The organism is Paraburkholderia sp. BR10872, from assembly GCF_040965835.1.
Lineage (GTDB): Bacteria > Pseudomonadota > Gammaproteobacteria > Burkholderiales > Burkholderiaceae > Paraburkholderia > Paraburkholderia nodosa_A.
Genome location: NZ_JBFRCN010000060.1, coordinates 1 through 54,468 on the forward strand (window position 1 = coordinate 1; position 54,468 = coordinate 54,468).

The following is a 54,468-nucleotide window of genomic DNA, read 5'->3' on the forward strand; positions in this document are numbered from 1 at the left end:
AATTCGTTTTCTTGGTGGGTCAGCATGGAATGTCTCCCGGCGACAGGTCGCCTTCATCAACAGGTGTTGCTCAACTATATTAGAGATCTAGTTAAATTGGCAAGAACCTTTCGGGACGTCCGGGAAAATACGCATGAGATGGCGCGCGAGAAAGCTGGGGATATAGGGCCAGACAACAGGTATTTGCGCGCGTGTGCCTACCGCTCGCCGCACATTTCGCGCTGCCCGGCGTCGGCAACATTTGGCTCAACGCGACCAAGGATGCATCGTTCATCAGCGTCCTGGGGGCTCGTTCTCCGATTTGCTGAAGACGAGCGCGATGGCCGCCGGTGCGAATTGCCTGCTTTCCCGAATATTTTCATTTAGAAATCAGCCAGTTGCTGTCTACCTGCGCTGGGTACACACACAGCACGTGCGGCGATGTATGCGCTCACAATGACCGTCGCTCGCTATGCGACCCATCAGAGCCATCGGGCGGCACTCCACAAACGCAAGCGATCTTTGAACGACGCCTATCAAAGATACGATCGTCTCGCGACGGCTTTCGCCTTGGCCACGCGAGACTACGTGTCGATCTGCTGGCGACAGACCGCGCCTTGCCGGGTCCTGTCGGACGGCGAACGCTGGCACCGGGCCGTCGCCGAATGCACCAAAACCGACCCCGTTGCTGCCGGCCGAGTCGTCGCGGTTCCAAGGACAGATATCAGAGCGTATGCGACGTTCAAACGTCCAACATAAGGCCACGTCACGGGAGATGGCCGACTACCACCCAATGAGGTCGACCGAGGTCGACGTTTTCGCCCAGGTCCGGGCGAAAAACCACGCACTGATTCAGGGCCTGTGCGGCGCGCCGCCACACTACAATTAACCCGTAGCGTCAAATTGCCGCTATGTGATGGGGAATCTCACCCCAGGCGAAAGATTTGGTACGCTCGGCCACCTAATCGTTGCACTGCCTGTTGCAAACTGGTCGCGCTCGACCAGCCGCCGGTGAAGAGCGGCGATGGCTCGACCGTTCCTCTGTAAATTTTTTTACGTATCGCCGATACACGTGCTCAACCGCCACCGTCAGAAGATCGGTGCCTGGCTCGGGATGCTTGCCATCCTGCTGAGTGTGGTCGCGCCTGTGGTGTCCCAGGTGCTGCGCGGCGCGCATGGCGATGTCGCGCGTCACGAGCATCATTCCCATCACCATCATGCGGCGGTCGAGGTCGCGTTGGATGCCCATGCCGGGCACCACCATGGCTCCGATTCGTCGTCGCTGTGCGACGCGTGCCCCTATTGCGGACTGTTCGCGCATTCGCCAGCCTTGCCTGGCGTGGCCGTCGCATCGAGCATCGCGCCGCAGCGCCCGTCCTTTCCCGCCCCCCTCGTCACCGCTGCGTTCCGCCCGTACACGGTGCTGACGCCGGCTCAGCCGCGCGCTCCCCCCGCCTGGTCCTGATCTTCGTAGACGTCTTCCAGTCAACGTGGCGATGCCGGTGAACGGCATCGCTGCGCTGGCGCGCGCCTACTGCGCGCCCCCTCCCAGGACTTCCTCGTCCTCGGCAGGGGGCCGCGTGCGAGGGCGCCTCACCACAATTCGATCAGGACCTGGACATGCGAACCACTCTCAAACGGGGCGCCGCAGCGCTGTGCGCGCTTGCGCCGTGCCTGGTTTCATTCGATGCGTCGGCCCACGCAGTGGTCGGCGATCGTGTATTCCCTGCCACGCTGGCAGTCGACGATCCCGGCGTCGGCGATGAATTCAACCTGGAGTACGGCCACACCAAGACGCCCAACAGCAATGGCAACGATACGAACATCAACACGGTGTCGTACGAGTGGGACAAGCTGATCACGAAGAATCTCGCGTTCAGCGTCGCGAGCAACTACGCGAGCCTGAACTCGCCGGACGGCAACGCGAAGGGCTGGGACAATTTCACGCTCGGCGTCAAATATCTTGCCTACGCGAACCCGCAGCACGAGTTCATGGCGTCGGTCGGGCTGCTTGCCACGCTCGGCGGCACCGGCGCCAGATCGGTCGCGAACCCGTTTTCGACTTTCACCCCGACCGTCTACTTCGGCAAGGGCTTCGGCGACCTGCCCGCGTCGCTCGGCTACCTGCGGCCGTTCGCCATCACCGGCACGATCGGCCCGAATCTGACGACCGCGTCATCGGACCAGGGGCCGAACTCGCTCGGCTGGGGCCTGACGCTGCAGTACAGCATTCCGTACCTGCAGCAGCAGGTGAAGGATCTCGGGCTGCCCCAGCCGTTCAGCAACCTGATTCCCGTCGTCGAATTCCCGATGAGCACCTGCACGGCTGGCGCGTGCTCAGGACAGACAACGGGCACGATCAACCCCGGCGTGATCTGGATCAATCGATACGGGCAGTTCGGCGTCGAAGCGCAGATTCCCGTCAATCGCGCGACCGGCACGCACACGGGTATCCTGGTGCAAGCCCATATCTACTTCGACGACATTTTCCCGAACTCGATCGGCAAGCCGCTGTTCTGACCTATGAGGAATCCTTTCATGAAACTGCATACGACCGCACGCGTCGCCATTGCCGCGCTCCTGATCGCTGTCTGTCAGCTCGCGCAGGCGCACGCCTACCCCACCCACGAGGCGCCGGGGGCCGGCGCGACGGTGACGACCTCGCAGAAGGACGTGGTGATCGACTTCGATGACGGGCTCGAACCCGCATTCAGCTCGATCACCGTCACGGACGCGCAGGGCAAGGACGTGACGAGCGGCAAGGCTGTTGTCGACCCGTCGAACAGCAAGCACATGTCCGTTGGGCTCAACGCGCTGACGCCGGGCGTGTACACGGTATCGTGGGTTGCCTTAGCCGATGACGGGCACCGTACGCAGGGCCACTATGCCTTCACGGTGAAGTGATCATGGAGCCCCTCGTCGCCGGGCAGATCGCCCTTGCCGCAGTGCAGGACGTGCTGTTCGCGACGGCAGACCGCGTTTCCGTTCCAGGCCAACGGCAGCGTGGTCAAGGGACCGGACGGGAAGGCGGTGGGTTCGCTGCTGATCGCTCGGCCGTTCACGAAGGACGAATACTTCCAGCCGCGGCCATCGGCGGTTTCATATGACGCGTCGTCGTCCGGATCGTCGGGGCTCGGTGCTGCGAACTACGCGCTGCGTGACCGCGTGGCGCGCGCCATCGGGCCGATCGCAACGTATGCGGCGGGGCCGAAGGCGGGCCAGCTCGTCGCGCCCGATGTTGAGGCGTGGTTCCAGGCGGATCGCTTCGGCGGCCAGCCGCATATCGTCGCGCAATGGGCCAACGCGCATAACAGCCTCGCGCAGGCGTGGGTCAATGCCGATCCCACGCACGGCGCCTATGTGGACGCCTGGGCGAAGCAGCATCCCGCGGACGTGAAGCGATGGATAGCCACAAACCCCGGCATGCCGCAGCCGAAGGCCGCCGATCTCGCGGTGCCGTTCTTCACGGCGTTTTCGGCGGCGAATCCGGGTGCGTTCCCCTCCGCCGTCATGCACAAGGACGCCAACGGGAAGGACGTGAGTGCGATCGAGCCGGTGAACGCAGGGAGCGATGTGCAATCGACCTTCTTCGACATGTGGCGGCAGGACCATCCGGACGCCGCGCTGCAGAACGTGCCGGGGGACCTTGTGACCGCGTCGGCTTCGGGTCTCGACCCGGACATTACGCTCGCGAATGCGATGTTCCAGCTCGACCGCGTGGCGGCGGCGTGGGCGAAGGATACGAAGCGTGATCCTGCAATGGTTCGCGCCGAGATCAGTGCCATGCTTCACGATACGGCCCAGGCGCCGCTCGCCGGTCTCGTGGGTGAGCCGATGGTGAACGTGTTGCAGATGAATCTGGATCTGCGTCGCAAGTTTGGCTCGCCGGCGTAATTGTTCGCTTCGATGAAGAGTCTTGCGCAGGGAGCAAACGCCACTCTTTACGACATTTTTTCTTGTGGGGCACAAACGTCAACTCTAGACTTTTGATGAAAGGTGGATCCTGGAAAGTTCTCATGTCGAGGCGACATTCAACAACTGCGAGACACGCATCCCGCGCACGCAGTAAGCGGGGCATCGGCAGCGTGGTACTGAGGCGGTTTGATCCCTCGCGCGATTCGTACGAGCAGCTCACGACGCTGCTGCATCGTGCGTTTGCGCGACTCGGTATGTCGGGGTTGAACTGCACCTGCGTGGACCAGGACGTGAGTGTCACGATGCGGCGAGCACAAGCTGGCGACTGCTTTGTGGTAGTTAGCGAAGGGGAGATCATCGGCACGATGACGCTCTACGCACGCGACAGCGAATCAGCCTGCGAGCACTACCATCGCGGTGACGTGGCCACGGTCCGTCAGCTGGCGATCGAGCCTTCATGGCAGAATCGCGGCATCGGAAAATCCCTGCTGGCGTTCGCCGAACACTGGGCCGCGACGCGCGGCTATGCAGAGCTTGCACTCGACACGCCGTATCCAGCAGTGCATCTGGTCTCGTTCTATCGCGGGCAGGGGTTCCGCATTGTCGATGCAATACGATTCGCCGGGAAGGTCTATGAAAGCGCGATACTGAGCAAGGCGCCTGTCGTTGCACGGACACTGGCCGCATGGACCCATCCGATCGCGCTGCCCAGTGCGCGTCTCGTCCGCTTTGCTGCGTGAATCAAGACGACAACCGCGAGCCGCCGTGGGCCCGCTTGCCGTTCACCCTGTTTTCGTAAGTTGCACAGCCGTTCGACCCACGGGCTCGCCGTGCTGCCGAATCATCCAATTGCCGGCAGCTGACCCCGAAGGCACTGGCTCCTCATCTCCCGCATCGAACTGATTCCGGATCTCGCGTGGACGCTCTGGCGTAGCGCGCAGCACAACTCGCCCTCCTGAAGCCGTATTGACAAGATCTTTATACGGTTCGCCGCAGTCTTTCCGTCGAATTGACATTTCGCGAGCTGAAATAGAGATGGAACGCCCGCTTGGCGGACTACGGCGGCTGCGGGAGGCTAGATGATTGCGAGTGCCGGCTTTCAGATGAGTCTATTTCTGGTCGTACTGATCGCACTCGTGAAGCCGCTCGGGCTTTACATGGCGCGAGCAGCCGAAGGCAGGGCTCCATGGCTCTCAGTGATCGGACGGCCTGTCGAGCGGCTGATCTATCGCGTCGCCGGTGTCGATCCAGACTCGGAGATGGCCTGGAAGACCTACGCAGTTGCGCTGCTTCTGGTGAACGCCGTCGGCCTGCTCTTCCTGTATGCGCTGCAAAGGGTGCAGCAATGGCTGCCGCTCAATCCCCAGGCGCTCCCTGCCGTGAGTCCGGATTCGGCCTTCAATACGGCCGTGAGTTTCGTCACGAACACGAGCTGGCAGGGTTACGCCGGCGAAACGACCCTGAGCTATTTGAGCCAGATGCTCGGCATTACCGTGCAAAGCTTTCTCTCAGCAGCAAGCGGCATGGCGGTGATGTTCGCCCTCATGCGGGGACTCGCGAGGCACGGCGCGCAGACGGTCGGCAACCTGTGGGTGGATCTGACGCGCTCGACTCTCTACGTCCTGATTCCACTCTCCGTGCTGTTCGCAATCGCGTTCATGGCGCAAGGCGTGATCCAGAACTTCGACACATACCGCGAGGTGCACACCTTGCAGGCGATCACATGGCAGCAGCCAAAACTGGATGCGCAGGGTCAACCGGTGCACGACGCCACAGGAAACGTGGTGCAGCAAAGCATGACTTCGCAGCAGCAGTTGCTACCCATGGGCCCGGTCGCCTCACAGGAGTCGATCAAGCTGTTGAGCGGCGATGGTGGTGGTTTCTTCAACGCAAATTCTGCGCACCCCTATGAAAACCCAACGCCGTTGGCCAACTTCTTGCAGATGCTGGCCATTCTGCTGATTCCGGCCGCGCTTTGCTATACGTTCGGCGTGGTCATCGGCGACCGTCGGCAAGGCTGGGCGCTGCTCGCGGCCATGGCTGTGATGTTTGTCGTGGCAGCCGCGATCACGGCGCAAGCCGAGCAGCATGCCGTCACTCACATCGCAGCGCCACAAACCGGCATGGCGAACATGTCGGTCAATCTGTCGGGCGGCAATATGGAGGGCAAGGAAACGCGCTTCGGCGTAGTGACGTCTGCCCTCTATGCGACGGTGACGACGAGCGGCGGCGATGGCGCCGTCAACGCGATGCACGATTCGTTCACGCCAGTCGGCGGACTCGTACCGATGGTGCTGATGCAGACGGGTGAAGTCGTGTTCGGTGGCCCAGGCTCTGGACTTTTCAGCATGGTTATCTATGCAATGCTGGCTGTGTTCGTTGCCGGGCTGATGATTGGCCGGGCGCCTGAATACCTGGGCAAGAAGATCGACGCGTTCGAGATGAAGATGGTCGCAGTAGTGATTCTCTCGACGCCCATTCTGGTGCTGGTCGGTACCGCGGTTTCCGTGCTGGTGCCGGCTGGGATCGCAGGGATTGCGAACCCCGGCCCGCATGGGTTCAGCGAAATTCTCTACGCGTTCTCGTCTGCGGCGAACAATAACGGCAGCGCGTTCGCAGGCCTGTCGGCCAATACGCCGTACTACAACTGGATGCTCGCGATTGCGATGTGGTTTGGCCGCTTTGCTGTGATCGTTCCCGTGCTGGCAATTGCCGGATCGCTCGCGGGCAAACTTCGGCGAGAAGCGGGTCCGGGCACGCTGGCGACGCACAGCGCGCTTTTTGTCGGGCTGCTTATTGGGTCCGTGGTCATGATTGCCTCACTCACGTATCTACCGGCACTTGCGCTGGGACCCATCGTCGAGCAGTTAAGCGCAGCAGTTGGCCACTAGACGGCAAGGGCCGGTGTTCGCGCCCATGATCGCAACGACGGTCGGACCTAATGAATTAAGCAGCTTACGCAATAGGAGTGGGCGACGCTGCGGCCACAGATGTGTCGATGGTCGCAGTCTTCCATGTATTCGATATTTACACCTTTTTTATTCGCGGCTGCCTAGTCTTGTCATGACCATTACGAGGCTCTGACTTTACGTCGTCATTTCCGATCCGCCAAGGGGGCAGAAATGGACCTCATCTATATTGCCGGCATTGTGGTCTTCCTGGGACTCAGTGTCGCGCTTGTCGTTGGTTGCGAGAAGCTATACGGACGTGCACCGGGAGGTCGGCCATGACCACATGGATGATCTGGCTCGCCGCCGCCGCGACGCTACTCCTGCTCGTGTACCTCGTGTACGCGCTCCTGCGCGCGGAGGAGCTCGAATGAATACCTACAACGTACTTCACGTCGTGCTTTTCATCGTAGTGCTGACTGCTGTCGCCATTCCGCTTGGCCACTACATGACCTCGGTGCTCGACGGCACGTCGGTCGTCGTGCGCAAGATCGGGCGGCCAGTCGAGCATTCTCTGTATCAGCTTGCTGGGGTGGATCCCGATGCCGAGATGTCGTGGAAACAGTACGCGTTCGCGGTGCTGCTGTTCAATGCGCTCGGCGCGTTGGCGGTATATGGCTTTCTGCGCCTGCAGCAATGGCTGCCGGCGAACCCGCAGGGCTTCGGCCCCATGACACCCGACGCCGCGTTCAATACGGCAGTGAGCTTCATCACCAACACGAACTGGCAGAACTATACGCCGGAAACAACGGTGAGCTATCTCACGCAGATGACGGCGCTCGCTGTCCAGAACTTCCTTTCCGCAGCGACCGGCATTGCTGTGGCCGTCGCGCTCATACGGGGGTTTGCGCGCCACACGACAAAGACGATCGGCAATTTTTGGGTCGACCTGACACGCTCCACGCTGTACATCCTCATGCCGATAGCGTTCGTCATCGCGTTAGTGCTCGTGAGTCAGGGCGCGATCCAGAACTTCAGGGCGTACGTGGACGTGCCCACGCTGCAGGTCACGACCTACCAGGTGCCGAAGACCGACGCACAGGGCAACCCGATCAAGGATGCCAAGGGTAACCCCGTGATGCAGGACATGAAGGCGGACAAGCAGACCATTGCGATGGGCCCGCTCGCGTCCCAGGAAGCGATCAAGATGCTTGGCACCAACGGAGGCGGCTTCTTCAATGCCAATTCCGCGCATCCCTACGAGAACCCGACGCCCCTGGCCAATTTCGTCCAGATGATCGCCATGCTGTGTATTGGCGCGGCGCTGTGCATCGTTTTCGGCCGGATGATCGGCGATAACCGGCAAGGCTATGCCGTGCTTGCGGCCATGACCATCGCGTTTGCGATTGGATGCTGGGGTGAGATCGCGTCTGAGCAGGCGGGCAATCCTCTGTTCACCTCGCTGCGCGTCGACCAGACGAGGTCGGCGCTGCAGACGGGCGGCAACATGGAAGGCAAGGAAGTGCGGTTCGGCATTGCCGATTCCGGCATTTTCACGGTCGCCACCACGTCGGCATCGTGCGGGGCGGTCAACAATGCACACGATTCGCTCACGCCGATGGGTGGCTTCGTGCCGATCCTGATGATGCAGCTGGGCGAGGTCGTCTACGGCGGCGTAGGCTCGGGGCTCTACGGGATGCTGGTATTTGCGCTTCTTGCGGTGTTCATCGCCGGGTTGATGATTGGGCGCACGCCGGAATACGTCGGCAAGAAGATCGAATCGTACGAAATGAAGATGGTGTCGCTCGCAGTCCTCATCATGCCGATGATCGTGCTCGTTGGCACGTCGATCGGGGTGCTGTCACCGCTGGGCACCGCGGGTATTTCCAATCCCGGCCCGCACGGATTCTCCCAGATTCTCTACGCGTTCACCTCGGCCACGAACAACAACGGCAGCGCGTTTGCTGGGCTTTCCGTCAACACGCCGTTCTATAACGTGCTGCTGGCAATCGCCATGTGGTTTGGCCGGTTCGTTCCGGCGGTCGCGGTGCTCGCCGTCGCGGGCTCGCTCGCCCAAAAGAAGCGCATCGGGGTGACCGAAGGGACGTTGCCCACGCACGGTCCACTGTTCGTCGTGCTGCTGCTCGGGGCCGTGCTCCTGATCGGCGCGCTGACGTTCGTGCCAGCGCTTGCGCTTGGGCCCGTTGCCGAGCATCTGTCGATGGTTGCCGCTCACTGAGTACGAGGAAAGCATGACTACGCCCGCTCAACCGCCTGCCCATCGTCCCGAGAATCTTGGCCAGGCACGCACGGCTGCACGCTCGATGTTCGACCCGGTGCTCGTCAAGCCCGCCATCGCGGAGTCCTTCATCAAGCTCCAGCCTCGTACGCAGCTGCGCAATCCCGTGATGTTTTGCGTGTACGTGGGCAGCATCCTGACAACGATACTCTGGTTTGCCGCGCTCGCGGGTCAGGCCGAGGCGCCGGCGGGCTTCATCCTTGCCATTGCGCTATGGCTGTGGTTTACCGTGCTCTTCGCCAACTTTGCGGAAGCGCTTGCCGAAGGCCGCTCCAAGGCGCAGGCAGCATCGCTGCGCAGCGCGAAGCACAACGTGATGGCGAAAAAGCTCAACGACGGGCATCCGAAATCGCCCGTCACGCTCATGGCCTCCACCGATCTGAGGAAAGGCGACGTCGTGCTGGTCGAGACGGGGGACACGATTCCTGCTGACGGCGAGGTCATCGAGGGCGTCGCGTCTGTAGATGAGTCGGCCATTACGGGCGAGTCCGCGCCGGTGATCCGCGAATCGGGCGGTGATTTCTCATCAGTGACGGGCGGCACGCGCGTGCTATCGGACTGGATCGTCGTGCGGGTCTCGGTTAATCCGGGGGAGGCATTCCTCGACCGGATGATCGCGATGGTCGAAGGGGCAAAACGTCAGAAAACGCCGAACGAAATCGCGCTGACGATCCTGCTGGTGGCGCTGACACTCATCCTGCTGTTTGCCACTGCAACGTTGCTGCCGTTCTCGATTTTCTCCGTCCAGGCCGCAAAGGCGGGCCACGTCGTGACCATCACGGCCCTCGTGGCCCTGCTGGTGTGCCTGATTCCCACCACCATCGGCGGGCTGCTATCCGCGATTGGCGTGGCAGGCATGAGCCGCATGATGCAGGCGAACGTGATTGCAACTTCGGGGCGCGCGGTCGAGGCGGCGGGCGACGTCGACGTGCTGCTGCTGGACAAGACGGGCACCATCACGCTGGGCAACCGGCAGGCGTCGACCTTTGTACCGGCTCCTGGCGTTTCGGAGCTGGACCTGGCGGACGCAGCGCAACTGGCGTCGCTCGCCGACGAAACTCCGGAAGGCCGCAGCATCACTGTGCTTGCCAAGCAGCGCTTCAATATCCGGGAGCGCGACATGAGCGCGCTGCACGCAACGTTCCTCGGCTTCACGGCGCAAACGCGGATGAGCGGCGTCGACCTACCGGAACGTGAAATCCGCAAGGGCGCGTCCGAAGCGGTGAAGCAGTATGTCGAGGCCAACGGCGGCCGCTATCCTGGCGAAGTCAACACCGCTGTGACCGATGTTGCGAGACGCGGCAGCACGCCGCTGGTTGTGGCCGAGAAGCCGGGCGTCCACGGCAGTACCGGCAGCGGACCGGCGCGGGTGCTCGGTGTGATCGAGCTCAAGGACATTGTGAAGGGCGGCATCAAGGAGCGCTTTGCCGAACTGCGCAAGATGGGCATCCGTACGGTCATGATCACCGGTGACAACCGGCTCACGGCCGCAGCCATTGCAGCCGAGGCCGGCGTCGACGACTTCCTCGCCGAAGCGACGCCGGAAGCCAAGCTCAAGATGATCCGCGAACATCAGGGGGCTGGGCGTCTCGTCGCAATGACGGGCGACGGCACCAACGATGCGCCGGCGCTCGCACAGGCCGACGTCGCCGTGGCGATGAACAGCGGCACGCAGGCGGCGAAGGAAGCGGGCAACATGGTCGACCTCGACTCGAACCCGACGAAGCTGATCGAGATCGTCGAGATCGGCAAGCAGATGCTCATGACGCGCGGCTCACTCACGACGTTCTCGATCGCCAACGACGTCGCGAAGTACTTCGCGATCATTCCGGCGGCGTTCGCATCGACTTATCCGAACCTGCGCGTGCTGGACGTGATGCACCTGACGTCCCCGTCGTCGGCCATCCTCTCGGCGGTCATTTTCAACGCGCTCATCATCGTCGCGCTCATCCCGCTCGCGCTCAAGGGTGTCCGGTATCGCGCGCTCGGCGCCGCAGCCGTCTTGCGCCGGAACCTGCTGATCTACGGTCTCGGGGGAATCCTGTTGCCATTTCCGTTCATCAAGCTGATTGACGTAATCCTTACCGCTTTTGGATGGGTTTGAACCATGAACAATTCCTTGCGACCCGTGCTGGTGTTGTTTGTGTTGCTGACGGTAATTACGGGCGGCATCTATCCGCTCGTGGTGACGGCGGTTTCTCAGGCCGTGTTTTCGCGGCAGTCCAACGGCAGCCTGATCGAGCAGAACGGCAAGCCGGTCGGCTCCGCGCTGATCGGCCAGCAGTTTGACGCACCGTCCTACTTCTGGGGCCGCGTGTCGGCCACGACACCGAATCCTTATAACGCACAGAATTCTGGCGGCTCGAACCTCGGACCGACGAATCCGGCCCTTGCCGACGAAGTAAAGGGGCGTATCGCGGCGCTGCATGATGCTGATCCGTCGAACACCACTCCTATACCGGTCGATCTCGTGACCTCGTCCGGCAGCGGGCTCGACCCCGACATCACGCCGGCTGCGGCCGCGTACCAGGCCGCGCGCGTGGCGAATGCGCGTGGACTGCCGCTTGACCGGGTCAATGGACTGATCGCGCAGAACACTTCTGGACGCCAGTTCGGCATATTTGGTGAGCCGCGCGTGAATGTGCTGAAGCTGAATCTCGCGCTCGACGAGATCAAGCCGATGCATTGAGGTTCTGCTGGCGCGGCGTGACGTGGCCAACGCGCGTGCCCTCGACAGCACGACAATGGGATGACTCGCAAGGAGACGTGCGATGAACCGGCCCGATCCTGACGAACTGCTGGACCGGCTGCAGCGTGATGAAGAGAAAAGCCAGCGAGGACGACTCAAAATCTTTTTCGGCGCATCAGCCGGCGTCGGCAAGACGTTTGCGATGCTGCAAGCCGCGCGGCGCCGCAAGGACGAAGGTGCCGACGTCGTCGTGGGGATCGTCGAAACGCATGGGCGCAAGGAGACGCTCGCACTGATCGAAGGCCTGGAGGTCATTGCACCGGCGCGCATTGAATATCGCGGCCGCCTGCTTGCCGAGTTCGATCTCGATGCCGCGCTCGCGCGCAAGCCGCAGCTCGTCCTCGTCGACGAACTCGCGCATTCTAACGTCCAGGGCACCCGGCATCTGAAGCGCTGGCAGGACGTGCAGGAACTGCTGGATGCCGGCATCGACGTGTTCACGACGGTCAACGTCCAGCATCTCGAGAGCCTGAACGACGTGGTCGGGCAGATCACAGGCATCCGCGTGTGGGAGACGGTACCCGACCGCGTGTTCGATCTCGCCGACGAGGTGACGCTGGTCGATTTGCCGCCTGAGGAACTGCTTGACCGACTGCGCGAAGGCAAGGTTTACATGCCGCAGCAGGCGGAGCATGCGGTCCGCAATTTCTTTCGCAAGGGCAATCTGATCGCGCTGCGCGAACTCGCGTTGCGCCGCACGGCTGACCGTGTCGACGCGCAGATGCGCGAGTACCGCGCCGATCAGTCGATCGAGCGTATCTGGCAGGCGCGCGAACGCATCATCGTGTGCGTCGGCGCGGGCCAGGAGAGCAGCAATCTCGTGCGCGCGGCGGCGCGCCTCGCTTCGAACCAGAAGGCGGACTGGCTAGCGGTCTACGTTGAGACGCCGAAGCTTGGGCGGTTGCCTGATGCCATCCGCAAGCGCACGCTCGACGCGCTCAAGCTCGCATCCGAGCTGGGCGCGGAAACGGTCACGCTGCAAGGCGACGAGGTCGCGCCAACGGTGCTGGCGTATGCTCGCATGCGCAACGTATCAAAGCTCGTGGTGGGTGCGTCATCCGTGAGGGGATGGCGCGCACGCCTCAGGCCGTCCGTCGCACAGCAGATGGTCTGGTCGGTGCGCGATATCGACGTCACACTGGTCAACTCCGGCTCGGTGCGCGAAGCCGCCGAGCGCCACGATGCCATGAGTGGGTTTGCTGGGCCCGACATGCGAGCGCGCCGCTCCACACCGGTCTCGTACGCCTACGCACTCGCGATCTGTGCGGCCATTACAGCGATTGCCGGCATGCTGCTTGACCGGATCGCACAGACCAATCTCGTGATGCTCTACCTGCTCGGCGCTGTCTTCACCGCCGCACGGCTCGGGCGCGGGCCAGGCGTGCTCTTCTCGTTTCTCGGCGTGGCTGCGTTCGATTTCTTTTTCGTGCCGCCACGCATGTCGTTCACGGTCGCCGACACACAATATCTGCTCACCTTCGCCGTGATGCTGATGACGTCGCTGGTGATCAGTCACCTGACGGCGAGCCTCAAGCGTCAGGCGCATCTCGCCACGCTGCGCGAGCGCCGCACGGGGGCAATGTTCGCGATGACGCGCGAACTGGGTGGCGCACTGATGACGGACCAGATCATCGAGATCGGCATGCGTCACGTGAGCGAAGTGTTCCAGGCGCGCACGGCGATCCTGTTGCCGGATAGCGTGGAGAAGGTGCGGCCCAAGGTCGAGAATCCCGATCCGGCGACCGCACTCAGCGACGTCGACCTCGACATCGCCCAATGGGTCTACGACCAGCAGAAACAGGCCGGTCACGGCACGGAGACCCTTCCTGCCGCGACGGCGCTGTACCTGCCGCTGAAGGCGCCAATGCGCACGCGCGGCGTGATCGCGTTGCTGTCTGAACGGATGGCAGAGTTTGCAGTGCCAGAGCAGCGGCGCATGCTCGACACTTTTGTCGCGCAGATCGCGCTGGCGCTCGAACGGGTGCACTACGTCGAGATCGCGCAGGACGCACTGGTCAGCATGGAGTCGGAACGACTGCGCAACTCGCTGTTGTCCGCGATTTCCCATGACCTGCGCACGCCGCTCACGGCGATCGTGGGGTTTGCATCGGTGCTTGCCGACCAGGGCGCCGCCGTGACGGGTGGGCCCAGGGCACTGGAGCTCTCGGAGGCGATCCGCGAGGAGGCGCTGAGGATGAATGGGCTCGTCATCAATCTGCTAGACATGGCGCGTCTTCAGGAAGGCAGCATGCGGCTGAACCGGCAGTGGTCGTCGATCGAGGAGGTGATCGGCTCCGCGCTGGCCGGCTGCCGGCGCATGCTGGGGGACCGCAAGGTTCAGGCACGCGTGCCTCCGGATCTCCCGCTCGTGCAACTCGACGCGGTACTCGTCGAACGGCTCTTCGCGAACCTGCTTGAGAACGCGGCCAAATATACACCCGCCGGGACGCCGCTAACGATTGATGCGTCCATGTCGCAGGATGAGGCGCACAGGTACGTGCGGGTCGAGGTCTGTGATAGCGGGCCGGGTCTGCCCGCGGGGATGGAATCGCGGGTGTTCGACAAGTTCACCCGGGGTGAGAAGGAGTCGGCACTGCCGGGTATTGGCTTGGGGCTTGCCATCTGCCGCGCGATCGTCGAGGCCCACGGGGGCAAGATTGGCGCGTCAAACCGCGTCGACATGAACGGCAAAGTGCTCGGCGCCTGCTTCTGGATCATGCTGCCCGCGGACGAGACACCGCCTGCGGAGAGCGAAGTTCCGGAGCTTCCCGGTACGGGGGCATCATCCCGGAACCGGCCATCGGACGTATCCGGCGGTACCGTGAATCGCCTATGAATGTCATGAGCGATCCGGCCGTTACGGTTGTCCTGATCGAGAATGAAAGGCACATTCGCCGCTATGTGCGAGCTGCACTTGAAAGCGAGGTGATGCGCGTATTCGATGCGAGCACCGGGCAGGAGGGGCTCGCCATCACCGCCACCGCCAGGCCCGATCTGGTGATTATCGATCCGATGTTGCCGGATATGGATGGTTTGGACGTGATCCGGCAACTGCGCGGCTGGTCCGCAGTGCCGGTCATCGTGCTGTCGGCCCGCTCGCGGGAAAACGACAAGGTGATGGCGCTCGACGCAGGGGCCGACGACTACATGACCACGCCATTCGGTATCGCCGAATTGCTGGCGCGAATCCGGGCGCACCTGCGCAGACAGGATCGCTTAGTGACCCCGGATTCGGCCAGGGTATCGTTCGGCGCGGTGACGATCGATCTGGCGGCGAGGTCGGTCCAGCGCAATGGTGAGACGATTCATCTGTCGCCCATCGAGTATCGCCTGCTGGTCACGCTCGTTCGTCATGCAGGCTGCGTGCAGACCCATCGCCAATTGCTGGAGCAGGTGTGGGGACCCGTCCATGCGCAAAACGCGAACTATCTGCGGATCTACATGGGAAACCTCCGCCACAAACTCGAGCGGAACCCGGCACGGCCCGAACACATCGTGACGGAGACGGGCGTTGGATATTGCCTGGTTGGTGTCAGGTGAGCAGCGCGGTTGCCAGCCGCGACACCGAAGGCGCTTCGATGTTAATGAGATTTTTACGCAACATCCTCGTACTGTTACGTGGTCCTGGTGAGGTCCGTGCTTCAATCAAGCTGGAAATGACCTATTGATGAGGCTGGCTGTGCTGAAACTGCTTATTCCCGTGCTCGGTGCCAAAGGGGCAACCGAAGCGGCGCGTCACGGAGCGTTCCTGTTTGCGGAGCGATGCGTATCCGAGGTCGAGATCGTCGAGGTACTCGATGATGTCGCGCAAGGCCGTGCCGTAGCGTTTCATTCACCGGCGGCGTTGCACAGACGGGAGAAGCAGGCGGCGCTCGATGCGCTCATGAAGACGCGGGCGATTCTCGATGACGCAGGCGTCCCGTACACATGGAAGCGCGTGTTCGGGCCCGCGGAGCGGACCATCGCACAGTGCGCAGAGAATGGGCATGCGGACATCGTGGTGCTTGACGCAAGCCACCTAGGCTTTTTCCACAGATGGGCGGTCCTCGCCAGGCTATGGCGACTGACTTCAACACCCGTAACGATGCTCCACTGAAGTCTGCACCGCACTGGGCGGCGTAGGGTCACACGACTCGCAGTCGCCGCAGTAGCGCGGACATCGTCGTGCCCTGAACGAAAATCGAAAAGGCGACCACGGCAAAGGAAACGGTAACGATTTCTTCGCGACGCGGCACGCCGGGTGGCAAGCCCATTGCGAGCGCCAGGGCGAGAGCACCGCGCATTCCGCCCCAGAACAGGATATGTTGATGCCGCACGTCGATGCGCAGTGACGTGCGCGTGAAAAGCATGCAGCACGGGTAGACAGCCACAGCGCGGGCCACCATCACGACTGCCACGGCGATGCCGATCGAAGCCCACACCGTTTCGTACTCGCGCTGAGCCTGCTGAATGCCAATGAAGAGAAAGATGAACGAATTGGCGGCAAATACCGCGTATTCAAGCACGTTTTCAACGGCTTCCCGGCCTCGCTTCGTCATCGGATTGACCGCATTGCGCGTCCCCATCACGAGACCGGCAACCAGCGTCGCCAGCACACCGGACAGGTGAAGGTTTTCGGCGAGCAGAAACGACCCATAGGCCGCGATCATCGCAAACGCAATCTCGACGAGGTGATCGGCGGTGCGGTGTAGCAGTGACAGCACCACGTTGCCGATCAGCAAGCCGCAAAGGACCGATCCGAGAAGCACGATGCCCGATATTCTCAGCACGTCGACAGGGTGAACGTGCGCGCCGCCCACGAATGCCAGCACAACGCGAAAGCCTGCTGCTGCCGTCCCGTCGTTGAACAGGCTTTCTGCCTCCATCAAATGCCTGAAGCGTCCCGCCACGCCAGCCTCCCTGAAACTCGCCAGGACAGAGACGGGATCCGTGGCGGCGATCAACATGCCGAAGAGCACGCCGGAAATCCATTCCCAGTGCAACAGGTAATGCACGCCTATCGCCGTTACGCCAGCCGATACGAGCACACCGACGATAGCTAACGTCTGGACTACGGCAAAATCCCTGCGAATTTCCCCCCAGCGCATGTGAAACGCCGCCTCGAAAATGAGCGGTGGCAGCAGTACGTTGTAGATGAAATCCTGGTTGAGGGGGATAACGGGAAATCGGGAAGAGGCCAGGAGCGATAGGGCGACCCCAGCGATGACCAGACCGACGCCGTACGGCATATGCAAGCGCCGCGCGAGCATTGCCACCGATGCCGAAACGAGCAACAGGACTTCAAAGAGGCCGACGTTAAAGTCCATCCGGACGGCTCCGATCGAGGGGTACAGAAGTTTCGCTGCGTCTGGCCTGATTCGGCCTATGGGTCGCGCTGTTGGGCAGACCCCATAGTATGTGCGTTACCCTGTTATCGGATCATACGCAGGGGAAGGCCCCGGTTGCTATTCGAGAGGCTCGAGTCATGTCAGCTATCAAACGCATCGTTCCGGGCGGTCCCGCCTGTCAGGCCGCATCGCACAGAACGACCCGCTACCCTGCGGAGCACGTCTCGTTGGCAACCGACGCCAGGAAGAGGCTGCGTGCCCCTGCACCGCATCGCAAGTTCGGGCGCGGCAAGGTCGGCGTCGGTGGCAAAAGCAGCGAAAAATAGGTATCTGCGACCATCGTGGGTCGGGCTGCAGAAGCACTGATTCCGGCAGTTTCTTGTGCCACGTACAGGTTCGTGGTGCTGAACGAATCACGTTGACGACCCGTATGCATAAACCTAGACTATAAGAGTCTTCGCTAAAGGGGCTGATGCCTTGGACACCAGTAGTTGTCGATCTTCGAACGGTCTTCCTGCCTGAGTCTGCAGGGCGTCTGCGCCCGTTTTTGGCCACCGTCCTGCCGTCCGGCAGGCGGTGCGCGTCCCGGTAATACCTCCCGTGCACCTTGATGATTAGCGCCATGCAGGTGCCGCGTTTGCGTGCGCTTCGACTGGCATCATGCTGCGAACATTCCGCTCGCAGCATGCGTTCGTTCGCGTGGGAACGTCATAGGCACAAAGCGCCGGACGTGGCCGGCAACCAGGAGGAGTCTCAATGCCAGCAAGTGACAATTGTTCCTTGTGCCGCCGCCTGGCGGTTAGCAGACGGTTACGGCGCCCATGAGGCGCGGCTTCTTCGTGTCTGTCGGCTATCCGCACTAATGCGTCAACGCCAGGCACCGGATCGCTGCCCTCTGGGACCGTTTGATGGCGAGTATTTCGTAGCTGGTCGCGTAAATTGAACCACTCTCCTTCGGCAGAAGCGGGCGATGCGTTCACGTCGCGATTCCGCTCGCTCGGGTTCGCCGGAGGCGGGCATTTGCGTTTCGGTAACCCGAAACAGCGGGGAGAAACAGCATGTCAATCCAGACGGAAAGCTCATCGTCGGCCGGCGGCGTGCTGGAGCGCAGTGCGGTCCTGGACGAAGCGCATCTTGGCGATATAACCGGTGCGTTGGGCACCATCGCACGCCACGACGTAGCGCCCCGAACCCATTGGTGGGCGCGTCTGCGCACGCTTCTGGCCATTCTCGGCCCAGGCCTCATAGTGATGGTGGGTGACAACGATGCGGGCGCTTTCGCCACCTATACCCAGGCGGGACAGAACTACGGCACCACGCTGTTATGGACACTCCTGCTGCTTGTGCCGGTACTCTACGTGAACCAGGAAATGGTACTGCGACTGGGCGCCGTGAGCGGAGTGGGGCACGCGCGCCTGATTTTCGAGCGCTTTGGCCGCTTCTGGGGCGCGTTCAGCATCATTGATCTTTTTCTGCTGAACGCACTGACGATCGTTACCGAGTTCATCGGCATTACGTTCGTGCTCGACTTCTTCGGCTTTTCGAGGCTCGCCGGCGTTTGCATTGCCGCGGCGTTGACGATGGCGGCGGTCAGCACGGGAAACTTCCGGCGTTTCGAACGCTTCGCGATGGTGCTGTGCGTACTGAGTCTGCTGCTGGTGCCGGTACTGGTGTCGATCCACCCGCCGGTCGGGCAGATGACGCGTGACCTCCTTGTTCCGGGATGGCCCGCTCATTCGAAGCTTTCCAACGTCATGCTGCTCGTGATAGGCATCGTCGGGACGACGGTTGCTCCGTGGCAGTTGTTTTTCCAGCAGAGCTACGTGGTCGACAAACGCATTACGCCGCGCTTCATCCGGTATGAACGGGCTGACCTGTGGATCGGCATCGTGTTCGTGATGATTGGCGCGGTCGCGATGATGGCCTTCTGCGCGGAACTGTTCGCTGGCAAGCCTGAATTCGGCAATTTTACGGATGCAGGTGGCGTTATCGCCGGTCTGGAGAAGTACGCCGGCTGGACGATGGCGGCCCTGTTCGCCGTGGCCCTGTTCGACGCCGCGATCATCGGCGCGGCGTCCGTGTCGCTGTCGACGGCCTACGCCATCGGCGACGTGTTCAGGATTCGCCATTCGCTGCACCGCAGCGTGTTTGCCGCAAAGGGCTTTTATCTCGTGTATTTCGGAATTCTCGCTGGGTCGGCGGGGCTGGTCCTGATTCCGGGAAGCCCGCTTGGTCTACTGACGCTGGCCGTGCAGACGCTCGCAGGCGTGCTGCTGCCAAGCGCAACTGTGTTCCTGCTACTCCTGTGCAATGACCGGGAGGTACTCGGTCCATGGGCTAACTCGCAGAAGGTGAACCTTTTCACGGGCGCGGTGATCTGGGTGCTGGTGATGCTGTCAGTCATCCTCACCGCATCTGTGATGTATCCCGATATGAGTGGAGAAACCATACTAAAGGTGCTCGCGGGCGGCACTTTGTTGGCGGTCGTGGGCTATCTGGTCACGGTTGGGATCCGAAGACTGCATCGTGAACCCACGGACGCAGTCGGCGGCGAGCCGCTGGTGTATCCGGAAGACGCACGCCGTTGGTGGCGCATGCCGCCGCTCGACGAATTGCCACCGCCCAGACTGACTCTCGCCAAGCGGATCTGGATGGGGGTACTGCGCGGCTATCTGTTGATCGCGGTTGCGCTCGTGATCGTGAAAGTCGCGCAACTGATGTTTCTTATATAGCCAGAAAATCCGGGCACCGTCCGTTATTTGGCTCGCGGGCGGCGCATCTCCACCAGGCCATCGGGCAGCAGTTCCGGGGAATTGTGATTGGGGCGGTGGTGAGCCGCATCTGAGAGCTGTCCGCCCGCACAGGGGACTACGACAGAGGTGGTTGGAAGGGCGCGTCGCGAGGTCTCCGGACGTGATGCGGCTTCGGGTTACGGCATCAGGAGTCGATGATGAAAAAGCACATTCTCGAGATATCTGTGGTTTTTGCCCTGATCCTGGTCGCGACGTTTCTGGCTGCCGATCGAAATTGCTCGATGACCACAACAAACGTAGCGCAACCCGACGCTTTTTCTGCGAACGGACCGCAGAATGGCGGGGCGACCCACTGCCTCGTCTATGGGAAATACTGCCTAAGTAATACGCTACGCAGCGGATAGCCTGCAAGTGGATGTCTTCTCTCAGGCGAGTGGGAGTCGTTCCCTGGGTAGTACACAATACATGCCGAATGTCGCTTCTTGCCGACTGCTCCCTGATGAGGTCGGCAGGAGCCGGCCCTTGTCTGCCAATCGTCGAATGTCAGCAAATGGCCGCTGCGGATACAAATTCGGACGGACATCTGACGGGATAAACGGCAATAGGCGAATGAAATTGATCTAAGCGCACAAGCTGCGTGCAGTCGTACGATTCTGACCAGAACGCGGCGGCAACATTCAGGTACCAATTGAGTCGCAATCGCATTTTTCTACGCGATACCCTCATTTTTTCACTACGTTTACGCGACATGGCTTACCCTGACACAGAGTTGAAACCGGAGGGACATCTGGATGCTGCTGATGGGTCCGTATGGACGCATCGCAGCTTTCAACTCGCGGCGACGTTCGTGCGCGCTCGTGCGAGTCGTTCGCTGCCGAGCGCTTGAACAAGCACGCACGGTGCAGTCGTGCGCCTCAACATCGATAAGGAGTCGAAATGTCGGACCCTGACAGTTATCCCCTATGTCGCTCACCTCTGTCTTTGTTTTTAAGCGAGGAAAGCAAGTAGACCTTTGCCGCCGCGCCAATGATCCGCCCGGTCTTCCGTGTCTACTGGCTTTCCACAATAACGCGTCAAGCCAGACGCACGGAGCACAATCATGAACTTCGGCCTCCTCCTGTCGAACCTGCCGCACGTCGACGAAGCACGTGTCCAGTACGACGCGATACTTTCGCTGCAAACGCAGGAACACCACCGGTTCGCCGCCTTCTGGCGCCGCCTGAAAGCCCTCATGTCCTGAGCAACTGTGGGGCTTCCCACCATACGCGGGCTACGCCGTCGGTCAACGACATACGTCCCTGAAGCTCACCGCTTTCGGGCAATGGATCAATGCGCTCGCGACGCGCAAAACGCTTAGCCGGATAGTGCGACGACGCCCGCGGCTTCGCCGCACGACCCAGTTGACCCGGATATTGCCGAAGCGTATGGACGTTGCCGATCGTCGCGCTCGCTTTACCTGGATCCAGCCGCGCGGCAGATTCCGGTGGTGGTGAAACTCATCACTCCCATATCGTGGCAGCAACTGCGTCCCGGTCCTCGAACGCACCGGGGCGTTGCTACCGAGCCGGCCCTGCTGCGTACGAGCGGTAGTCCGCCGTGAACTGCGGTCATTCGCGCTGCATTCGCGGATGGCTGTTGATGGCCGAGGCTGTGTCAAAACCCGCGCGATCACCTAGACTGAATCAACCTGTTAGCGGGAGAGGCGGAGGTGGGGCGATTTGTCGAAGGTGCGAACAGCAATCAGGCAACGTTGCTGCCGGAATGGACAGTTGAGCATGTGTTCGGCACACTCAAGCACTGGATGGGATCGACGCACTTCCAGACGCGCGGACTTGGCCATGTCGGAGCTGAAATGAGTTTGCATGTGCTGGCCTACAACCTCAAACGCGTCATCAGGATTCTCGGGGTCGCAAAGACGATGCGTGCAATGAAGCTGGCAGGCACGTGAACTCGCGTGCCGACGCTGTTTGCCAGTAAACACGATTGCGTCATCTGCCGGTATCTCGGCCTAACGCAACGGCGCTTCCCACCGGGCGTCACCGGTCCACCGTTCTGCGCTTTTTTACACGGCCTCGGCCGATACCTGTAGTTCGAAATTGACTGCGCAGCAGGAGCGCAGGCCGATCAGATGACTGCAAAGGCGCTCCAGCAGTTTTGCGTACCGAGGCGCGGTACTCATGCCGGGTGTTCAACGCGATTGAGGTCTACGAAAAACGACGCGAGATCGTCCTTACCAAACGTGGCGACCGCCTGCGGTTCGAAGCAGTGCGCGAATGAAGCGTTCGAACATCACCGTGTGCTGCACGATAATCCGGCAAGTACCTTCGTGCGGCAGACCCGGTCAGGAATGTGCCTTCGCGGAACGATTCCGAGCGGTGCTACATCTGCAGGCAATTCGCCATCAAGCCGACGGATGATCGGTGCCGCGTAGACCTTCCAACACCTCATCGCGCCATTCGCTTTTATTCGCACGGGAAGCTTTAATACCTCAATACCTGAACGTCGCCGACGCTTTCGATGCGGGACTGTCCGGTTGGACATTGAATGCCGTCCTCATCATATTGAGGCGATAGGCCACGCGCCGCGGGTAGTCTTTGGCGCCACCGCTATAGCGCCGGAGCGCGCCATTGACATCGCCATCCGACGCCGCGATGTAGTCATGCAGGATCGATGATCCGATGCTGACATTGGTACCCGCATCGTTCAGATCGGAGGTGCGAAGGACGAGGTCCTTGTGCTGCGAGGGCAGGATTTGCATGAGCCCCCTCGCCCCTGCCACGCTCACGGCGAAGCGGTCGAAATTAGATTCGACCGCGATGACGGCAAGAAGCAGGATCGGCGAGATCGTATCGCGTTGGGCGGCATGCACCACTGCCCGTCCAATCTTCATTGCTTCCTGCAAACCCACGTGGAACCGCACATTGAGCATCGTCGCGATGTCTTCAGCCGTGGGGCTACCTGGGGAAGTCGCCTCGGAGACGGGGTCGGGCGGCGCAACGACCGATGCGTCAGCGCCGTAGGTCATGCCGCTGAGCGATCCGGTGGCCAGCAGTGCAGCGAAAACAATCGCGCGAAGGCCACGGGAACGAGCGCGCGGCAGATCACCGAAATTGTTGTTCATGTTCGTGAGCGTTTAGCAAGTGAAACAGCTTGAAAGGCTATGCCGCGTGAAAGAACAGTTTCAGAAAAAGGTGACCTTCAGGCGAAAAAATTGCGTAAACATTCCGTGATTTTTTTCTACCATTTACTCGGGATATATACGTAATCCACAAAACTTTGCAGAAGTCCGCCTGCGATCGGTGCGAGAATCTTTACGTGGTCAAGCGATCATTGGCGTCGATGCCACCCTCACATTCAGGATTGGTCATGCTGGGCTTGATGTTCTGGAAACACGCGAGCGGCGAAGAGACCGAAGAAACCCACGAAGGTCAGTTGAACACCTGCTGCCAACGCGAGCAGTGGCTGAAGATGCTTGTCCTGTCAGGCGCAGCGATTGTCATTGTGGCCGTCGCTCTCGGCCTTCCAATCGTCGGCCTCTCGGTCTATCTATTCGCGTCGGTGCCATTCATTCTGTTTGGCTCTTGACAGCGGGCGACGGACCCCGAGGGGGGCAGGACGGGCCGCTTTGCTGGTCGGGGTTGAGACGTGTTTTATTTTTTTGCTGTCAAGTTACAAAAATCCGGAAGTTCGCCGGAACCTCTGGCGCGGTCTGGCGTCACCCCTCCATGACGCCGCGCCTCCGGACGTTTACTTTTTCTGTGGAAGCGATGGCGGAAAGGCGCAATGGAGCGGGCGGGGCACCACGGGATGCTGCACCAAAGGATGTAGTGGGAGGGCGCATGCTGGCGCAATGTGCATGGCACGCACCATTCGGACGTACTGCTGCGACTTCGCGGACGCACACTCTACGTGAAATGCTTAAAGGCAGCGCGCCTTGCATGTGCAAAGCGCGCGGTGGGCGAATCGATCAGACATCCTTACAAAGGAGGAATGAAGCAGAGCGCTTCATCAAATCGCGGCCGTGCATCCACTTCAATCGTTATCTTCGACACGAACGGGAATCGTCATTGATGAACCAGACAACGAAGCGATCGATCGAAATCGACTTTTTCAGGGGTTTCGCATTGATTGCCATCGCGCTCGATCACATCCCGTCGAGCGTGCTTTCGCATGTGATGCTGCACAACTTCGCGTTCTGCGACTCCGCGGAAGTGTTCGTGTTCGTGAGCGGCTACGTATGCGCGGCGACCTGGCTCTCCATCGCCGAGCGCAAGGGAGAAAGGGCGGCCAACCGTCGCTTCTGGCGGCGCGGGCGCGAGGTCTACGCCGCGTATCTGTGCACCGCCGCGCTCATGCTCCTGTCGGGTGCCGCCGCGGCGATGCTGCGTGTCGATTCACCGCTGGTGGCCGAGTCGGGCTATCTGCGCTTCGCCGCGCAGCCGTTCACGATGCTCGCCAATATCGCGGTCTTTCGCGATCAGCCTTACCTCGCGGGCGTGCTGCCGATGTACATCATGCTCGTGACGGTCTTGCCGTTCGTGATGCCGCACGCGCGCCGTTCGCCCGATGTCGTGCTGGTGGGCAGTTTCGTGCTGTGGTTCGGCGGTTGCTGGCTTGCCGCGTGGTTGCCTGCGGCTCCGGGCGCGTCGTGGCCGTTCAATCCGTTTGCCTGGCAGGCCATGTTCATGCTCGGCCTGCTGTGCCGCCTCTATCGCGTCTCAAGTGCTTTCCAGGTTTCGTTGGCGGGTCGCGCGTTGACCGTGTCCGCTGTGTCGCTGGTTGCAACGTTCGCGTTCATTCAGCTCTTCGCGGATCTGGACCCGCAGCCCGGCTACATGAAGCAGAACCTCGCAAGCGTGCGGATCGTGAATTTCGCCGCCATTGCCTGGCTGGCCGCGCAGGCGGTGCGCAAGGGCTGGATAGCATGGCTCGCACAACGGCTGCCGGCCGTCATCACGGTGGGGCAGCAGGGCCTGGTGTGCTTTGTGGGCGGCGCCCTGGCCTCCAATGCAATCGACACGCTCCTGCGCGCAACGCATGTCACGGATTCGCTACCCGCGAGGCTCGCCGGTGACCTGCTCGCGATCGGCGCGCTGCTCATGCTCGCGGGCGGCGCGCGACGACTGAAATCGGTACGGCCGCGAGTCGCGCTTACGTGAAACATCGAAGGTGAGTGTTTGCGGGAGACGATACCGGCTGGCAATAAAAGGACGGCTAGACAAGAGGAAAGCGGCCTCGTACCGATGGTGCTGATGCAGACAGGCGAAGTCGTGTTCGGCGGCCCAGGCTCGGGCCTCTTCAGCATGGTGATCGATGCGATGCTGGCCGTATTCATTGCCGGCCTGATGATCGGCCGCGCACCGGAATATCTCGGCAAGAAAATCGACGCGTTCGAGATGAAGATGGTCGCCGTGGTCATTCTCTCGACCCCCATCCTGGTGCTGTTCGGCACCGCAGCGTCCGTGCCGGTGCCGGCCGGGATCGCAGGCATTGCGAAGCCCGGCCCACATGGGTTCAGCGAGATTTTCTACGCGTTCTCGTCCGCGGCAAACAACAACGGCAGCGCGTTCGCCGGCCTGTCGGCCAATACGCCGTACTACAACTGGATGCTCGTGATTGCGATGTGGTTTGGCCGCTTCGCCGTGATCGTACCCGTGCTGGCGATTGGCGGATCGCTCGCGGGCAAACTTCGGCGAGAAGCGGAGCCGGGTACGCTGCCGACGCACAGTCCGCTCTTTGTCGGATTGCTGATTGGTACGGTGGTCATGATTGCGTCGCTCACTTATCTGCCGGCGCTCGCGCTGGGACCCATTGCCGAGCAATTGAGCTCAGCAGTCAGGCATTAGCCGGACGCCGGCCGGCTTTCCCGCCCACGAGCTGAAAAACCTCGGGGCTTGCTCTACGAGTTCGTTGTCTCGAACTCAATGAGATCCGCGCACGGATGACTGAACTCGAGGACGCCCTGTCGGCGCTCATGATCTCTACGCAGAACGTTTATGAAACGCTGAATCCCTTTTACGCGATTTTTTGATTGAGTCCCGTAAGCTTCGATGCAGGGAAGTCACAATGCTGCGACAGGACTACCGTATGTCTACTCTGGTGCACCTTACACGTCGAACCAAGCTTCCAGATCCGGACGATTCCGGAACCGGAATTGATCGCCGGCGCGCGCGTCTGCAGTGCATGCGCGCGATCGGTATCGCCGGAGCGCTCGTGGCTTGTGTCGCGGTCGCGTCGGGCTGGGCCGTTGTGGGTCTTGCCGCATACGTCGCGTCGCTCGCGCCGCTGATCATCCTTTCCTGGTGAGGCAGGAGGCGCCATGCGGTGTACGCCTGTTTCGATACAACCTGACGTCAGCTTCACGCAGGATTCAGTGGACGCTGGCCGGGTGATCATCAGGCCATTTGATCCCGGGCACAACCTGAATTCGCAGATCACGAAACTGCTGCACCGGGCGGCCGCGTCGGTCGGTGTCGCGGGCAACCTCCCGGTCCATTGCCAGCGAAGGGAGCGGACGGTGCATCGGGACACCGTGGACGAGGCGTGCTTTATCGCCGTGTGCAAGGGTCGCCTCGCGGGAACGCTAACCCTGCGCGCGACAGACCCGGCTTCGGCCTGCCGGCACTTTCGGCTGCCAGATGTCGCCACGGTGCATCGGTATGGTGTCGAACCGTCGCAGCAGCGGCGGGGCATCGGCCGCGCGCTGCTTTCGTTTGCCAACCGCTGGGCGGCGGCGCACGGATATATGCAACTGGCCCTGGATGCGCCGATGAACGCGCACCGCCTGCTAGATTTCTACCACGGCCAAGGCTTCAGGCTGGTTGATACCGTCCGCTTTCCTGGCTGTGAATACGAGAGCGCCGTCCTGAGCCGGCCGAGCCTGCCCGGCTGGCCGTGTTCCCCAACGTCGCGTATTAGCTATCGCTCGCGATAAGCAGGTATCGCCGCGTACCATTGCCCCAGTGGGCGCTTTAGCAGAGAGACGCTGGAATGAGAGCAAGACATGAGAAGCCCGACCCTCAGGTCACGCATGCAGGAGCCTCGCCCCGCGGCCGAGGTGTGCCGCGCAGGCGCGCACTAGTCAAAATTGCGGTTCTGGTCGTGCTCGCCAACCAGATCCTCACGACGGCGTTTTCCTTCCTTGCGCACCGTAATTATCCCGACGTCGCGCCTGGCCTCACGGTGCTGTTCAGCTTCGCGTTGTGCGCAATCCTGATTGTCTGGATTCGCACGGACGCGAAGCTCGCATGGGAGGACGCGGTCGAGTCTGGCTTCGTCAGGCCCGTCGCGATCGCTCGTGGCGGCATGGTCGCGATCCGCTCGGAATGCCCGCGCCGCTGGCTGGTCGTGCTGCATGTGGAATGGGAGGGCGGATTGGCCGTGACGGAGTAGTGCGGGACCTTTACGATCTTTTTACTTGCCAGTCTGCCACTGCGTAATACAATGTTCGAAAATGAATCACACAGAGCCGTTCATATGAGCGCCATCCGAAGTTCCCGTCCCCCGAGTCGTTTCGCTGCCTGACAGGCAGGACGTCTGCGTCTCTTTCCTTTGAGCCACCGTCTTGCAATCAGGCAAGCGGTGCGCATCGTAGTCATTCCCAACCACCAATCGCGCCAGCCGGATAGCGCAACTGCGCCTCTGCAGGCTCGCAGTGCGGCCGCGTCCAGCTCCAGGCGGGTTGCCAGAACCCGGAATCGGGTCGTGTGGCCGACGTAGGTCCTGCTTCAAGCGTGGTTATCGCAGCGCGTGGATGTTCCGCAAACGGGCCGATTGGTCTCCTTGTGAAGAGGAGTACTTATGAGAAATCCAGGTGTGAAGGATCGGAGGGCGGGTTCGGTGCGACTGAGTGCGCACGAGATGGCAGCATTGATGCTGCTCGGCTATGCGCCGGTCAAGCTCGAGGTGGAAGATCCCGACATGATTGCCCTTCAGGATGCAGGACTTGCGCGACGGACTGAGTATGACCCTGGTTGGCAGGAATTTTCGATTACGAACGAGGGCAGGGACATGTTGCGGGCACTTGATGCATTGAACGCCTCCTGAAGACGTCACTGAAAGGCTCGCTGCATCAGGCACGTTATGAATGTGGTGGCGTTCTCCGGAATGAGGCACTGCGGATAGTCAGTGTAGTCAGCAAACATCGCCACCGCTCTTAAATTTCAATTAAACAGCACTACTTATTGATTACCAGTTGTATAAAGGAGCGCACCATGTTTGAACTCAGCAAGCAATATTCTCGCGAAGCGATTCACTCGGCCTGCGGGGGCAGCAAGCAGGCCTTCCTTCCCGCGAAGAATGGAAGGGTCGTGGCTGCCTGCCTGCGGATGGATCTGAATCCGCAGGCGCGCCGGACGTCATCATCTGCGACGGCAGTGCTTCGGGGCGTGCTGCTGGCAGGACGCTTGCGGCTCAGCGGGACGCGATTCCGGTATTCATCAAGATCGAAGTCGACTCGTACCGCTTCGTCGGTCTATTCGCAGTGTGCGAGTCCCTGACCGCGCCCCTCGACTGTGCGCCATATGTGAGCAACAGCGGGTTCACGCCGGGCCAGGTGTCCCGCGTCCTGAAGATGAGGCGTTGCCAGTGAGTGTTCGTCAGCGACCACGAGGCCGTGAGGGCGGCATGGTGGAACTCATGAAAGAACGCGCGGCTGCTCATGGCCGCCGCGCATTGCTGAATTGAGGTCGAGCCTCGCGCCCATCTCGACTGCGCGGTTAGGCGGCACCCCCAGGTGGGTGGTCGCATCCAGTTCGTTTTTGCGCAGCAGAATAAACATACGCAGGTAAGAATTGCGTGCCTCCCGCCCGGTGTTTACGACATTTTTCCTTGTGACACGCGGGCACTCTCCTTAGACTGGCGCACCACGTTGGTCGAGCGATGAGGACAAGGATGAATACGCCGGACCCCCGCAAAGAGAAACTGGCAAACCCGGACGAGGTGATGTATCGCCATTTGCTTGCGCGGATGCGCTGGCGCGGATGGCTCAAGGTGGTCACGCTGACGATGGCGGTCGATCAGTTGCTGATTGCAGTGTTCTCGTTTGCCGCGCGGAGTCTTGATCCCAGCATTGGCGAAACGCCAACGCTCATCTTCAGTTGCATTACGTGCATACTGGTGAGCAATTGGCTGGTTTCGGACGCGCGCGCAGCGTGGGTAAGCGCGAAAAGAAGCGGCTACACCGGCACCGCGATAGACGCCGTCAAAGGCGAGAGTGTCGTGATTGCGGCGCGCTGCCCACGTCGCTGGTTGGTTGTTCTTCATATCGAACTAAATCCGCAACTCGTCATGCGACGTTAGCGATGGCGGCGCAATTAAAGTGGAGTCCGCCACGGTATCCGGCCTTCGAGTTCCGCGGAAGGATCTTCTTTCCGCTCGTTCAATGAAGCAACATCACCGGCACTGAGCACACGCGCCGCAGGCACGCGAGCATCGTCCACTTGCGCAGAAAGCCTCGTCCACGCGCATCTACCACAACGATATCAACATTCGCTGCTTCAACACACGCGGCGATAACGCGCGCAGTCGGCCCGGCGACATGCCGGGACGTGTAGGGCACACCCGCATCGTCGAGGATGGCGCAAACGTGCTGCAACGGCGTAGGCGTGAGCGCTCGGTCCGGAGACAGCGATCCGCTCCGCGATTTTGCACCGGCGTGTGCATGCCCTGTTGGCTTGCACACTTCGACGACTTCGATCATCGAGACGCAGCGCTCCGCAAAAAGAAACGCGCTATGCCGCGCCGCTTCGGCTGCGCCGCGACTGTCGACAATGGGGATGAGTAGTTTTAGCATGGTCAGGCCTCCCATACGAGAGGCGCGAGCGTTGCGATACAGACGGCAAACCCAATGACTGGCTCGCCGATTGCGATCGAGGTCATCGCTGCGGCCGCACCCAGAAGTGCAACAACATGGAGGTGCGCGCGCACGAGGCGCCGGCAGTTGAACGAGATATGCCGCGGCCCGATCTCGCATATTTCGGGTGAAGAATACGTGTGAGAATCAAGCGAACGCTGTGAGTAGGTAATCGACATGAATGCCTCTGGTTAATTGATGTGGATATCGACTCCGTGACGCTATCGAAACATGTATATACGGCACACAGACATGTCGTCGGAAAACGTAAACGCGGCGTATATATTTCCTCGAGTTTTTCGGAAATGCATCTTTTTACGCACGTTTTACGCGAAGCTCGCTACGCTAGGTTTCATCGACACAACGCACGCACGACGTGCCCCTTCGCATGGCTTACGCACACTTGCTTCCGGTTCCCGATACGCCGTCGGTTTTGCGCCGTTTGAGCGGCAAACTCTTGCCGTACTGCGCGCCGCGCGCCTGGCTCGATATCACGCTCTGCGGTAAATCATTGGCCGACACGCGTTCGCATCTGACGCTGCTGCTGCACTCGCCGCTCGGCGTCTATGTCACGCGCACAGGCGAGCAGAAGAACTCGATCCACGTTCGCATCGAGATCGCGCCGGAGGATTTCGACTTCGTCCTGCATGCGCTGCTGCACGCCGTCCCCGAAGCGACGGTGAGTTATCTGCGTCCGCGTATCAATGCGAAGGTGAATTGACATGTTCAATGGAATCTGGATCCCGCTCGTGACGCCGATGCGTGGGGGGGCGGTCGACGTGTCCTCACTGGAAGCTTTGACAGATCGCCATGTAGCGAGCGGAATTGCCGGCTTCGTCGCATTGGGAACCACTGGTGAGGCCGCACTGCTCGACGCGCGGGAACGCAGCGTGGTGTTGCAGGCGATCACGGAGGTCGTCGCGGGGCGGTTGCCGGTCGTGGCAGGCGTAGGAGGCATCGACACCGCGGCGTTCATCGACGAAATCCATCGTCTGCAAACGTGGGATCTTGCGGGATATCTGGTCTCCGCGCCTGCTTATCTGTGTCCGGATCAGGCCGGTCTTATCTGGCATTTCGAACAGATTGCTCAAGCCACAGAGCGCGATATCGTGCTATACGACGTGCCGCATCGTACGGGCGTAGGGCTCGCGGCAACGACGGTCGCAAGACTGGCGCAGATCGCCAACATTCGCGCAATCAAAGCGTGCGCCCGTGAGCGATTCGCAGCGTTTGGGACGTTGCCCATCGCCATGCTGTGCGGCAACGACGACTCGTTTCTCGACTGTCTGCGCGCTGGCGCAACCGGCGGGATCCTTGCGAGCGCCCACGTCTGCGGCGATCTGCTTGCCGCAGTGCAGACACTGTTCTGCGCTGGCAAAGGCGACGAGGCGTGCAGACTTTTCGCATGCATCGAGCCGGTCGTGCGTCTGCTGTTCGCTGCGCCGAACCCGAGCGCTATCAAGACGATGATGTCGCTCGACGGCAGCATTTCTGCCGAAACGCGCATGCCGATCACGCCGGCGCCCGATACGCTCCTTCGGCGCCTGCAAGCGGCGCGCGCCACGCTTGATGAGTTACGGGCATCAATGCCGGCTTACGGCGCGGTCGAGAGCTGATTTTCGCGCCTTCGCACAATTCGAACCCGCGCGCGACTCGCTCCCTACATGTGCCACGTGGGCTCTGGATTGGACTGGGGATGAGCCGGCGCATGTGGGCGTGACGCTGATTTTGTCTTCCCGCTAACGCGTTTGCTTGCGCGTGACGGGGTGAGTGTGCCCGCTGATTAACGGCGACGCCGGGTTGCCACGCCCAGGCTGTAGGTGCAATTCTACATAAATATAATGATCGCACTTTCATATTGCAGTCCTTACGATTTTGGACAGCGTGCCGGATGTCGAGCACGGTATCGAAAGGGGGACATGAAGATCGCGACGCGGCCGGCGAGCAGCGACCAGGCGCGAAGCGCCGATGACTTTATCACGCAGCCGTGCCGAAGGGGCAAATTGCCTGTACGGGCCGAAGGCACTCAAGCCGGCCAGCCGAGATAGCGCCATACGTCGGCACGCGCCGCCGCGATGCCACCGGCACCGGCAACTTGGGCTAGCGCGCTGGCTCTCCAGTCGGACCAGCGAGGATCGAATGCGAACGCTCGAAGCCACTTAAGGGTCTCGATCCTATAACGCGCAAACCAGCCGTCGATCTTCGTGAAATCCGCTTGAATGTCGCTTGCGCTTGAAAACGAGCACTGTCGTGCGACGTTTTCCGCGGCGCTGCGGTAGACGTGTTTTGTCATGCCGTCGCGCGCACGTGCCGGCCCGGAAAACGCCACATCGTTCCACCCTTTTCGCGAGACGACTGTCGCCGCAAAAAACGCGATCTGGTCGAACAGATAGAAGGCCGCGAGATAGTTCTGGATGACCCAGAACCCATGTCGAAAGAGCGCCGCGTCGTTGTGCCGGATGACGCGCGGAGCCACGTATCCGCGTGCGTATCGCGAGGCCGCGTGGACGTCGCAGTAGATTTCTTCCGCCGAGATATCGGATGCGCCGTCGCGCATCAGGCGCGCGCACATGTCATCCAAGATTAGCGCTTCGCGCGCACGTTCTTCGCCTTCGAGGCGCGCGAGAAATTTTTCGCCGGCGCGCCGCACCGTGTCGACGAAGTCTTCGAGCGACGGCCTCAGTTGCTCGATCACGGGGTCATGCAGGATGACGCCAAGACGAAAGCCGAGATGCAACCATTCGTGAATCAGCGTGAGATGCTGCAGGCTGTCCGCTGCGAAGCGCGCCAGTTCCTTGTAACGCCTGCGGAACTGAGCGTCGGGCAGATACGGCTCGGGGGCGAGAATATCGGCCGCGGTGCGGCCCCTGGCGACGAGTTGGAGCTTGAGCGTGAGCGCGAGACCCACTTCAGTTTCGCCAAGGATGGAGAGCTGCTCAATCAGGAACAAGGTTACGACATCCTGCAGTGCGGTTGCGCTGTCCCAGTATGCACCGCCGGTCACGAGGAACGGCATGGTCAATCTGCAAAGCGCATTCACGAATTCGAGCCAACGCGAGTCCCAGATAATCGTGTGCTCGCCGCGCCAAGTGCAAATCTCGGTGCGGGCCATCGGCGACGAGATCGACAGAAAGCCGATCTCGCCGCTGAGAATCATGTTGCTGCAGCCGGCGATCGCCTCCTCGTCGAAGGGGATTGGCCCGCCTAGCGTGTAGAGATCCCGCTTGATGTCCAGCAGGTCGGCGAAGTCCGGATTGTGGGCGAGTTCAATCCGCTTTGTCATCGTTGAATTCGGTGATGCGACTTTCCAGAATCTGTTTCAGATCCTCGCCCGACATGCCGCGGATGTCGAGTGTCGTCGTCTTCGGGCCTTTCTTGAGGACGACCCGACGCAGCGCGTCGCGCTTTTGCCAGGCAACCAGCACGGCGGCCAATGAACTGATGATTGCGGGCAGGTTATGAAAAACGTCGTGCACGACGGCGGTGATGATCGGATCTCCCCCAATGACGCCCGTGGAGCGGACCACCTCGACGCCCGGCCCGGCACCGATCTTTTCGAGCACGTCCGCTTCGGCGACGCCGACGATATCAATCATCAGTTCCATGTTGGTCTCCAGATGAGTGCTTCATTCGTTCGTGTAACTCGATCCCAGAATGCGTGCGGGGATGGCGGAGGTCGTTTTAGGTGGCCCATTGAATGATAGGTGAAGGCAGGAGGCTCGCAAGATACGAAGGGAGGGCGGGAGGGTGGCGCGGCGCTTGATATCCGCATTGCCGGCCACCGCGAACTGCGCTCACGCAGGCAGTGAACCGTCGGGCGGCTAGGTCCGGGATCTATCCGAGGTCCTATAGCAATGCAACGGCTGGATGCCGGCCTGCGAAAGCCGGGTACCGCTCCGTGCGACCATTTCGCGGGGAATATGCCGCGTGGGTTGCCCGGTGGCAGGAGTAGACGAGAGTCGCTCCGGGCCAGTGCGCATGAAGATTAACCACTGCTGGCCCCACGACGCGCGGGCCGGTTTTCTTCCGCAACAGCCGGCGCCAGTCCGTCGTTGAACTGATGCGGCCGTATCCAGTTGTACCGGTGCATCAGGTAGTGGCTGATATCCCGATGCGCTTCCGTTCAATGGCTGATACGTGACCGTGAACGGACATCCATTGGGCGATCTTGAAGGGCCGACATTGGCCGGTCCTGCCTGCTGTGAACGCTTTCTCGTGGCTGCCTCCGTCGCGTCGGCGAATGCACCAAACTGCCCCGTTGCTGCCGGTCAAGTCGTCGGAGGTGCGACGGCTGCTCTCAGAGTCCAACCGTCATTCGCTCGCTATCGTCGGGCCTTAGCTTGTCGGCCATTGCAGTCAATCACGGGTTATGCGGCTCGAACTCGGCGAACGGCCGGCCGTGCTTCGAGCCTTCCCGCTCGCCAGACCGTCTGCCAGTCAGGCTCTGCTGGCACGTCGCACGACCCCGTGGCTGCGGATTGTTTCGAGGGACGCTGTGCGTGACGCGTTGGCAACAGCGTCACCGGCTTCTTCGCCGCATCCAGGACCCGCTCCCGACCCGCTGTCGCGACGAAGGATGTGCCCACTGACCGGTCCTCACCAACCTTGAATACGGCCACGGCTTCACGCAACGCCTGCGCCTGTTGGGCCATCGACTGTGCCGCGGCCGAGGCTTCCTCGACCAGGGCGGCATTCTGCTGGGTCACTTCATCCATCTGCGTGACGGCCTGATTGACTTGCTCGATGCCGGTGCTCTGTTCTTCGGACGCCGCCGCAATCTCGCTCATGATGTCACTTACGCGCTTGACCGACTGAACGATTTCGCTGATCGTACTGCCTGCTTCCTCAACGAGTTGCGAGCCGGTGTCGACCCGAGTGACCGACTCGCCGATCAGTTCCTTGATTTCCTTGGCTGCCGTCGCGCTGCGCTGGGCGAGTATGCGGACCTCGCCGGCGACGACGGCAAATCCGCGTCCCTGTTCACCGGCTCGGGCTGCCTCGACCGCGGCATTGAGGGCAAGGATGTTGGTCTGAAACGCGATCCCTTCGATCACGCTAATGATTTCGGCGACCTTGGCCGAACTTTCCGTGATCCTGTGCATCGTGTCGACCACGCGCCCCACGACTTCTCCTCCGCGCTGCGCGTATCCCGACGCCGTACTGGCCAACACGGTTGCCTGCTTCGCGTTATCGGCGTTTTGACGCACCGTGCTCGTCAGTTCTTCCATGCTCGAGGCAGTTTCCTCGAGCGAAGCGGCCTGCTCTTCGGTGCGCTGCGACAAATCAGTGTTGCCCTGAGCGATTTCGCCCGCCGCCACCGAGATCGACTCGCTGGAAGTCTTGATGCCCTGCACGATACGAGTCAGCTGGTCTTTCATGGCGCCTAGCGAGAACATCAAGCTCGAACGGTCTCCGGACTTCAGCTGCAACGCGACGCGCAGATTACCCGCTGCGATGTCGCTGGCCAGCGCAGCTGCATCGCGAGGCTCGCCGCCAAGCTGTTTCGCAATGCCACGGGCGATGATCAGCGCCACGCCCAGCGCAACCGCAGAAGCCGAGACGATCAGGGCGATCACCAGCACGATTGCGTGCGAATAGGCCTGACCGGCTGCCTCGCCTTCCTTGGCCGCCCCAGCCTCGTTGACGGCCACGATCGTCCCGATATCCTTTTCCATCGCGTCACGAAGCGTGCCCGATTGTCCCTGCATCAGCGCCATCGCTTCTGCCTGTTTGTTCGCTCGTCCGAACGCACGGATCTGCTGGTCGACTTCGAGATACTTCGACATGAGCGTCTGGATATCGGCATACGCCGTCTTCTCTTCCGCCTCGGTAATGAGCTTCTCGTACTCGGCCGATGCGCGCCGGTAGTCTGCAAGGCCGGCGTCGATCCGGGCGTCCGCTTCCTGGCTTGCGGACGGCGTCTGGGCACCGGACGCGCGGTATTCGGCGAGGCTAATCGCACGCAATCCCGCTTGCATCTGCAAGCTGCTGCGCACGCTGGGCAACCAATTATCGCGGAGTTGGGCAACGTGATCGTTTTCACTGCTGACTTCGAATACGCTGAACGCGCCCAGTCCCACCAACAAAACGATGACCGACGAGAATCCCAGGATCAGCTGCGTGACCACCTTCAGGTTTTTGAGAGATTGCACGGTTGACGCCTCGCGTTGAGAAGAAATCGGCGGCCAAAGTTCGACTGGCCCGGAGGAAGCAAATTGAATCAGCTGACCTTCGTATCGGCAGCGAACCGCCCGCCTTAAGGAAATTGCGGGATTTCCCCTAAATGCATACGTTAGATGAATCTTTTCAGCTTCGGGGATTCAGGCTACCCTTGCAGCCACCCCTCGGTCTCACGCGAAAGGCACAACAGCGCGGCGGTTTCAGGTTTCCGCCCGTTGCCCGGAACGACCGGATTACTTTAGCCGGTTGCGTGCGTCAAGGACTGCTCGCCGGGAAATGCCGCTCCCCGTTGAACGCGAGAACCCGCGGCGGACCCAGCCGTTCGGGCGTGCGGATCATCTATCTCAAGATCGATCAGGCGAAGGTCAATGGGAACAACTTCACGATCCCCCGTTCCTTTAAGGGATGACGGTGGCTACTTCATGGGTGGCGAGGACGTTGACAACAAGATTGTCCGCATAACGCCGTCCGGTCCCGCCCAACAGGCCGACCGGCGATTTGAATCCGAGCGCGAGGGAAGGCGATTAGGTGTGCGTCGGCGTGCCTTAGTCTCTTGTCTGAGACGAAGCCGACGTTCGAGTGACCGCTCCGCTATACCAGCCAGAGTCTGTTCCTGGCCGCCTCGCGCCCGACGACAGAGCGCAACGAACCTTTCCGGGCGGGTAGGCGATGCAACAGGCATAAGCCGGCCCGAAGCGGGCATCCGCTCTCTCCAAAGCAGTGGTGTATGGCTTCATTTCCCAGTCGGGCGGCGCGGTGGACGGCCTCGAACTGGCCCGGCGCGCACGGGACATGCGACGCGGACTTCGGGTGGTCGTGGCATCGGGGCATATCAGCCCCTCGCGCCATGGCGACGGCGAACTTGACGACTTTGTCTTCATTGCCAAGCCCTACCGGCTGGCTGAGCTTGCACGGGCGATGCGGCGCGCTGCGGAGGCGTCACGCCGCGCGCAGGACGCTTGAGCGTTACGCAGGGACCGTGCATGCGGCAGGCCTGCGGGAGGGCCTGGTACGATGGACGACGCGGTGCTGCGCGGGGGCGCGCGGCACTTGAAAATTTCGGCGGAGGAAACTAAGTTACAGGCAGTTCCGGCGGTATGCGCCAGACGGATGGCCGCATACCGTATTCCGGTTTGTGTGCCCGCAGCGCGGCAGCCGAAACGGAGCGCGCAGCCCGTTGTCTGCCTGCTGTGGTCGAAGGAGAAGACGATGAGCCATCTTCCTTCGCGCCCCTATGGACGTCGTTCGTCCACCCGCATGTGTCGCAAGCGCGGCGTGGCTGCCCGCAATCTGCTGCAAACGGCAGATAAATGCAGGGCGGCCCGCTATGGTTTCGCGTGCGTTCCCGCGGCATCGGCATATCCCTGAGGGCGATGACGTCGCGGCTCGCATCCAGCCGCCCGGGGCACGCAACCGGTGATCACCGTATTGCAGCCAGCTAGCCTGTCGTAACGCGACCGAGGCACTGTCGCGCGGTCGGGTCGGGCGATGCCACGGGCGAAAATTTCGCAATGCTTCCCGAACTGTGCGATGCCCAACCGACGCACGCCCAGTCCGGGACCGGAACTCGTGAGCTGAATCATGAAACCCAGGTACCTCCTGCGCTGCGCGCGTCGCGACAGAAAGACTCGCGCGGCTGCCACCAGAAGAAAATCGTTGCCGGCAAGCCTCGCGGTTCTCGTCGGCGTGTGGTCGACTGTGCCCGCAGTGGGGAGTCCGCCGGGCGCTCCGTTACCCGTCAGGCACGTGCTCCGGGTAAGCGGCGAGACGCCTCAGGACAATGGGAGGCGCGCGGGGGACGACGCAAGCGGAAGCCGGCACATCCAGCAATCCAGATCGCTGTGTGAAGACACCGTGGCCAGCGACCTCTATGCCCGCGGGGGCCGATCGGCGGCGCCGCTGCTGCCCGTCCATGTGGAACAGCGCCTGGGAGTCAGGGAACGCGAGGTCTGCCCGAAGATGAACATCCGCCACGAACCGCAGCCTGATGTGATTTTTCCGGTCTCCTGAGATCTGCGCTCGCACGCTCAGGCGCTCCCGGCTTTAACCCGCAACATACTCCGCTGCGGCATCGTCGAGCAAGCGGCGCGGATTAAGGTCAAAGCGGCATCGCTGTGTAGCGGACAATATCGGAGAAAACGTCCGAAGAAACGGGCGCGCTCAGCAAATGCAAAAGTGGCCGCTGGCGTGGCCATGGATTTGCGCACCCGCTTGACACTAGACCGCTAATGGGAGCGTCTGGAGAACGAATAGCGTGGCTTTGCGGGATTGCAGACGAACGTGCGCAACTTCCGGATCACCGCGATCGGCACCGCCGCCGTGCCGTTTGCCTATGTGCGGATGGGAAGGTCGAACCGCAGACGACGTTCGGACAGGTCAGTGCCCAATCCGCTTTCAGCTTTCCGAATCAATCCCCGCCCCGGGATTCCCTCAGTTTTGCTGATAGCGGTCACGTACCGGTACGTGGCCCCATTGAGTGCTCTCGCCTGCATGCGGATGTCTGCGCAATTGTCCGGCTCATTGGCCGACAGGCCCCTGGAAAAGCGGACCGGGGGGAGCGTCACTAACGCGTCATAACGTTCGACAAGGTGTCCTAGAAAAACAGGAAGGGGGGTGAGAGACCCTCTCACGCAAGCCTCCCGTTCTCCTTGAAAAGCGAATCTGAATTCTCGATCCTGATGCCCGGATTGGCCAGGTCGATTCCGCGCTTTATCTGCTCGGTCCAGATCTGGCTATCGGGAAACCAGAATGCGTTTTCGCGTGGAGGCGCGACGAGCTTCACCCGCAGGGAGGGGTTGAAGATTTTCGACCAGGCCGAGAGATATGAAGGCGTCTTGATCAGATACCCGCAATTTGAGAGAAGCAGGCTCGCGACCAGTGCTTCGCGGCCGATTGCGAGCCCTGGATGTCCGCTGAAATGCACGGGCTTCTCGCCTGTCGCGAGCAACGTGGCGGGCGCGACGTTGACCGGCACGGCAAAGTTCCAGTTCAAGAAAAAATCAAGGAAAGCCTGCTCGTCGCTGGATACGAAAATGTTGGTGAGATGGGGTTCGTCGGCAAGCGTTCTCTCGACCGTACGGCAAAGTGTATCCCGCTCGATCATATGGGCCTCGAACTTCTTGTCGGTGCCGCGAAAATGGACCCCGAGTGTCGATGCGCCGATACCAAGACGCCGGCGGATTCGATCGACTTCCTCGCGGATCGATGCGGTTGGCCGGTAGTGCGATAGGAACAGGGTGCTCGCCCGCTCGAGCTCAAGGCCGGATTCGTAACGTCGAAAACCCAGATCGCCGAGATCGCTTGCGACGGACGTCCGCAAACGCCGGCACACGGCAACTGGCGCGGTCGACGGCGCGAGTTTTTCAAAGCATTCGGCCAGCCAGTCGATTTTTCCTTGCGCGTCGCCATAACTGCCGCCGCGCGCGGAGACGACCGGCGTCAGACGGTTTTCATCGCAGTACAGCAGGATGCATAACACAATCTGCATCACGGAGAAAAAGCCTGAACTTGCACGGATCTCTATGACGAAGTAGCCACGGTTGAGGCGCTGCATCGCATGCAGGGAAAGTCGCGCTGGCGTATTGAGCGCATTCTTGAAGCCTTCGCTGCGCCGGATTCGTCTTGCGAACTCGATGAAATCGTCGAACATGCAAATTCCCTCCTGTCGCCGCAATATCTCACGGCCGGCCAGCATTACTCCATGGATTCAGTTGCCGCGCGCAAAGGTACGGCATTCTCGAACACATTATTTGATTAGCTAATATTATCAATTCAAAGGGCGGCGAGGGAGTTTGTCGAAACTTGCTCCAAGCTAACCGACACCGGCATGCATTTTTGGGCGAAAAAAACAGGACTATGTGGGGCGTCGTACGAATCCCGCCCCGTAGCCATCCATCTGGGGATCCAGATCGGTAAAACGGGCTTGCAGCGAGATCTCAGACACCTAACGATGCTCGAAACGAGCCGCCTCAACCTCTGCGAATGCTAAGGTGGCCCACGCAGGCAGCGGTTCCCTGAACTGCGCGGAGTGCGTCCAGTCGGTTCAAAAGGGGCATGCACATTGTGTTCGCGGGTTGCAGTCAGCCGCGAACTCCCTCCACGCCGTTGAGCCGCGCGCGCCAGTACGAGCTTGTTGCCGCAACATGTCGCGCGCAATCACACAAAAGCCGCCGGTTCTGCAGGAAAGCGGCGGCCCCAAAAGGACATGCTTCCAGCGAGGGAGTTGCTGGGGTTGCGGAGTGTCGGTGCAACCGTACAGGAAGGTAGCAAGGGAGGCGCTGACCGTCCATGCTCCAAAATATCGTTGGCGGCTGCAGCAGAGATCTTGTCGCCGATCGCCGCGATGATCGCGCCGACCGATAAAGGAAGGCCCGTCACGTCCCAGGGAATACAGCGGGCATCAGAGATCCGGGAGCCGTTGCGATAGCTTCCGGGAACGGCCGCGTCGGGGACGCGCTTGAATGAGACGGTGGCAAACGCATCCAGTGTTGTGCATTGTCCGAATGGCAGACAGGAGTCAGCGTCGACCAGCACTTGCATGATCCGTGGTGGTCCCGCTGTGGGTTGGCTCTACGGATGACAGCAAGTGGGCTCGCGCACGACGGCTGCTATCGCGTACGGGGGCGAAGTTCAAGTGTCCTTGTGAAGGCACGAGGCAATGACAGGACTGGGCCGGGTTTGCCTTGGCTGTTCTCGGCGCGGTTGTTCATGCGCGCGGCCGCTTTGACGAAGACGTGCTTCACATGAGCGAGCTGTGAGCGGTGGTCGCGGAATTCGAGACCACTGCGAAGCGCGCGCTGGGCGGTGCATTCCTGGCTTTCATCGTTTCCTCGTTATCGGGCTGCGAATACATGTTTGGCTGTCCGCGCATGGAAACGGAAAGAAAGCTGCGTGCTAACCTGTCCTCTAAAAACTTGGAGGCACTTTGAATGGACTTGGACGATCTGCAGGCTGCCTACGAAGCTTTTGCAGAAGTGAAAGGCAGATTCGAAGATCAGGTGAATGCGATGACGCGTGGAGGCTCCAGCGATTTCGAATTGCTCACGCGACTGCTTTCGGAGCTCGACGTGGTGCAACGGCGCTTTTCGGCGATCGCCACCGAGCTGCTCGCCGGCAAAAGAGGCTGGTGATCGGTTTCTCTCCCTTGCGTGGGGGATCAGCAGTTGATCTCGGCGAGCGCTTTCGCTGTCTATGCGATTGCGTCCTGAAGATCGCCCAGCCACATCGCATTGCGCTCCAGCTTGTTCTCCATGTCTTCGGCCACAGCCGCGATCTGGTGCGGCTTCTCTGCGCCTGGGTTGCTCATATTCGGTTCACGATTGAAAGGTTAGGGTCGGGCGATTTGTGCGGTAACGCACATAAGGGGCGGGTTCGCGCTCCGATGAGCGTGCTACGCTTTTCGTTGAGCTTGAGAGGAGCCTCCCATGACAAGCCAACTTTCCGAGTACAAGCCGGGAATTGAGATACACGCGAATGTCTCGAATGATCCGGAGCAAGCGACCTTTACCGGCTGGATCGTGATCACCGACAAGACCAGGAGCGATCACGTCAGGGATTCTCGGGTGACGCCGCGGTGGGCAACGCCCGCAAATTCTTACGAAGAGGCGTGCCGCGTCCTGATTCAATTCGGCAGAGACGTGCTCGAAGGCCGCGCCACTGGCGGCGATTTCGTCAACAACGGTTGAGGTCATATCCCGTCTCACGTAACCAGGTTATCGCGCACTTCGTCGCGGTTGTGACTGGCAACCTTCGTGCTGGTCGACTGAATGGCTGCAGGTTCAAGCTGCATTCGGACTGCGTGCCATGCAGATCCATCGACTCGAAGGCGAGCAGACTGTTGAGCCTGGCCTGATCGCCCCATTCCTGCATGGCGGCGAGGTTCGCTTCGTCTACGCGCGGCGCTTTCACGAACGCCATGCGCAATGCTTGCTGGCGTCGAAGAAGCGCGCTCACGTGTTCCGGATCATCACGGCGCCGAGCGTGCCGCCCAGCACAATGGCCAGCGCCTCGGGCTGAAGCAGCGTGACGATGTGGCCGCCTTCGAGCGAGAAGCCCGCGACCACAGCGAGCGCGCCAATGGCGATACCGATCAGGGTAAGCAGATCCATGCGTGTCTCCCAACTCAGCGATCTGCCTGGCGTCCGCCAGGCGACTTCAGTGCACGCACCGCTTCAAGCAGGCGCTGCTCGATATCTTCGACTTCCACGGGATCGATCTTGATGTCGCGGCGCATGACCCACGACACTTCATTCTTGCGTGCGTCCGCCATCACCGAGAGCAGGCGCCCGGATACGGCCGGGTCCTCGATCGAGGCGAGCAGCTTCGCGAGATCGTAGGTATCGAGCGCGCTCACGGCTTCGAACAGCGTGCGCTGATCGACGAACAACAGATCGTCGAGCGCCTTGAGTTCGCCCGAGCCTCGGCCCGTGCGCTTCGAGAAATACGCCACGCCCTTTTGCTCGACGAAGTTGAGCACCTTCGACTTGCGGAACGCGAAGACCTCGTCGGCGATTTCGGCGTGCGAGAGCTTGTTGAGAATGACCTTGCGCTCCACGCCGATCAGCGCTTCAAGATCGCCCAGCTCGATCAGTTCGAGTTCGCTGTTGATCGACACATCGAGATCGCTGTCTGCGACCTGCGTCGCGCGCTCCACGATGCGTACGGCGTCGAACGTCACCACCTGGCGGCCCAACGCGCCTTCTGCCGCTGCCGCATTGTTGGCGAGATGCGTGGCCTGCCCGCTTTGCATCGCGACGAGATTGAGCTTCTCCATGCGCCGGAGCATGGCCATCACATGCGGACGCGAATGGCCGGCCACGGCACGGCATTTCTGCACGACGTCGGCGAGCGGCACGCTCACTTCGGCACCACTCGCACCCTGTCGCGACCAGGTATCGCCGCCTTCGGCGCGATCGCTCGCCCGTGCGATCAGCGCGAGCACATGCGCGTACGACAGCACGCCCGGCATGAAGTCGGCATGGGTGTAGGTGGCGAGCAGATCGTCCTTCGCCTTGACACGCCGCGTGAGCGTGCGCACCACATGGCGCAGCATCGGGGTGACGCGTTCGAGTTCCTCTTCGATGAGAGTCGCCGGCACGACGGTCAGCTGGCAAAAGCTAAGCGCCTTCGCCGTGTTCGGCCGTGGTTCCGCACCGAGCAACGCAGTCTCGCCGAAAAATTCGCCGCGTCCGAGCGTGGCCATCACGACTTTCTTGTCGTCGCAGCGGGTGGAGATTTCGACCTTGCCGTCGGCGATCACGAAGATCAACCGTTCGCCTGCAAAGCCTTCCGAATAAATGATCTCTCCCGGCGCCGCCGTACGCGACCATGTTTGACTGCGATTCAAGTTCTATCCCCGGAAAACGTTTTTATCGCACGCATTAGTCAGACTACTTCCTGCGTCTGCGAAATGGCTGCCGTACGCCGGGTTTACGGCGTTTCCCGAGACATTCTTGAATCACCTTGCATAAACAGCACAGGTGGAAAGCGGGCCGAAGGCCCCAGCATAACGCCGGTGCCGGGTCGTTTTTTATGTGGTGCAGACGCAAACCCTTGCCCGTTCGAAGTGCCACGGAAAAGGCCCGGAAAGCGACCTCTCGATACACTTAATGATTCTGATACTCTGCGGGCAAATGGCAGGGCGTATCGCGTATTGTTCGTGTTGCCAGGTGTTTTCGGGCCGGGTATCAGAGCGTGATGGCGTTGAACAATAAAACAGTCAATCGACAGTATGAAAAAACCTGGAATGGATGCTGAAGGCAAGTACTGCATACCGGTTTGTGACCTGCCCATGCCCGTTGTCCGATACGACGCGCGAGGTCAATGCCGCTACATGAATCATGCAGCGCGGATGATGATGAGGGCTGCATCAGATTGCGGCTGCGTGCCGGAGCTCGAGGCCAGACTGCTCCTGCCGCAAGCCCTGCAGCAATACCTCGATGCGATTTCCGAAGTCGCGGCCACGGGTGTCGCCCGCGAGCTCGAACTCACATTCGATCGGTTGCCAGAAGCGCAGCGTGAGCACTATCTCGTGCAGCTCGTCAGTGCCCCGGCTCCGGACGACGCAGGAGGGGTGCTTGCATTATATTTCGACGTTACCGCATGCAAGCGCGCCGAGGCGAAGCTGCGCGAGCGCGAGTCGTTCCTTGAGTCGCTGCTCGACACCGTCCCCATTCCGGTTTTTTCAAAAGACAGGGCGGGGCGGTACCTGCATCTCAATCGCGCCTTTCAGGAGTTTCTGGGCGTGCCCAGGGAGCACTTTGTCGGCAAGACCGTCTTCGAGACGGGTCCGCATGAGCTGGCGCAGACCTATTTCGAAATGGATGAAGCGCTGTTCGGAAAAGGTGGAGTCCAGCACTACGAGTTCAAGGTAAGGAGGGCGCAGAAGGGCGTGCGCGAGGTGGAGTTCAGCAAGGCGGTCTTCCGTGACGATCAGGGTCGTCAGGTCGGCCTGATTGGTGCGATCCTGGATGTCACCGAGCGCAAGCGGGCGGAGGCCGGGCAGCGGGAACAGTTCAGGCAGACCCTGCAACTGAACAGGAGTCTCGAAGAGCGGGCACTGGAGTTGTCGTACGCACGGGCACAGTTGATGAGCGTGCTGGATACGATCCCGGACATCGTGTGGCTCAAGGGAACCGACGGCATCTTCCTGCTGTGCAATCGCAGCTTTGAGCAGTTCGCCGGCAAGTCGAAAGCTGAAGTCATCGGCAAAACCGATCAGGATATCTTCAATGCCGAGCTGGCTGACTTTTTCCGGGAGCGCGACAAGGCCGCAATCGAGGCCAGACAGGTTTGCGTCAGGGACGAGTGGGTGGTCGCCCCCTGTACGCGCGAACAGACCTTGCTGGAGACCAGATTGTTGCCGGTTTTTAATGCTGACGGGATGATGGCGGGTGTGCTCGGCGTCGCGCGCGACATCACCGAGCGGCGTCGATTCGAGGAAAGGCTGGCTCGTCGGGAGCACGAGTTCAGAACGCTCGTAGAAAACTCCCCGGATACGGTGGCCCGCTACGGCAGGGACTTCCGGCGGATCTATGTTAATCCGGTTTTCGCGTCGCTCTCCGTCGGTGGCGCGGACGCCTTGCTTGGCAAAGCGCCGAGCGAGTTCCCGGGCGGTTCGGGGACCGTTCTCTACGAAAAACAGATCGGGGAGGTGTTCGCGACGGCGAGCAACAGGGAATTCGAGCTGACCAGATCGATATGGACCGCGGGGAACTCGACACGCTGCTCGAGCAACAGCTCGTCGCACTCGAGACACTCGCTTCCGGTGTGCACCGTGCGCATGTGACCGACGACGGTGAATTTCTCCTTCAGGCGATGACGCGAAAACGGTGACCGGCGCCCGCTCCGCTGCGCTTGTTGTGTGGTCCAGGCGTGACGTACAGGGAGGCGATGGTGGCTAGCGGTGCGTGCGAAAGGCGCGGACTCTGGCGATACAATCCGATCAGGAGTCACTGGTCACGCAAACCCCGGAAATGGTCGCAGGCGGTCCCCCGACCTACGGGCCGTGGTGTATCCGACGCGCGCGCGTAATTTGACCTTCTGCGAATGCTGTTGCGATAACCGTCCGGCTAGAAGCGGCTACAGGTGTGGGCAGTCCGATGCCTTATTCACTGATCTATGGCGGATTCACGATCGACTTCACGCCATTTCCGACCGATAGTCTTGCGTACGGAGCGCAGTGGACGATTACACCCAACGATCCTCCGGGTGCCCTCGGGATTCCCTTCTCCAGCGGCGATCTTCGAGTGCGAGGTCCTGCCGATGAAATGGCTATGCTCGCGAAAAAGCAGGCAATTGAGTGGATTGATCGCCGCCGCGGTGACTTCCATCGATAGCCAGTGGCCGCGCGGTAGACCTGCGGCGCGCCAACGGCTGTGAATGGGAAGGCGCGGCGATACCACTGCGGCGACGACACGCTGGCTACGTTGAGCTGACACAGTGCTCTTCAACCCACTCCACTGCACTTTCGCGCGCGAAACTCAGAGCCTCGTTTTCGTCGATAAAATTCTCATCCAGGCACAGGTCGTGGACATCGTCTTCGAAAGAACCGTCGGACGCCGGAACGAAGATTCTCGCATTGGCCACGATACGTCCGTCCTCGACGCTCGCGCTGGTGCTGATCAGGCAAGACCGAAAAATGAATTGCATGGCTGGCTCCGGTAGCTGGTCGCATGACTACCTGCGCCGGAGCAAGCGCCATACCGCGCGGTGTGCAGACTGTGGCAGGACAATCGTCGGCGCCCGGGCGGCCAAGGCACGGCGCGGCTATCAGACCGCCAAGCCATCGACCTCGGGATGGCAGCGCACCGGCTTGCTAGCTGAAACGCCAGTGCGACGTTTGACGGCTGATAACACAACGGCGACATGCGGGCGAGAAACGCCGTGCTCTGCACAGGCAGCGCTTGCACACATTGGGTAATGAGCACCGAAAGGACGGCTGTTATCGGGACCGGCTATATTTGTTGAGCGTGCCGCCTTTGCAGGCGGCCTTCAATCCGGTGTGCATGAGGAGTCTGACGTGGATGAATCGTGGTTGTGTACCGCTGCGGGCCTGTGTGTGCTGGTGATAGCAGCAGGAGGGGTCGTCGCTCACTACCGCCGCGAGCGGCGTCGAGCCGATCTGCTGCGCAATCTTGACCACCATGAGTGGTGGCGCTGGACCAGGCCACGACACTGAATGGCTCGATATCCGTCACCTGTCCGGTCGCCTGAAACCGTCGAGAGAGGGCATAGGTGTCTCATCACGAGCACGCTGGAAACGGGGCTGCGGGCGTTCAAAGAACGCTTAGGCTTGCGCCAGGCGATTCGCGTCGACGAAGAGAACGTTTTCAGGAGATGTCGAGCCATGCGCTTATGCCGGCGAACATGGGAAAATCGGCCCGCATCTGGCGGCGTGGGACGATCATCATCATGACAGCCTCTCCACCGTATGAATTCGAGCCAGCGGTTCTGGTGAGTGGCGCGCCCGACGCTGCCGACCACTTCCTGGTCTCTGTCCTTTGGGGCGAGCAGGAGGACGCGCTGCCCGTCGCGTATGTCATGAACTGGGCGCGGTTGCTGCACGAGCGCGGCGACGATTTTTCGTCCCACGCGGCGGCGTGCCACTACTGGCTCTTTGAACACTACCGGGGCGACCGGCATCAGGGACCAGCCGCTTCGGTCTGAGTGCAGGGCTTGCTCGCCGTCACGCGGCCGACGTGTGTTAGCCTCCCCGAATGGTCCTTTCCGTTCTGTGACCGTTCACGGGCTGCAACTCGCCACCCTGTTGCGACCGGTTGCCTTGGCATCGTAGAGCGCCTCATCGGCTGCCTTGATGACGGTCGTGACGTCGGCATCGTGATCCGGAGACCAGCTTGCCGAACCGATGCTGGCCGTCACACGCCCGTATTCACTTGCGGCGTGTTCGATGCCAAGTTCGCTGATCGCCGAACGGATCTTTTCAGCAATCACGATGGCGCCGTCGGGTGGGGTATCGGGCAGGACCACGATGAATTCTTCGCCCCCATAGCGCGCCGCCGTGTCGGCCGGGCGCCGGATGTTCTCGCCGATACATCGTGCTACGGCAGCCAGCGCATCGTCGCCTGCCTGATGGCCGTATGTGTCGTTGTACGCCTTGAAACGGTCGATATCGACGAACAGCAAGGAAAACACGCTGCGCATGCGTTTGGCCCTGCGCCACTCCTGATCGAGAATTTCCCCGAGTGTGCGCCGGTTGTTCAGGCCGGTGAGGCTGTCGGTACGCGCGAGCATCTGCAGTTCGGATTCCGCGCGCATCCGGCGCCGTAGCTGCGAACCCAGCAGGAACGACAGCGCGACAAACCCCGACGCAAACGCGCCCATCAGCGAGCCGATCGTCATCGCGCGACGCCGCCAGGCGGCATAGATATCCGGTTCCGCCTCAGCCACCATGATGATCAGGGGCAGGTGAGGGAAATTCCTGAAAAAGTACAGGCGACGGACTCCGTCGATCGTCGACGTGTCGGAGAAGCTTCCCTCGGGGGCGGTCAGGAACTGTCTGAACGTACTGGCCTTGCTGATGTCGCGTCCGATGACGGCTGGATCGTAGGGCTGGCGCATGATCATGATGCCGTTGTGGCCGATCAAGGAGATCGCACCCCGCGGTCCAAGCGAAAGCCCTGCGAACAGCTCATGAAAGTATTCCAGGTTCACGGCGATCATGACGACGCCGGCGAACGAGCCGTCCGGGTGCGAGAGACGACGGCTAAGCGCGATGCTGGGTGCGCCGCCGCGTAGCCGGGAGTGGTAGGGATCGCTGACGTACAGGCCGGTATCAGGATGGTCGCGCTGAACATTGAAATAAGGCCTGTCGGCAAAGTTGCCCTTGCGTGGCGTGTCGCTCGCCGAGTCGATGATGATGTTCCCCGACGCATCGAGCACGAGCATCGAGCCAAGATATCTGGCGCTCGCGGCGCGATCGAAGAGGACCTGCGCGCGAAGATGGGGTGGCAGTGCCATCACGTCGGGTTGGTCAAGTCCTTCGACGACGGCCTGAAGCGACAATGCGTAGAGCTCAAAATTTCGCTCGATGTCGCGCTGCGCGATCAGTGCGACATTGCGCGACGTTTCGCGCGCCCGCTCCAGCGCATCCTGCCGGCTCTGGTACAGCACGATTGCGCAAAGTGCTGCCATGACAAGCGCAATGATGAAACTGCCATAAAAGAATGCTCGTGGTCCGGCGAGCCGTCTAAGCAAGATGTGGCGCGATGGTACCGGCATGGTCACCTGACCTTTGCAGCTCGCCGGGACATCAGGCGAAACAGGGTGGAGCGGTGAATGCTGAACAGGGTTGCGATTTCCTGCATGCTCGTGTTGCCCTCGTCAACGAGTCGATACATGTGATCCAGCTGTGCCGGGTCAAGCGCCGGTTTGCGGCCCACTTTCGTGCCGCGCTTCATTGCCGCTGTGCGCCCGGCACTCGTGCGCTCTGCGACCAGGCTGCGCTCAAAACCGACGATGCCAGCGAAAACGGCCAGTGCCCCGCCGCCTGTCGGGGCGTCCACCCAGGGCTCGGCGAGACTGCGCAATCCGGCGCCGGTTTCACGAATACGTCCGGCGATGTCAAGCAGCTCGCGAATGCTGCCAGCGAGCTGGCTAAGCCGCGTCACCACAACAATGTCGCCCGGCTCGAGGTATTTGAACATCGCGACGAGTTGTGGGTGGGCGCGTCGGGTGGCGCCCACACGGTCGGCGAAGATGCGACCACAGCCGGTCGCACGCAACTGCGCCACCTGCATCGCGGGATCCTGATCCGTTGCCGGGACACGGGCGTATCCAACCAGAAAGGCGCCCGTTTCGATGTCCCGCGTGGCGATGTCAGCGGAGTCCCGCATCGCGGCCCCGGCGAACAGGTTCGGGACGCCCGCATCCGGTCGATGGCACCGGGTTGCGGCCTATCCACAGGGAAGCCCGCGAAGGCGATGTCCCGGACGGGCAGCGCGACGTCGGGGCGCGTGTTCGTTGCGTTGACCTCATTGAGCCCCCGAGGCCGCGCTGATGTCGTTGCTCCACGCGCGCAAAGACTCCTTGACGCATTGGCGTTCACCGCCATTGCGAGGCGTGAGGTCCAGAGGTCGTTCGGGCGTGGCGTGCCCGGCTCCTGTCATTCTGTCCATTCGATGGGCCGCCAGTCGGTTGCGAATGCTGTACCGTTGTTGTCACGGCCGACGCAGCAGTCCGGCCGCAGTCCTCCCGTGCCGGGCAGACGCCGCATATCATAGTCGCGTAATTCGGCGCGTTCAAGACTTCCCTCTGCATGGTAAGGACCACGTTCCCGACGCGATTCAGCTTGTTCGTGATCACGTGAGTCCTGGAGCGGGCCTGACGACGCCGCATCCGTTCGAGGGATGATTCAGCAGCGCAGGCTTGAGCGCAGCCGCTGACGCCGTGATACCGCGAGCCGCAACCTCAGGCCATGGGTTGACTGTTCGAACCTTCGCCCCACTCGATGAACCTTTTTATTTGCTACCGCCTCGCCGTTTATCTCCGGCTTCGCGAATCGCAGGACATGACGACCGAACTGAAGCAATGCACGATCTCGCGTGCGGACGCCGCCGGTCAGGATTACGAGGCGGCAAAATCCGGCAGGGGTGACGCCAGCCGCCATACCAGGGCCGCGTCGCGGCGCTCGGACATCGCAGATGGAAGGCGGGCACGTCGCTTCGGTCGATGAAGCCGTCAGGCGGGGTATATATCCAGGCCGCCAGAGGGTGCGTCAGCAGGGACGGCCGCCTGCTACGGGACCCCGATCTCCAACGTATTACGCCGGTCGCCCGTTGGTCCGCAGACTGAAAAACGCGACCACGTCGCTGAGCTGGCGCCCCTGATCCTGAAGTGAAGCGGAGGCCGCTGCAGCCTGCTCGACCAGCGCCGCATTCTGTTGCGTCACCTGGTCCATCTGGGCGACGGCGAGGTTTACCTGTTCGATCCCGCGACTCTGTTCGCTTGATGCTGCTGCGATTTCGCCCATGATCTCGCTGACTTTCGCCACCGCTGCAGTGACTTCGGACATGGTGTCGCCAGCCTCGGACGCAAGATGCGTCCCGTCCTGAACCTTTCGCAAGGACATCTGGATGAGTTCCTTGATTTCCCTGGCCGCACTCGCCGAACGCTGTGCAAGGGTTCGCACTTCGCCTGCGACGAAAGCGAAGCCGCGACCTTCTTCACCGGCCCGCGCCGCTTCGACCGCTGCGTTGAGCGCAAGGATGTTGCTCTGGAATGCAATGCCCTCAATGAGGCCGGTGATGTCGGCAATCCTGCCGGAGCTCTCGCTGATCTCTTCCATGGTGGCCACCACCTTGCCGACGACCGCACTGCCTCTGTGCGCAACGTCGGTCGCACTGCCGGCCAGAGCATTGCCCTGCTGGGCGTTGTCGGCGTTCTGCCGGACTGTCGCTGTCAGTTCCTCCATGCTGGATGCCGTTTCCTGCAGGGAACTCGCCTGTTCTTCAGTTCGGGAGGACAGATCCTGATTGCCCGCCGCGATCTGGCTTGTCGCGGTCGCCATGCTGTCGGTTCCATTGCGAACCCGCCCGACCACCTGCAGCAGACTTTCGTTCATGTCGCGTAGGGCGCGCAAAAGGCGACCGGTCTCGTCTGCGCGGTCAGGCTGGATGTCCTGGGTGAGGTCGCCACGCGCCACGGCCTCGGCGGCAGATACGGCAACGCCGATTGGCACGGTAATGCTGCGCGTGATGAAGAACGCGAGCAGGGCTGCTGCGGCGAGCGCCGCCACCGTGACGACGATGATGCTCCACTCGGCGATCGTGGCGAGGCGCGTCACTGTCGCCCCCTGTTCGACGGTGCGTTGCATACCGATCTCGATCAGTGCATCGAGTGCCTTGCCGATCGGCTTGTCGGCTCCTGCAACGCCGCGGTCGCGCGCCTCGATCGACGCGCCGGAGGTGACGAGCGCATCCAGGCTGGCCAGCGATGCGCGATATCCGGCGGTCGCCGCGGTGAGCGCCGCGACCGCATCAGGTTCGGCCGGTGCGAACCGGCCCATCTCCAGCGAGGTATGCGCGGCCCGGTCTATTTCGACCAGGTTGCCGACAACTCTGGCGCGGTAGTCGCCGCCGCGCAGTACGTAGTCCTTGTAGTTGTGAACCGCATCGCCGAACACATCCTTGGCGTGCTGCAGTAGCCGCAGTTTTGCCAGCGTCACCGATTCGTAGCCCTGCCACTCGGCTGTGATGGCCGAGAGCCGTGCGTAGGCGACCGCGCCGAGCAGTGCTGTGAGCAAGGCCGCGATGAGGAATGCCAGAGACAGACGAACGCCGATGCGCAGGTCGCGGAAATTGGGGAGCATGAGGTTCTGTCCTTCTGTTGACGCTGGGCGTTCAGGTGAGCGGTCCAGGTATCATGACCGGATGGGGAAACTTCCAGGGCGTTCCCCGGCTAAACGGCAATCAACCGGCTTTCTGATGGCTTGGGGCCTTGGCGTTTTCCCGGGGGCGCAGAAGACCTCTGTTGCGGCCACGCCGTACCGCTCCTGCTTCATGCGGGACCCTTCTGGCGAAGTCGGTGCGTAGCCTGGTTTGGCTGCTTCGAGAGCGCGAAAATGCGCATCGACCTGGCGCAGGGCGTCGTCGACCTGATACTGGATCGAACCCAGGTTCATGCTCCCTCCCGCCGCAGGGTACGGCTCAAGGTTCAAATTTCGCATCTGCCGGAAGTTGGTCAGCGCTGGAACGGGCTACCGTTGTATGTGGCGCTAAAGCATCCGTGCGCGATGTGGGTGCATGCATGCGCTGCAACGCAACGCAAAAGTGCAAATGCGCCAACACCGCTTGCATCGGTGCGACGAGCGTCGGCGCACGCGAAGGCGTCGCACGTTCAGCGACAGCGCCGGCACGATCAACATCGCGGCATGCCGGTGCACTTGTAACGGCACGGGGTCTGCCGTCGCGGCTGCGGTTCTCCAGTCCCTCGGCAAATCACGCGTGGCATCGCCTTGCAGGCTCCGGGCTGTCACCGCCGTGCAGTACGAACGTCAGGCGTTGAATGCGGATCACTTTGACTTCGGTGGTCTCCCGGTCTTGACCGGCTCGACGGACCTGACAGCCGCGAGCAGGCGTTTCGTCGGCTCAGATGCCAGGAGGAGAAGCCCTGCACGCACGAGTTCGCTCTTTTTCACGGCTACGCCCGCATCGAGGCACCGCTGTTTGAGCGCAGCGAGCTGTTCGTAGTCTTCCCTGGGCATCGTGAAGGTGTCGCGCACTACCTTTTCCCGTTTGACATGCTCCCTGCGGTGTCGGACGACAGGCCGCGGAGGGTCCCCATCGGGCACTGTCTTTTGGGCCTGCCGCTTTGAGGCCACAGGTTGAGCCTTTACAGTCTCGACCCTCTTTCCACTGTCCACTGCCGCGCTGTTGTCTTCGCCTCCCGACGCATGGGGTCGCTTGCCGCTTCTGTCTCTACTGGCCTGTATTTTCATTGGATTTTCCGATTTGACAAACCGTACAAACAGTTTATCGTCTTTCTGGAAAGGGAGAGATTTTTTATGCCAGACAGACACATATCCAGCCAGTACGATGCCGACCTTGAACACCTTTCGTCGAGATTCTTCGCGATGGGGGGACTGGTTGAGTCCCAGTTGTCCGATGCCATGGAAGCGCTCAGCCGCTTCGACATGGGTCTCGTCGAGAGGGTGATTGACGAGGAGCATCGACTGAATGCGATGGAAGTCGAGATTGATGCGGAGTGCAGCAACGTCATCGCGCGGCGCCAACCCATTGCGTCCGACCTGCGTCGACTGATGGGCTTCTCAAAGGGCATCAGCAATCTCGAGCGCGCAGGCGATGAGGCACGCAAGATCGCAAAGCGCGCGAGGAAAATCGCGAATGATTCTGCAGGCAGGAACATGGATATCGCGGAAATACGCTCCTCCGGTCGGATGGCAGGAATCATTTTCCACGACGCGCTCGCCGCCTTCGCCCGGCTCGATGCGGTCGAGGCAGCCCGGATCATGCGTGAGGACGAGGCGATCGACGAGCAGTACCGGGCGCTCGTGCGCAAGCTGCCGACGTACATGGCGGAGAATCCCCGCATCATCTCCTCTGCGCTCGACTACCTGTCCATCGCATCAGCCATTGAACGTATCGGGGATCATGCGAAGAACCTGGCAGAACTTGTCATTTATGTTGTCAAGGGCAAGGATGTCCGTCACATTCCTCGCGCTCAACTCGAGCGAGAGGCGCTTGGCGATTGAGAGGGGCACTGCAAGAGCGTGCGATAGCGGCGCTCGTGTGCACGTCCGAAAGCCGGTTGAACTGGACTGGCATTTATACGGCGCCAAACGTCCGGGCGGGACAGGCGCGCCCGGGAGAGGGCGCGCCGGTGTGGAATCGCACTCCTCATGCGCGCTGCTGGAGAGCGACAAGGCAGGAGGTCGAAACGCTACGCATTTGGGGATGACACTTTCAATACGCTTGCAGTCCTGCCTGTTCGAGCGTAGGACGCAATAAGAATGTCACCGCAAAGACCTGGAGCGGGCGGCGATTTGCGCCACTGCGGTGACAGTTTTGCTTCCGCTCCGAGCGAGGTAAAAGCGTCACTTCGCCTCAGTCCGCATTTAATTCGACACTTGAGATCGCCGCAGGGATAGCCGGAGGTTCCGAGGCTGGACCTGCACGGAAGCAGTTTCGTCGAAAAACGCAGCTATATCGCTAATAGGGGTTAGCGATAGGGTTGTACCTTACATGCACGTCCGCAGCCGCAGGCTAGTGGAGCGGCGGCAAGTTAAGCGAGGGGCGCGTCGCGCCCCCCTTGCTGTCTTTCGTCTTCTTTCCACATGCGTCCGTAGTTCCTCGAAAAGCGGTCGTACAACGTGCAGTCTAGAGTAAGTGCCGATGACCGAGCCACGAAGCACAACATACGTTAGAGGTGGCGTCGCTTGTTCGGACAGGGTCCCGAGATTTTAAGTGGAGCGTCCGGGGCGATCATGCTGCCGATTTGATCGCTGGCAGCGTCGCGAAGTATGCCTCATCGGGCGTCTGATCCGCCAGG

The 54,468-nt window shown here is 61.3% G+C and carries 48 protein-coding genes and 6 pseudogenes; 37 read left to right on the plus strand and 17 right to left on the minus strand.

Features of this window, described 5'->3' with window-relative positions; all coding sequences use genetic code 11:
* Positions 1 to 1,003: 1,003 nt before the first annotated feature.
* The 13 genes from AB4Y43_RS33440 (at position 1,004) to AB4Y43_RS33500 (ending at position 15,926) form a co-directional block, all read left to right on the plus strand.
* Positions 1,004 to 1,444, plus strand: coding sequence for a DUF2946 domain-containing protein (locus AB4Y43_RS33440; protein ID WP_368729729.1), 441 nt, complete (start codon positions 1,004 to 1,006; stop codon positions 1,442 to 1,444).
* 155 nt (positions 1,445 to 1,599) lie between these two features.
* Positions 1,600 to 2,499, plus strand: coding sequence for a hypothetical protein (locus tag AB4Y43_RS33445; protein ID WP_368729730.1), 900 nt, complete (start codon positions 1,600 to 1,602; stop codon positions 2,497 to 2,499).
* Positions 2,500 to 2,517: 18 nt separating this feature from the next.
* A complete protein-coding gene (locus AB4Y43_RS33450) occupies positions 2,518 to 2,883 on the plus strand; it encodes a copper resistance protein CopC (protein ID WP_368729731.1) in 366 nt (121 codons plus the stop codon).
* Positions 2,884 to 2,916: 33 nt separating this feature from the next.
* Positions 2,917 to 3,873 (plus strand): potassium-transporting ATPase subunit C, encoded by a 957-nt coding sequence (locus AB4Y43_RS33455; RefSeq protein ID WP_368729732.1) that lies wholly within the window; start codon positions 2,917 to 2,919, stop codon positions 3,871 to 3,873.
* A gap of 122 nt (positions 3,874 to 3,995) precedes the next feature.
* Positions 3,996 to 4,634, plus strand: coding sequence for a GNAT family N-acetyltransferase (locus AB4Y43_RS33460; RefSeq protein ID WP_368729768.1), 639 nt, complete (start codon positions 3,996 to 3,998; stop codon positions 4,632 to 4,634).
* 339 nt (positions 4,635 to 4,973) lie between these two features.
* Entirely contained in the window at positions 4,974 to 6,785 is a 1,812-nt protein-coding gene (gene kdpA, locus AB4Y43_RS33465) for a potassium-transporting ATPase subunit KdpA (protein ID WP_368729733.1), read from the plus strand.
* Positions 6,786 to 7,120: 335 nt separating this feature from the next.
* The gene (locus AB4Y43_RS33470; RefSeq protein WP_069268979.1) at positions 7,121 to 7,216 is read left to right on the plus strand and encodes a potassium-transporting ATPase subunit F; all 96 of its coding nucleotides are present in this window, start codon (positions 7,121 to 7,123) and stop codon (positions 7,214 to 7,216) included.
* Entirely contained in the window at positions 7,213 to 9,021 is a 1,809-nt protein-coding gene (gene kdpA / locus AB4Y43_RS33475) for a potassium-transporting ATPase subunit KdpA (RefSeq protein WP_368729734.1), read from the plus strand. Before AB4Y43_RS33470 ends, kdpA (AB4Y43_RS33475) begins: the two co-directional genes overlap by 4 nt.
* Positions 9,022 to 9,034: 13 nt before the next feature.
* Positions 9,035 to 11,185: a potassium-transporting ATPase subunit KdpB gene (kdpB, locus tag AB4Y43_RS33480; protein WP_368729735.1), complete on the plus strand. Its 2,151-nt coding sequence runs from the start codon at positions 9,035 to 9,037 to the stop codon at positions 11,183 to 11,185.
* 3 nt (positions 11,186 to 11,188) lie between these two features.
* Complete coding sequence (gene kdpC, locus AB4Y43_RS33485) at positions 11,189 to 11,770, plus strand: potassium-transporting ATPase subunit KdpC (RefSeq protein ID WP_368729736.1); 582 nt, start codon at positions 11,189 to 11,191, stop codon at positions 11,768 to 11,770.
* Positions 11,771 to 11,852: 82 nt separating this feature from the next.
* Positions 11,853 to 14,666, plus strand: coding sequence for a DUF4118 domain-containing protein (locus tag AB4Y43_RS33490; protein WP_368729737.1), 2,814 nt, complete (start codon positions 11,853 to 11,855; stop codon positions 14,664 to 14,666).
* Positions 14,667 to 14,671: 5 nt separating this feature from the next.
* The gene (locus tag AB4Y43_RS33495) at positions 14,672 to 15,370 is read left to right on the plus strand and encodes a response regulator (protein ID WP_368729738.1); all 699 of its coding nucleotides are present in this window, start codon (positions 14,672 to 14,674) and stop codon (positions 15,368 to 15,370) included.
* Between the two features lie 139 nt (positions 15,371 to 15,509).
* A complete protein-coding gene (locus tag AB4Y43_RS33500; protein ID WP_368729739.1) occupies positions 15,510 to 15,926 on the plus strand; it encodes a universal stress protein in 417 nt (138 codons plus the stop codon).
* A gap of 28 nt (positions 15,927 to 15,954) precedes the next feature.
* On the opposite strand, the gene AB4Y43_RS33505 is transcribed toward AB4Y43_RS33500, so the two are convergent.
* Complete coding sequence (locus AB4Y43_RS33505; protein WP_368729740.1) at positions 15,955 to 17,136, minus strand: cation:proton antiporter; 1,182 nt, start codon at positions 17,134 to 17,136, stop codon at positions 15,955 to 15,957.
* Between the two features lie 1,079 nt (positions 17,137 to 18,215).
* Here AB4Y43_RS33505 and AB4Y43_RS33510 point away from each other — a divergent pair.
* The 3 genes and pseudogenes from AB4Y43_RS33510 to AB4Y43_RS33520 all read left to right on the plus strand — a co-directional run.
* Positions 18,216 to 19,889, plus strand: a complete 1,674-nt coding sequence (locus AB4Y43_RS33510) for an NRAMP family divalent metal transporter (protein WP_368729741.1) — start codon at positions 18,216 to 18,218, stop codon at positions 19,887 to 19,889.
* Positions 19,890 to 21,009: 1,120 nt separating this feature from the next.
* Complete coding sequence (locus AB4Y43_RS33515) at positions 21,010 to 21,150, plus strand: hypothetical protein (protein ID WP_176733011.1); 141 nt, start codon at positions 21,010 to 21,012, stop codon at positions 21,148 to 21,150.
* A 525-nt stretch (positions 21,151 to 21,675) separates the two neighbouring features.
* A pseudogene (locus AB4Y43_RS33520) lies at positions 21,676 to 21,858 on the plus strand (transposase); the annotation flags it as partial.
* 540 nt (positions 21,859 to 22,398) lie between these two features.
* Here the strand turns inward: AB4Y43_RS33520 and AB4Y43_RS33525 are convergent.
* Entirely contained in the window at positions 22,399 to 23,031 is a 633-nt protein-coding gene (locus AB4Y43_RS33525; protein WP_368729742.1) for a transglycosylase SLT domain-containing protein, read from the minus strand.
* A gap of 245 nt (positions 23,032 to 23,276) precedes the next feature.
* On the opposite strand from AB4Y43_RS33525, the gene AB4Y43_RS33530 reads away from it, so the two are divergent.
* The 8 genes and pseudogenes from AB4Y43_RS33530 to AB4Y43_RS33565 all read left to right on the plus strand — a co-directional run bounded on the left by AB4Y43_RS33530 (position 23,277) and on the right by AB4Y43_RS33565 (position 28,500).
* Complete coding sequence (locus AB4Y43_RS33530) at positions 23,277 to 23,495, plus strand: hypothetical protein (RefSeq protein ID WP_069268970.1); 219 nt, start codon at positions 23,277 to 23,279, stop codon at positions 23,493 to 23,495.
* A gap of 485 nt (positions 23,496 to 23,980) precedes the next feature.
* The gene (locus AB4Y43_RS33535) at positions 23,981 to 25,069 is read left to right on the plus strand and encodes an OpgC domain-containing protein (RefSeq protein WP_069268969.1); all 1,089 of its coding nucleotides are present in this window, start codon (positions 23,981 to 23,983) and stop codon (positions 25,067 to 25,069) included.
* A gap of 72 nt (positions 25,070 to 25,141) precedes the next feature.
* A pseudogene (locus tag AB4Y43_RS33540) lies at positions 25,142 to 25,756 on the plus strand (potassium-transporting ATPase subunit KdpA); the annotation flags it as partial.
* A gap of 220 nt (positions 25,757 to 25,976) precedes the next feature.
* The gene (locus AB4Y43_RS33545; RefSeq protein WP_368729743.1) at positions 25,977 to 26,216 is read left to right on the plus strand and encodes a hypothetical protein; all 240 of its coding nucleotides are present in this window, start codon (positions 25,977 to 25,979) and stop codon (positions 26,214 to 26,216) included.
* A 67-nt stretch (positions 26,217 to 26,283) separates the two neighbouring features.
* Positions 26,284 to 26,844: a GNAT family N-acetyltransferase gene (locus AB4Y43_RS33550; protein ID WP_368729744.1), complete on the plus strand. Its 561-nt coding sequence runs from the start codon at positions 26,284 to 26,286 to the stop codon at positions 26,842 to 26,844.
* Positions 26,845 to 26,900: 56 nt separating this feature from the next.
* Complete coding sequence (locus AB4Y43_RS33555) at positions 26,901 to 27,302, plus strand: hypothetical protein (RefSeq protein ID WP_368729745.1); 402 nt, start codon at positions 26,901 to 26,903, stop codon at positions 27,300 to 27,302.
* Positions 27,303 to 27,710: 408 nt separating this feature from the next.
* On the plus strand, positions 27,711 to 27,956 hold the full coding sequence (locus tag AB4Y43_RS33560) for a hypothetical protein (protein ID WP_083245676.1): 246 nt from the start codon (positions 27,711 to 27,713) through the stop codon (positions 27,954 to 27,956).
* A 167-nt stretch (positions 27,957 to 28,123) separates the two neighbouring features.
* Positions 28,124 to 28,500: pseudogene (locus tag AB4Y43_RS33565) on the plus strand (hypothetical protein).
* 45 nt (positions 28,501 to 28,545) lie between these two features.
* Here AB4Y43_RS33565 and AB4Y43_RS33570 read toward each other — a convergent pair.
* Positions 28,546 to 28,689, minus strand: coding sequence for a hypothetical protein (locus AB4Y43_RS33570; RefSeq protein ID WP_176733010.1), 144 nt, complete (start codon positions 28,687 to 28,689; stop codon positions 28,546 to 28,548).
* A 113-nt stretch (positions 28,690 to 28,802) separates the two neighbouring features.
* On the opposite strand from AB4Y43_RS33570, the gene AB4Y43_RS33575 reads away from it, so the two are divergent.
* Positions 28,803 to 29,210: a hypothetical protein gene (locus AB4Y43_RS33575; protein WP_368729746.1), complete on the plus strand. Its 408-nt coding sequence runs from the start codon at positions 28,803 to 28,805 to the stop codon at positions 29,208 to 29,210.
* A 79-nt stretch (positions 29,211 to 29,289) separates the two neighbouring features.
* Here AB4Y43_RS33575 and AB4Y43_RS33580 read toward each other — a convergent pair whose 3' ends face one another.
* Positions 29,290 to 29,718, minus strand: a complete 429-nt coding sequence (locus AB4Y43_RS33580; RefSeq protein WP_368729747.1) for a universal stress protein — start codon at positions 29,716 to 29,718, stop codon at positions 29,290 to 29,292.
* Between the two features lie 433 nt (positions 29,719 to 30,151).
* Between AB4Y43_RS33580 and AB4Y43_RS33585 the strand changes: the two genes are divergently transcribed.
* A complete protein-coding gene (locus AB4Y43_RS33585; protein WP_368729748.1) occupies positions 30,152 to 30,484 on the plus strand; it encodes a hypothetical protein in 333 nt (110 codons plus the stop codon).
* 1 nt (position 30,485) lies between these two features.
* Entirely contained in the window at positions 30,486 to 31,379 is an 894-nt protein-coding gene (locus AB4Y43_RS33590; RefSeq protein WP_368729749.1) for a 4-hydroxy-tetrahydrodipicolinate synthase, read from the plus strand.
* A gap of 410 nt (positions 31,380 to 31,789) precedes the next feature.
* Here the strand turns inward: AB4Y43_RS33590 and AB4Y43_RS33595 are convergent, their stop codons facing one another.
* The 4 genes and pseudogenes from AB4Y43_RS33595 to AB4Y43_RS33610 form a co-directional block, all read right to left on the minus strand.
* The gene (locus AB4Y43_RS33595; protein WP_368729750.1) at positions 31,790 to 33,046 is read right to left on the minus strand and encodes a hypothetical protein; all 1,257 of its coding nucleotides are present in this window, start codon (positions 33,044 to 33,046) and stop codon (positions 31,790 to 31,792) included.
* Positions 33,030 to 33,368: a hypothetical protein gene (locus AB4Y43_RS33600; RefSeq protein WP_368729751.1), complete on the minus strand. Its 339-nt coding sequence runs from the start codon at positions 33,366 to 33,368 to the stop codon at positions 33,030 to 33,032. Before AB4Y43_RS33600 ends, AB4Y43_RS33595 begins: the two co-directional genes overlap by 17 nt.
* Before the next feature lie 380 nt (positions 33,369 to 33,748).
* Positions 33,749 to 33,883 (minus strand): annotated as a pseudogene (locus AB4Y43_RS33605) (IS3 family transposase); the annotation flags it as partial.
* 247 nt (positions 33,884 to 34,130) lie between these two features.
* On the minus strand, positions 34,131 to 35,915 hold the full coding sequence (locus tag AB4Y43_RS33610; RefSeq protein WP_368729752.1) for a methyl-accepting chemotaxis protein: 1,785 nt from the start codon (positions 35,913 to 35,915) through the stop codon (positions 34,131 to 34,133).
* Positions 35,916 to 36,666: 751 nt separating this feature from the next.
* Between AB4Y43_RS33610 and AB4Y43_RS33615 the strand changes: the two genes are divergently transcribed.
* From AB4Y43_RS33615 to AB4Y43_RS33625, 3 genes are all read left to right on the plus strand, one after another.
* On the plus strand, positions 36,667 to 36,906 hold the full coding sequence (locus AB4Y43_RS33615) for a hypothetical protein (protein ID WP_368729753.1): 240 nt from the start codon (positions 36,667 to 36,669) through the stop codon (positions 36,904 to 36,906).
* A 51-nt stretch (positions 36,907 to 36,957) separates the two neighbouring features.
* Positions 36,958 to 37,311, plus strand: a complete 354-nt coding sequence (locus AB4Y43_RS33620) for a hypothetical protein (RefSeq protein ID WP_368729754.1) — start codon at positions 36,958 to 36,960, stop codon at positions 37,309 to 37,311.
* 486 nt (positions 37,312 to 37,797) lie between these two features.
* Positions 37,798 to 37,953 carry a hypothetical protein gene (locus AB4Y43_RS33625; RefSeq protein ID WP_368729755.1) on the plus strand — a complete coding sequence of 52 codons (156 nt, stop codon included), beginning with the start codon at positions 37,798 to 37,800 and terminating at the stop codon, positions 37,951 to 37,953.
* Positions 37,954 to 38,569: 616 nt separating this feature from the next.
* Here AB4Y43_RS33625 and AB4Y43_RS33630 read toward each other — a convergent pair.
* Positions 38,570 to 39,592 carry a hypothetical protein gene (locus AB4Y43_RS33630; RefSeq protein ID WP_368729756.1) on the minus strand — a complete coding sequence of 341 codons (1,023 nt, stop codon included), beginning with the start codon at positions 39,590 to 39,592 and terminating at the stop codon, positions 38,570 to 38,572.
* 506 nt (positions 39,593 to 40,098) lie between these two features.
* Positions 40,099 to 40,482, minus strand: coding sequence for a hypothetical protein (locus AB4Y43_RS33635; RefSeq protein WP_368729757.1), 384 nt, complete (start codon positions 40,480 to 40,482; stop codon positions 40,099 to 40,101).
* Between the two features lie 395 nt (positions 40,483 to 40,877).
* Between AB4Y43_RS33635 and AB4Y43_RS33640 the strand changes: the two genes are divergently transcribed.
* Together AB4Y43_RS33640 and AB4Y43_RS33645 are read left to right on the plus strand one after the other, a co-directional pair.
* On the plus strand, positions 40,878 to 41,072 hold the full coding sequence (locus AB4Y43_RS33640) for a hypothetical protein (RefSeq protein ID WP_368729758.1): 195 nt from the start codon (positions 40,878 to 40,880) through the stop codon (positions 41,070 to 41,072).
* 294 nt (positions 41,073 to 41,366) lie between these two features.
* The gene (locus AB4Y43_RS33645) at positions 41,367 to 41,627 is read left to right on the plus strand and encodes a hypothetical protein (protein WP_342948002.1); all 261 of its coding nucleotides are present in this window, start codon (positions 41,367 to 41,369) and stop codon (positions 41,625 to 41,627) included.
* A gap of 115 nt (positions 41,628 to 41,742) precedes the next feature.
* Here AB4Y43_RS33645 and AB4Y43_RS33650 read toward each other — a convergent pair.
* Positions 41,743 to 42,050, minus strand: a pseudogene (locus tag AB4Y43_RS33650) (motility-associated protein); the annotation flags it as partial.
* 14 nt (positions 42,051 to 42,064) lie between these two features.
* Positions 42,065 to 43,288: a Crp/Fnr family transcriptional regulator gene (locus AB4Y43_RS33655; RefSeq protein ID WP_368729759.1), complete on the minus strand. Its 1,224-nt coding sequence runs from the start codon at positions 43,286 to 43,288 to the stop codon at positions 42,065 to 42,067.
* A gap of 510 nt (positions 43,289 to 43,798) precedes the next feature.
* Here AB4Y43_RS33655 and AB4Y43_RS33660 point away from each other — a divergent pair.
* Positions 43,799 to 44,878 (plus strand): annotated as a pseudogene (locus tag AB4Y43_RS33660) (PAS domain-containing protein); the annotation flags it as partial.
* A 664-nt stretch (positions 44,879 to 45,542) separates the two neighbouring features.
* A complete protein-coding gene (locus AB4Y43_RS33665; RefSeq protein ID WP_368729760.1) occupies positions 45,543 to 45,779 on the plus strand; it encodes a hypothetical protein in 237 nt (78 codons plus the stop codon).
* A gap of 85 nt (positions 45,780 to 45,864) precedes the next feature.
* On the opposite strand, the gene AB4Y43_RS33670 is transcribed toward AB4Y43_RS33665, so the two are convergent.
* Positions 45,865 to 46,092, minus strand: a complete 228-nt coding sequence (locus tag AB4Y43_RS33670) for a hypothetical protein (protein ID WP_368729761.1) — start codon at positions 46,090 to 46,092, stop codon at positions 45,865 to 45,867.
* A 762-nt stretch (positions 46,093 to 46,854) separates the two neighbouring features.
* Here AB4Y43_RS33670 and AB4Y43_RS33675 point away from each other — a divergent pair.
* Positions 46,855 to 47,109 carry a hypothetical protein gene (locus tag AB4Y43_RS33675; RefSeq protein WP_368729762.1) on the plus strand — a complete coding sequence of 85 codons (255 nt, stop codon included), beginning with the start codon at positions 46,855 to 46,857 and terminating at the stop codon, positions 47,107 to 47,109.
* 75 nt (positions 47,110 to 47,184) lie between these two features.
* Here AB4Y43_RS33675 and AB4Y43_RS33680 read toward each other — a convergent pair whose 3' ends face one another.
* From AB4Y43_RS33680 to AB4Y43_RS33690, 3 genes are all read right to left on the minus strand, one after another.
* Entirely contained in the window at positions 47,185 to 48,681 is a 1,497-nt protein-coding gene (locus AB4Y43_RS33680; RefSeq protein ID WP_368729769.1) for a diguanylate cyclase, read from the minus strand.
* Between the two features lie 2 nt (positions 48,682 to 48,683).
* On the minus strand, positions 48,684 to 49,295 hold the full coding sequence (locus AB4Y43_RS33685; RefSeq protein ID WP_368729763.1) for a recombinase family protein: 612 nt from the start codon (positions 49,293 to 49,295) through the stop codon (positions 48,684 to 48,686).
* Between the two features lie 926 nt (positions 49,296 to 50,221).
* Entirely contained in the window at positions 50,222 to 51,769 is a 1,548-nt protein-coding gene (locus AB4Y43_RS33690) for a methyl-accepting chemotaxis protein (protein WP_368729764.1), read from the minus strand.
* A gap of 252 nt (positions 51,770 to 52,021) precedes the next feature.
* Between AB4Y43_RS33690 and AB4Y43_RS33695 the strand changes: the two genes are divergently transcribed.
* The gene (locus AB4Y43_RS33695; RefSeq protein ID WP_368729765.1) at positions 52,022 to 52,348 is read left to right on the plus strand and encodes a hypothetical protein; all 327 of its coding nucleotides are present in this window, start codon (positions 52,022 to 52,024) and stop codon (positions 52,346 to 52,348) included.
* Between the two features lie 123 nt (positions 52,349 to 52,471).
* Here AB4Y43_RS33695 and AB4Y43_RS33700 read toward each other — a convergent pair whose 3' ends face one another.
* Entirely contained in the window at positions 52,472 to 52,897 is a 426-nt protein-coding gene (locus AB4Y43_RS33700) for a hypothetical protein (protein WP_368729766.1), read from the minus strand.
* A gap of 66 nt (positions 52,898 to 52,963) precedes the next feature.
* Between AB4Y43_RS33700 and phoU the strand changes: the two genes are divergently transcribed.
* Positions 52,964 to 53,671, plus strand: coding sequence for a phosphate signaling complex protein PhoU (gene phoU, locus AB4Y43_RS33705; protein ID WP_368729767.1), 708 nt, complete (start codon positions 52,964 to 52,966; stop codon positions 53,669 to 53,671).
* The last annotated feature ends 797 nt before the right edge of the window (positions 53,672 to 54,468 follow it).

Coding starts and splice junctions, on each gene's coding strand:
- AB4Y43_RS33440 (WP_368729729.1), top strand. CDS start 1,004: ATGGCTCGACCGTTCCTCTGTAAATTTTTTTACGTATCGCCGATACAC.
- AB4Y43_RS33445 (WP_368729730.1), top strand. CDS start 1,600: ATGCGAACCACTCTCAAACGGGGCGCCGCAGCGCTGTGCGCGCTTGCG.
- AB4Y43_RS33450 (WP_368729731.1), top strand. CDS start 2,518: ATGAAACTGCATACGACCGCACGCGTCGCCATTGCCGCGCTCCTGATC.
- AB4Y43_RS33460 (WP_368729768.1), top strand. CDS start 3,996: ATGTCGAGGCGACATTCAACAACTGCGAGACACGCATCCCGCGCACGC.
- kdpA (WP_368729733.1), top strand. CDS start 4,974: ATGATTGCGAGTGCCGGCTTTCAGATGAGTCTATTTCTGGTCGTACTG.
- AB4Y43_RS33470 (WP_069268979.1), top strand. CDS start 7,121: ATGACCACATGGATGATCTGGCTCGCCGCCGCCGCGACGCTACTCCTG.
- kdpA (WP_368729734.1), top strand. CDS start 7,213: ATGAATACCTACAACGTACTTCACGTCGTGCTTTTCATCGTAGTGCTG.
- kdpB (WP_368729735.1), top strand. CDS start 9,035: ATGACTACGCCCGCTCAACCGCCTGCCCATCGTCCCGAGAATCTTGGC.
- kdpC (WP_368729736.1), top strand. CDS start 11,189: ATGAACAATTCCTTGCGACCCGTGCTGGTGTTGTTTGTGTTGCTGACG.
- AB4Y43_RS33490 (WP_368729737.1), top strand. CDS start 11,853: ATGAACCGGCCCGATCCTGACGAACTGCTGGACCGGCTGCAGCGTGAT.
- AB4Y43_RS33495 (WP_368729738.1), top strand. CDS start 14,672: ATGAGCGATCCGGCCGTTACGGTTGTCCTGATCGAGAATGAAAGGCAC.
- AB4Y43_RS33505 (WP_368729740.1), bottom strand. CDS start 17,136: ATGGACTTTAACGTCGGCCTCTTTGAAGTCCTGTTGCTCGTTTCGGCA.
- AB4Y43_RS33510 (WP_368729741.1), top strand. CDS start 18,216: ATGTCAATCCAGACGGAAAGCTCATCGTCGGCCGGCGGCGTGCTGGAG.
- AB4Y43_RS33515 (WP_176733011.1), top strand. CDS start 21,010: ATGAACTTCGGCCTCCTCCTGTCGAACCTGCCGCACGTCGACGAAGCA.
- AB4Y43_RS33525 (WP_368729742.1), bottom strand. CDS start 23,031: ATGAACAACAATTTCGGTGATCTGCCGCGCGCTCGTTCCCGTGGCCTT.
- AB4Y43_RS33530 (WP_069268970.1), top strand. CDS start 23,277: ATGCTGGGCTTGATGTTCTGGAAACACGCGAGCGGCGAAGAGACCGAA.
- AB4Y43_RS33535 (WP_069268969.1), top strand. CDS start 23,981: ATGAACCAGACAACGAAGCGATCGATCGAAATCGACTTTTTCAGGGGT.
- AB4Y43_RS33545 (WP_368729743.1), top strand. CDS start 25,977: ATGCTGCGACAGGACTACCGTATGTCTACTCTGGTGCACCTTACACGT.
- AB4Y43_RS33555 (WP_368729745.1), top strand. CDS start 26,901: ATGAGAGCAAGACATGAGAAGCCCGACCCTCAGGTCACGCATGCAGGA.
- AB4Y43_RS33560 (WP_083245676.1), top strand. CDS start 27,711: ATGAGAAATCCAGGTGTGAAGGATCGGAGGGCGGGTTCGGTGCGACTG.
- AB4Y43_RS33570 (WP_176733010.1), bottom strand. CDS start 28,689: ATGTTTATTCTGCTGCGCAAAAACGAACTGGATGCGACCACCCACCTG.
- AB4Y43_RS33575 (WP_368729746.1), top strand. CDS start 28,803: ATGAATACGCCGGACCCCCGCAAAGAGAAACTGGCAAACCCGGACGAG.
- AB4Y43_RS33580 (WP_368729747.1), bottom strand. CDS start 29,718: ATGGGAGGCCTGACCATGCTAAAACTACTCATCCCCATTGTCGACAGT.
- AB4Y43_RS33585 (WP_368729748.1), top strand. CDS start 30,152: ATGGCTTACGCACACTTGCTTCCGGTTCCCGATACGCCGTCGGTTTTG.
- AB4Y43_RS33590 (WP_368729749.1), top strand. CDS start 30,486: ATGTTCAATGGAATCTGGATCCCGCTCGTGACGCCGATGCGTGGGGGG.
- AB4Y43_RS33595 (WP_368729750.1), bottom strand. CDS start 33,046: ATGACAAAGCGGATTGAACTCGCCCACAATCCGGACTTCGCCGACCTG.
- AB4Y43_RS33600 (WP_368729751.1), bottom strand. CDS start 33,368: ATGGAACTGATGATTGATATCGTCGGCGTCGCCGAAGCGGACGTGCTC.
- AB4Y43_RS33620 (WP_368729754.1), top strand. CDS start 36,958: ATGGACGACGCGGTGCTGCGCGGGGGCGCGCGGCACTTGAAAATTTCG.
- AB4Y43_RS33630 (WP_368729756.1), bottom strand. CDS start 39,592: ATGTTCGACGATTTCATCGAGTTCGCAAGACGAATCCGGCGCAGCGAA.
- AB4Y43_RS33635 (WP_368729757.1), bottom strand. CDS start 40,482: ATGCAAGTGCTGGTCGACGCTGACTCCTGTCTGCCATTCGGACAATGC.
- AB4Y43_RS33645 (WP_342948002.1), top strand. CDS start 41,367: ATGACAAGCCAACTTTCCGAGTACAAGCCGGGAATTGAGATACACGCG.
- AB4Y43_RS33665 (WP_368729760.1), top strand. CDS start 45,543: ATGCCTTATTCACTGATCTATGGCGGATTCACGATCGACTTCACGCCA.
- AB4Y43_RS33670 (WP_368729761.1), bottom strand. CDS start 46,092: ATGCAATTCATTTTTCGGTCTTGCCTGATCAGCACCAGCGCGAGCGTC.
- AB4Y43_RS33675 (WP_368729762.1), top strand. CDS start 46,855: ATGACAGCCTCTCCACCGTATGAATTCGAGCCAGCGGTTCTGGTGAGT.
- AB4Y43_RS33680 (WP_368729769.1), bottom strand. CDS start 48,681: ATGCCGGTACCATCGCGCCACATCTTGCTTAGACGGCTCGCCGGACCA.
- AB4Y43_RS33685 (WP_368729763.1), bottom strand. CDS start 49,295: ATGCGGGACTCCGCTGACATCGCCACGCGGGACATCGAAACGGGCGCC.
- AB4Y43_RS33690 (WP_368729764.1), bottom strand. CDS start 51,769: ATGCTCCCCAATTTCCGCGACCTGCGCATCGGCGTTCGTCTGTCTCTG.
- AB4Y43_RS33695 (WP_368729765.1), top strand. CDS start 52,022: ATGCGCATCGACCTGGCGCAGGGCGTCGTCGACCTGATACTGGATCGA.
- AB4Y43_RS33700 (WP_368729766.1), bottom strand. CDS start 52,897: ATGAAAATACAGGCCAGTAGAGACAGAAGCGGCAAGCGACCCCATGCG.
- phoU (WP_368729767.1), top strand. CDS start 52,964: ATGCCAGACAGACACATATCCAGCCAGTACGATGCCGACCTTGAACAC.